This is a genomic window from Pseudomonas sp. Sample_23 (genome assembly GCF_004307595.1).
Taxonomy (GTDB): Bacteria; Pseudomonadota; Gammaproteobacteria; order Pseudomonadales; family Pseudomonadaceae; genus Aquipseudomonas; species Aquipseudomonas atacamensis.
In genome coordinates, this window is record NZ_RCNX01000036.1 from 57,389 (window position 1) to 114,750 (window position 57,362).

Annotated in this window: 48 protein-coding genes and 4 pseudogenes (2 of these 52 running past the window's edge); 24 read left to right on the plus strand and 28 right to left on the minus strand. The window is 56.2% G+C overall.

All coding sequences use genetic code 11. The annotated features are described in order from the left end of the window. Positions 1-380, minus strand: a pseudogene (locus tag D8U82_RS09135) (LysR family transcriptional regulator) (it extends 536 nt beyond the left edge of the window). Between the two features lie 159 nt (positions 381-539). Here D8U82_RS09135 and D8U82_RS09140 point away from each other — a divergent pair. The 4 genes from D8U82_RS09140 to D8U82_RS09155 all read left to right on the plus strand — a co-directional run bounded on the left by D8U82_RS09140 (position 540) and on the right by D8U82_RS09155 (position 4,262). Next, entirely contained in the window at positions 540-1,826 is a 1,287-nt protein-coding gene (locus D8U82_RS09140) for an MFS transporter (protein WP_071174695.1), read from the plus strand. Between the two features lie 62 nt (positions 1,827-1,888). Next, positions 1,889-2,641, plus strand: a complete 753-nt coding sequence (locus D8U82_RS09145) for a 5-oxoprolinase subunit PxpA (protein WP_130902069.1) — start codon at positions 1,889-1,891, stop codon at positions 2,639-2,641. Further along, positions 2,638-3,342, plus strand: coding sequence for a 5-oxoprolinase subunit PxpB (gene pxpB / locus D8U82_RS09150; protein ID WP_130902070.1), 705 nt, complete (start codon positions 2,638-2,640; stop codon positions 3,340-3,342). The genes D8U82_RS09145 and pxpB overlap by 4 nt, the downstream gene beginning before the upstream one ends. Further along, positions 3,339-4,262 carry a biotin-dependent carboxyltransferase family protein gene (locus tag D8U82_RS09155; RefSeq protein WP_130902071.1) on the plus strand — a complete coding sequence of 308 codons (924 nt, stop codon included), beginning with the start codon at positions 3,339-3,341 and terminating at the stop codon, positions 4,260-4,262. The genes pxpB and D8U82_RS09155 overlap by 4 nt, the downstream gene beginning before the upstream one ends. A gap of 143 nt (positions 4,263-4,405) precedes the next feature. Here D8U82_RS09155 and D8U82_RS09160 read toward each other — a convergent pair whose 3' ends face one another. From D8U82_RS09160 to D8U82_RS09170, 3 genes are all read right to left on the minus strand, one after another. Then, complete coding sequence (locus D8U82_RS09160) at positions 4,406-5,584, minus strand: VWA domain-containing protein (RefSeq protein ID WP_016771218.1); 1,179 nt, start codon at positions 5,582-5,584, stop codon at positions 4,406-4,408. 12 nt (positions 5,585-5,596) lie between these two features. Continuing rightward, positions 5,597-6,442 carry a MoxR family ATPase gene (locus D8U82_RS09165; RefSeq protein WP_007911294.1) on the minus strand — a complete coding sequence of 282 codons (846 nt, stop codon included), beginning with the start codon at positions 6,440-6,442 and terminating at the stop codon, positions 5,597-5,599. Between the two features lie 182 nt (positions 6,443-6,624). Beyond that, a complete protein-coding gene (locus D8U82_RS09170) occupies positions 6,625-7,701 on the minus strand; it encodes a DUF748 domain-containing protein (protein ID WP_122611698.1) in 1,077 nt (358 codons plus the stop codon). 141 nt (positions 7,702-7,842) lie between these two features. Here D8U82_RS09170 and cysK point away from each other — a divergent pair, with 141 nt between their 5' ends. Together cysK and D8U82_RS09180 are read left to right on the plus strand one after the other, a co-directional pair. Continuing rightward, positions 7,843-8,817 carry a cysteine synthase A gene (gene cysK, locus D8U82_RS09175; RefSeq protein WP_016771214.1) on the plus strand — a complete coding sequence of 325 codons (975 nt, stop codon included), beginning with the start codon at positions 7,843-7,845 and terminating at the stop codon, positions 8,815-8,817. Between the two features lie 184 nt (positions 8,818-9,001). Further along, positions 9,002-9,940 carry an aspartyl/asparaginyl beta-hydroxylase domain-containing protein gene (locus D8U82_RS09180; protein ID WP_041478836.1) on the plus strand — a complete coding sequence of 313 codons (939 nt, stop codon included), beginning with the start codon at positions 9,002-9,004 and terminating at the stop codon, positions 9,938-9,940. Positions 9,941-9,994: 54 nt separating this feature from the next. Here the strand turns inward: D8U82_RS09180 and D8U82_RS28085 are convergent, their stop codons facing one another. Both D8U82_RS28085 and D8U82_RS09185 read right to left on the minus strand, forming a co-directional pair. Beyond that, positions 9,995-10,156 (minus strand): hypothetical protein, encoded by a 162-nt coding sequence (locus D8U82_RS28085; protein ID WP_016771212.1) that lies wholly within the window; start codon positions 10,154-10,156, stop codon positions 9,995-9,997. Between the two features lie 35 nt (positions 10,157-10,191). Continuing rightward, on the minus strand, positions 10,192-10,614 hold the full coding sequence (locus D8U82_RS09185; protein WP_307845087.1) for a hypothetical protein: 423 nt from the start codon (positions 10,612-10,614) through the stop codon (positions 10,192-10,194). Positions 10,615-11,164: 550 nt separating this feature from the next. On the opposite strand from D8U82_RS09185, the gene D8U82_RS09190 reads away from it, so the two are divergent. Then, entirely contained in the window at positions 11,165-12,028 is an 864-nt protein-coding gene (locus tag D8U82_RS09190) for a DMT family transporter (RefSeq protein WP_130902072.1), read from the plus strand. Positions 12,029-12,141: 113 nt separating this feature from the next. Here D8U82_RS09190 and D8U82_RS09195 read toward each other — a convergent pair whose 3' ends face one another. Next, positions 12,142-13,050 carry a DMT family transporter gene (locus D8U82_RS09195; protein WP_122505875.1) on the minus strand — a complete coding sequence of 303 codons (909 nt, stop codon included), beginning with the start codon at positions 13,048-13,050 and terminating at the stop codon, positions 12,142-12,144. A gap of 214 nt (positions 13,051-13,264) precedes the next feature. Between D8U82_RS09195 and aceK the strand changes: the two genes are divergently transcribed. The 5 genes from aceK to D8U82_RS09220 all read left to right on the plus strand — a co-directional run bounded on the left by aceK (position 13,265) and on the right by D8U82_RS09220 (position 21,682). Continuing rightward, on the plus strand, positions 13,265-14,986 hold the full coding sequence (gene aceK / locus D8U82_RS09200) for a bifunctional isocitrate dehydrogenase kinase/phosphatase (RefSeq protein WP_130902073.1): 1,722 nt from the start codon (positions 13,265-13,267) through the stop codon (positions 14,984-14,986). 232 nt (positions 14,987-15,218) lie between these two features. Then, positions 15,219-19,130 carry an ATP-dependent RNA helicase HrpA gene (gene hrpA / locus D8U82_RS09205; RefSeq protein ID WP_130902074.1) on the plus strand — a complete coding sequence of 1,304 codons (3,912 nt, stop codon included), beginning with the start codon at positions 15,219-15,221 and terminating at the stop codon, positions 19,128-19,130. Positions 19,131-19,583: 453 nt separating this feature from the next. Beyond that, positions 19,584-20,705: a beta-ketoacyl-ACP synthase III gene (locus tag D8U82_RS09210; RefSeq protein ID WP_016771207.1), complete on the plus strand. Its 1,122-nt coding sequence runs from the start codon at positions 19,584-19,586 to the stop codon at positions 20,703-20,705. A gap of 135 nt (positions 20,706-20,840) precedes the next feature. Next, positions 20,841-21,452: a sigma-70 family RNA polymerase sigma factor gene (locus D8U82_RS09215; RefSeq protein ID WP_041478829.1), complete on the plus strand. Its 612-nt coding sequence runs from the start codon at positions 20,841-20,843 to the stop codon at positions 21,450-21,452. Beyond that, entirely contained in the window at positions 21,446-21,682 is a 237-nt protein-coding gene (locus tag D8U82_RS09220; protein ID WP_016771205.1) for a zf-HC2 domain-containing protein, read from the plus strand. Before D8U82_RS09215 ends, D8U82_RS09220 begins: the two co-directional genes overlap by 7 nt. Positions 21,683-21,825: 143 nt before the next feature. Here the strand turns inward: D8U82_RS09220 and D8U82_RS09225 are convergent, their stop codons facing one another. After that, positions 21,826-23,148: a putative porin gene (locus D8U82_RS09225; protein WP_130902075.1), complete on the minus strand. Its 1,323-nt coding sequence runs from the start codon at positions 23,146-23,148 to the stop codon at positions 21,826-21,828. 281 nt (positions 23,149-23,429) lie between these two features. On the opposite strand from D8U82_RS09225, the gene D8U82_RS09230 reads away from it, so the two are divergent. Further along, the gene (locus D8U82_RS09230) at positions 23,430-24,554 is read left to right on the plus strand and encodes a GNAT family N-acetyltransferase (protein WP_130902076.1); all 1,125 of its coding nucleotides are present in this window, start codon (positions 23,430-23,432) and stop codon (positions 24,552-24,554) included. Positions 24,555-24,600: 46 nt separating this feature from the next. Here the strand turns inward: D8U82_RS09230 and D8U82_RS09235 are convergent, their stop codons facing one another. The 4 genes from D8U82_RS09235 to D8U82_RS09250 all read right to left on the minus strand — a co-directional run bounded on the left by D8U82_RS09235 (position 24,601) and on the right by D8U82_RS09250 (position 28,830). Beyond that, positions 24,601-26,433: an ABC transporter ATP-binding protein gene (locus D8U82_RS09235; RefSeq protein ID WP_130902077.1), complete on the minus strand. Its 1,833-nt coding sequence runs from the start codon at positions 26,431-26,433 to the stop codon at positions 24,601-24,603. 88 nt (positions 26,434-26,521) lie between these two features. Beyond that, entirely contained in the window at positions 26,522-27,085 is a 564-nt protein-coding gene (locus D8U82_RS09240; RefSeq protein WP_016771201.1) for a peptidylprolyl isomerase, read from the minus strand. Between the two features lie 3 nt (positions 27,086-27,088). Further along, positions 27,089-27,892, minus strand: a complete 804-nt coding sequence (locus tag D8U82_RS09245) for an alpha/beta hydrolase (RefSeq protein ID WP_130902078.1) — start codon at positions 27,890-27,892, stop codon at positions 27,089-27,091. A gap of 14 nt (positions 27,893-27,906) precedes the next feature. After that, a complete protein-coding gene (locus D8U82_RS09250) occupies positions 27,907-28,830 on the minus strand; it encodes a LysR family transcriptional regulator (protein WP_016771199.1) in 924 nt (307 codons plus the stop codon). Positions 28,831-28,879: 49 nt separating this feature from the next. Between D8U82_RS09250 and D8U82_RS09255 the strand changes: the two genes are divergently transcribed. From D8U82_RS09255 to D8U82_RS09265, 3 genes are all read left to right on the plus strand, one after another. Further along, positions 28,880-29,194, plus strand: coding sequence for a hypothetical protein (locus tag D8U82_RS09255; protein ID WP_016771198.1), 315 nt, complete (start codon positions 28,880-28,882; stop codon positions 29,192-29,194). A gap of 251 nt (positions 29,195-29,445) precedes the next feature. After that, positions 29,446-30,045, plus strand: coding sequence for an FMN-dependent NADH-azoreductase (locus D8U82_RS09260; RefSeq protein WP_073472882.1), 600 nt, complete (start codon positions 29,446-29,448; stop codon positions 30,043-30,045). 346 nt (positions 30,046-30,391) lie between these two features. Continuing rightward, entirely contained in the window at positions 30,392-31,258 is an 867-nt protein-coding gene (locus D8U82_RS09265; protein ID WP_125925319.1) for a carboxylate/amino acid/amine transporter, read from the plus strand. A gap of 106 nt (positions 31,259-31,364) precedes the next feature. Here D8U82_RS09265 and D8U82_RS09270 read toward each other — a convergent pair. The 6 genes and pseudogenes from D8U82_RS09270 to D8U82_RS09300 form a co-directional block, all read right to left on the minus strand. Then, positions 31,365-31,970 (minus strand): annotated as a pseudogene (locus D8U82_RS09270) (mechanosensitive ion channel family protein); the annotation flags it as partial. 973 nt (positions 31,971-32,943) lie between these two features. Then, complete coding sequence (locus D8U82_RS09280; RefSeq protein ID WP_130902080.1) at positions 32,944-33,837, minus strand: hypothetical protein; 894 nt, start codon at positions 33,835-33,837, stop codon at positions 32,944-32,946. After that, positions 33,834-35,372: an AAA family ATPase gene (locus tag D8U82_RS09285; protein WP_130902081.1), complete on the minus strand. Its 1,539-nt coding sequence runs from the start codon at positions 35,370-35,372 to the stop codon at positions 33,834-33,836. Before D8U82_RS09285 ends, D8U82_RS09280 begins: the two co-directional genes overlap by 4 nt. 84 nt (positions 35,373-35,456) lie before the next feature. Further along, positions 35,457-35,786: a hypothetical protein gene (locus tag D8U82_RS09290; protein WP_130902082.1), complete on the minus strand. Its 330-nt coding sequence runs from the start codon at positions 35,784-35,786 to the stop codon at positions 35,457-35,459. Positions 35,787-35,888: 102 nt separating this feature from the next. Further along, the gene (locus D8U82_RS09295; RefSeq protein ID WP_130902083.1) at positions 35,889-38,030 is read right to left on the minus strand and encodes a DEAD/DEAH box helicase; all 2,142 of its coding nucleotides are present in this window, start codon (positions 38,028-38,030) and stop codon (positions 35,889-35,891) included. A 101-nt stretch (positions 38,031-38,131) separates the two neighbouring features. Further along, complete coding sequence (locus tag D8U82_RS09300; protein ID WP_130902084.1) at positions 38,132-39,760, minus strand: dsDNA nuclease domain-containing protein; 1,629 nt, start codon at positions 39,758-39,760, stop codon at positions 38,132-38,134. Between the two features lie 430 nt (positions 39,761-40,190). Between D8U82_RS09300 and D8U82_RS09305 the strand changes: the two genes are divergently transcribed. Together D8U82_RS09305 and D8U82_RS09310 are read left to right on the plus strand one after the other, a co-directional pair. After that, a complete protein-coding gene (locus D8U82_RS09305; protein WP_130902085.1) occupies positions 40,191-42,707 on the plus strand; it encodes a UvrD-helicase domain-containing protein in 2,517 nt (838 codons plus the stop codon). A gap of 318 nt (positions 42,708-43,025) precedes the next feature. Next, the gene (locus D8U82_RS09310) at positions 43,026-43,394 is read left to right on the plus strand and encodes a type II toxin-antitoxin system CcdA family antitoxin (RefSeq protein WP_130902086.1); all 369 of its coding nucleotides are present in this window, start codon (positions 43,026-43,028) and stop codon (positions 43,392-43,394) included. 463 nt (positions 43,395-43,857) lie between these two features. On the opposite strand, the pseudogene D8U82_RS09315 reads toward D8U82_RS09310, so the two are convergent. Together D8U82_RS09315 and D8U82_RS09320 are read right to left on the minus strand one after the other, a co-directional pair. Continuing rightward, positions 43,858-44,016, minus strand: a pseudogene (locus D8U82_RS09315) (transposase); the annotation flags it as partial. A 99-nt stretch (positions 44,017-44,115) separates the two neighbouring features. Then, on the minus strand, positions 44,116-44,598 hold the full coding sequence (locus tag D8U82_RS09320) for a helix-turn-helix transcriptional regulator (RefSeq protein WP_241668049.1): 483 nt from the start codon (positions 44,596-44,598) through the stop codon (positions 44,116-44,118). A gap of 355 nt (positions 44,599-44,953) precedes the next feature. Between D8U82_RS09320 and D8U82_RS09325 the strand changes: the two genes are divergently transcribed. The 3 genes from D8U82_RS09325 to D8U82_RS28090 all read left to right on the plus strand — a co-directional run bounded on the left by D8U82_RS09325 (position 44,954) and on the right by D8U82_RS28090 (position 46,479). After that, on the plus strand, positions 44,954-45,235 hold the full coding sequence (locus D8U82_RS09325) for a hypothetical protein (protein ID WP_130902087.1): 282 nt from the start codon (positions 44,954-44,956) through the stop codon (positions 45,233-45,235). Positions 45,236-45,391: 156 nt separating this feature from the next. Then, on the plus strand, positions 45,392-45,889 hold the full coding sequence (locus D8U82_RS09330) for a hypothetical protein (RefSeq protein WP_130902088.1): 498 nt from the start codon (positions 45,392-45,394) through the stop codon (positions 45,887-45,889). 203 nt (positions 45,890-46,092) lie between these two features. Further along, complete coding sequence (locus D8U82_RS28090; protein WP_177434125.1) at positions 46,093-46,479, plus strand: hypothetical protein; 387 nt, start codon at positions 46,093-46,095, stop codon at positions 46,477-46,479. Positions 46,480-47,640: 1,161 nt separating this feature from the next. Here D8U82_RS28090 and D8U82_RS09345 read toward each other — a convergent pair. From D8U82_RS09345 to umuD, 6 genes and pseudogenes are all read right to left on the minus strand, one after another. Continuing rightward, on the minus strand, positions 47,641-48,462 hold the full coding sequence (locus D8U82_RS09345) for a metal-binding protein (protein ID WP_130902089.1): 822 nt from the start codon (positions 48,460-48,462) through the stop codon (positions 47,641-47,643). 239 nt (positions 48,463-48,701) lie between these two features. Beyond that, a complete protein-coding gene (locus D8U82_RS09350; RefSeq protein ID WP_130902090.1) occupies positions 48,702-49,214 on the minus strand; it encodes a hypothetical protein in 513 nt (170 codons plus the stop codon). Between the two features lie 4 nt (positions 49,215-49,218). Beyond that, positions 49,219-50,307, minus strand: coding sequence for a hypothetical protein (locus D8U82_RS09355; RefSeq protein ID WP_130902091.1), 1,089 nt, complete (start codon positions 50,305-50,307; stop codon positions 49,219-49,221). A 328-nt stretch (positions 50,308-50,635) separates the two neighbouring features. Further along, complete coding sequence (locus tag D8U82_RS09360) at positions 50,636-50,971, minus strand: GrlR family regulatory protein (protein WP_130902092.1); 336 nt, start codon at positions 50,969-50,971, stop codon at positions 50,636-50,638. Between the two features lie 210 nt (positions 50,972-51,181). After that, positions 51,182-52,461, minus strand: a pseudogene (gene umuC / locus D8U82_RS09365) (translesion error-prone DNA polymerase V subunit UmuC). After that, positions 52,448-52,879: a translesion error-prone DNA polymerase V autoproteolytic subunit gene (umuD, locus tag D8U82_RS09370; protein WP_130902093.1), complete on the minus strand. Its 432-nt coding sequence runs from the start codon at positions 52,877-52,879 to the stop codon at positions 52,448-52,450. Before umuD ends, umuC begins: the two are co-directional and overlap by 14 nt. A gap of 97 nt (positions 52,880-52,976) precedes the next feature. On the opposite strand from umuD, the gene D8U82_RS09375 reads away from it, so the two are divergent. Further along, entirely contained in the window at positions 52,977-53,687 is a 711-nt protein-coding gene (locus D8U82_RS09375) for an SOS response-associated peptidase family protein (RefSeq protein WP_130902094.1), read from the plus strand. Between the two features lie 1,191 nt (positions 53,688-54,878). On the opposite strand, the gene D8U82_RS09385 is transcribed toward D8U82_RS09375, so the two are convergent. Together D8U82_RS09385 and D8U82_RS09390 are read right to left on the minus strand one after the other, a co-directional pair. Beyond that, a complete protein-coding gene (locus D8U82_RS09385; protein WP_130902096.1) occupies positions 54,879-55,205 on the minus strand; it encodes a hypothetical protein in 327 nt (108 codons plus the stop codon). Positions 55,206-55,854: 649 nt separating this feature from the next. After that, entirely contained in the window at positions 55,855-56,355 is a 501-nt protein-coding gene (locus D8U82_RS09390; RefSeq protein ID WP_039768421.1) for a ferritin-like domain-containing protein, read from the minus strand. A 230-nt stretch (positions 56,356-56,585) separates the two neighbouring features. Here D8U82_RS09390 and D8U82_RS09395 point away from each other — a divergent pair, with 230 nt between their 5' ends. Further along, the gene (locus tag D8U82_RS09395; RefSeq protein WP_125926585.1) at positions 56,586-56,975 is read left to right on the plus strand and encodes a low affinity iron permease family protein; all 390 of its coding nucleotides are present in this window, start codon (positions 56,586-56,588) and stop codon (positions 56,973-56,975) included. A gap of 68 nt (positions 56,976-57,043) precedes the next feature. After that, positions 57,044-57,362, plus strand: the 5' portion of a protein-coding gene (locus D8U82_RS09400) for a histone-like nucleoid-structuring protein, MvaT/MvaU family (RefSeq protein WP_080923198.1). The gene runs 47 nt beyond the window's last position; only the first 319 of its 366 coding nucleotides appear in the window; it begins with the start codon at positions 57,044-57,046; its stop codon lies off the right edge, out of view.

Here is a 57,362-nt window from a genome sequence, read left to right on the forward strand (position 1 = left end):
TATCTGCGACCAACTCGATCTCCACCCGTGGGTACAGATCGGTCATCTGCGCCACCAGTGGGCTCAGCCAGGTATGAATCACCGTGTCCATCACGCCGATACGCACCCGGCCGACCTTGCTCGAACGGGTTTCGATCGATTGTTTCAGCGCCGCCATGGTGTCGAGCATCTGTTCAGTCGTAATCGAGCACCTTCAAGCCTTCCGGGGTCAGGCTGACGCCGCGTGAATCGCGCAGAAACAGCTTCACGCCCAGTTCGCCTTCGAGCACCGCAATGCGGCTGGAAATCGACGCCTGGGTGGTGAACAGCTTGTCGGCGGTCAGGCGAAAACTCTTCAGGCGCGCGACCCAGACAAAGGTCTCGAGAAACTTCAGATTCATGGACAAGGCTCGGCTGACAAATTTTTCTTATGCCTAAGGCGGGTTTTTATTCGTTGGACGGCGCAGGGCAGGGCGACGAAAAATCGGCGCATCCGGTTCCCACGATAGGCGTCGTCGGAGCTTCGAACAAGACCAATAAAAGCCCTGCGGAGATTTGCCATGAGTGCTCCCGACACCCTCCCGTTATCCAAGCCAGTGACGCGCCCCGGGCCGTTCGACTGGTATCGCAACATCAACCAGCAGGAGCGCCGCACGTTCTGGAGCTGCAAGATCGGCTACGGTCTGGACGGCATGGACACGCAGATGCTCAGCTTTGTCGTGCCGACGCTGATCGCGATGTGGGGTATCACCACTGGCGAAGCGGGGCTGATTCACACCAGCACCCTGATCGCCTCGGCCATCGGCGGTTGGGTCGCCGGGATTCTCTCCGACCGCATCGGCCGCGTGCGCACCCTGCAACTGACGGTGCTGTGGTTCGCCTTCTTCACCTTCCTCTGCGGCTTCGCGCAAAACTACGAACAATTGCTGATCGCCCGCACCCTGATGGGCTTCGGATTCGGCGGTGAATGGACCGCCGGCGCGGTGTTGATCGGTGAAGTGATCCGCGCCAAGGATCGCGGCAAAGCGGTGGGCATGGTGCAATCCGGCTGGGCGCTGGGCTGGGGCCTGACGGCGATTCTGTACGCGCTGCTGTTTTCGGTGTTGCCAGCGGAAGATGCCTGGCGCGCGCTGTTCATCCTCGGCATCGTGCCGGCGATATTCGTGATTTTCGTCCGTCGCCTGGTGAAAGATCCGGAGATATATCGCGAAGCCAAAGCCGCGCAAACTCCGGAAAACCCGGCGAAGTTCTACGAGATCTTCGCACCGGGAATGCTCTTCACCACGTTTCGCGCTTCCTTGCTGACCACCGGTGCGTTGGGCGGCTACTACGCGATTACCTCCTGGCTGCCGACTTTCCTCAAGAACGAGCGCGGTTTGAGCGTGCTCGGCACCGGTGGTTATCTGGCGATGGTGATCGTCGGTTCCTACGTCGGCTATGTGATCAGCGCGTATCTGACCGACCTGCTCGGGCGGAAAAAGAATTTCATCTTGTTCGCGGTCGGCTCGTTCACCATCGTTCTGCTCTACACGCAGATGCCGGTCAGCAACGGCGTGATGCTGTGGCTGGGCTTTCCGCTGGGCTTCTTCGCCTCGGGGATTTTCAGCGGCATGGGCGCGTTTCTGACTGAATTGTTCCCCACGCGGATTCGCGGCTCGGGCCAGGGTTTCTGTTACAACATCGGCCGCGCACTGGCGGCGTTGTTCCCGCTGCTGATCGGCCTGCTCAGCCAGAAAGTGCCGCTGAGCATGGGCATCGGCGCCTTCGCGGCGGTGTCATATGGCGTGGTGATTCTGGCGGCGCTGAGCCTGCCGGAAACCCGTGGCAAGCAACTCGACGCGCAGTAACTGATACCCTGCGCAGAAGTCTCCTACAGATAAAAAGACCAGCAGCTACAGGAGTGTTCACCGTGAGCCGCCTGCTATTGAATTGCGACATTGGCGAGAGCTTCGGCAGCTGGACCATGGGTCTGGATGCCGAGGTCATGCCCTTCATCGATTGCGCCAATGTTGCCTGTGGTTTCCATGCCGGCGACCCGAGCATCATGCGCAAAACCGTGGCGCTGGCCCTCGAACACGGCGTGCAGATTGGCGCGCACCCGGCCTATCAGGATCTGGTCGGATTCGGCCGACGCTCCATGGCGTATTCCGCGCAAGAGCTGCAGGACATCCTGCATTACCAGATCGGCGCCCTCGACGGCATCTGCAAGGCGCAGGGCGGGCGTGTGAGTTACGTCAAACCCCACGGCGCGATGTACAACGACATGATGGCCAACCCGGCGCAGTTGCGCGCGGTGGTGCAGGCCGTGGCCGCGTATGACCGCAGCCTGCCGCTGATGTTGATGGCGACCCGAGACAACGCTGCGGCGCAGCAAATTGGCGATGAATACGGCGTAACGCTGTGGTTTGAAGCGTTCGCCGACCGTGCCTATGACAGTGGCGGCCGGCTGGTCTCCCGGCAATTGCCCGGTGCCGTGCATCACGATCCCGAAAAAATCATCGAGCAAGCGTTGACCATCGCCCGTGGCGGCGAACTCAGCGCCAGCGATGGCAGCGCCTTGATCCTGCGCGCCAATACCTTGTGCGTCCACGGCGACAACGCCAGTTCCGTGGCCGCCGTGCGGCGCATTCGCCAGGCCTTGCAGCAGTCGAGTGCGTCATGAATCCACGGGTTGAAGTGGTGGCGCTGGATTGCCTGATGCTGCGTCTGTTCGATGAAATCGCCGAAGCCAACATGCCGTGGATGCTCGCCGCCAGCGAGCGCTTGCGCACGGCGTTTGGTGCACAACTGATCGATCTGGTGCCGTCCTATACGACGTTGATGGTGCATTACGATCTGACGCTGTTGAGTCCGGCGCAGGCGCGCGAATTGATCGCCGAAGCGCTGGTCGATCTGACGCCGAATGCGCGAAGCGCTGGGCAGCGCCACGTCTTGCCGGTCTGGTACGACTTGAGTGTCGGCCCGGAACTGAGCCTGCTGGCTGAACGCAGCGGGCTGGCGGTGAAGGAGGTGATTCGTCGCCACAGCGCACGGGAATATCAGGTGTTCGCGTTGGGCTTTGCGCCGGGTTTTGCCTTCATGGGCCTGGTCGAAGAAATGCTCGCCGCGCCACGCTTGAGCACACCGCGCAAGAAAGTCGCCGCCGGCAGCGTCGGTATCGCTGAGCGGCAGACCGCTGCCTATCCGGTGGTCTCACCCGGTGGCTGGAACCTGATCGGGCGCACCCCGGCGAAACTCTTCGATCGCCATCGCGACGGCTACAGCCTGATGCAACCCGGCGACACGGTGCGCTTCGAAGTGGTCGACCACGCCGAATTCATTCGTCTGGGCGGCGATGACACCCCACTGGAGGCGCTGGCATGAGTCGATTGACGATCGAAGCCAGCACGCCGCTGTGCCTGTTGCAGGACGCCGGGCGGTTTGGCGTGCGACATCTGGGCGTGACCCAGGGCGGCGCGGCGGATTGGTGCTCCATGAGCTGGGCCAATTGGCTATTGGGCAATGAACTGGATGCAGCGGTAGTTGAAATCACCCTCGGCGGGTTTGCCGTGGTGGCTGAGGAGGATTGCCTGCTGGCGCTGGCGGGAGCGGATCTCGGCGCCCAGATCGACGGCCAACCGCTGGCGCCGTGGCGCAGTTTCCGGTTGGCGAAAGGGCAGACATTGCGCTTCACCCAGCCTTTGCTTGGCGCCCGGGTTTATCTGGCCGCACCCGTTGGTTTTACTGCGCCCAAGGTACTGGGCAGCAGTGCCACGGTACTGCGAGAAGAATTGGGCGGACTTGATGGCATGGGCCTTCCGCTCGCCAAAGGGGCGGCGCTCGGTTACAGCGGCGAAGCGTTGGCGACGCGGGAAATGCCTTCAGCGCTGCGGCCGGATTTCAAAATGCACGCGCCTTTGGACTTGGTGCTCGGCGCACAGATCGGCCAGTTCAGCGGGCAGAGCCTGTTCGATGTCTTCAACAGCGCCTGGACCATCGACAGTCGCGCCGACCGCATGGGCATCCGCCTGCTCGGCGCGGCGTTGCAATATCAAGGCGCGCCGATGATCTCCGAGGGGATTCCGTTGGGGGCAGTGCAGGTGCCGCCGGACGGGCAGCCGATTGTGTTGCTCAACGATCGCCAGACCATTGGCGGCTATCCGCGCCTGGGTGCGTTGACACCGCTGGCGTTGGCACGATTGGCGCAATGCCTGCCGGGAGCGAAGGTGAGATTGAGGCCGGTAGTGCAGGACGTCGCGCACCGCGAGCATGTCGAATATTTGCAGCGCTTCAAAGATCGCTAAAAGCTTCGCGAGCAGGCTCGCTCCCACAGATGTTGATCGTTCCCACGCTCCGTGTGGGAATGCCGCCCGGGACGCTCCGCGTCCCTGTGACGCAGAGCGTGACTTGATGCATTTTCACGCGGAGCATGGGAACGATCAGGTCGTCATTTGGAAAGAAACCGCATCCCTTCTTCAAGCCCGCGCAGCGTCAGCGGATACATCTGATCCTCGATCAGATCGCGGACGATGTTGGTCGACGAGGTATAGCCCCACGTGTCCTTCGGATACGGATTGATCCAGATGAGCTTCTTGTATTTCTCCATGAAGCGCTGCATCCACACGTAACCCGGCTCTTCGTTCCAGTGCTCGACGCTGCCACCGGCCTGGGTGATTTCGTACGGCGCCATGGCGGCGTCACCGATAAAGATCACTTTGTAGTCGGCGCCGTACTTGTGCAGCAGATCCTGGGTCGAAGTGCGCTCGGAAGTGCGGCGCATGTTGTTTTTCCACACCGATTCATAGATGAAGTTGTGGAAGTAGAAGTACTCGAGGTGCTTGAACTCGGTCTTGCAGGCCGAAAACAATTCCTCACAGATCTTCACGTGCGCGTCCATCGAGCCGCCGATGTCGAACAACAGCAGCAGCTTCACCGTGTTGCGCCGTTCCGGGCGCATCTGGATATTCAGCAGGCCGGCGTCCTTGGCGGTGTGGTCGATGGTGCCGTCGATGTCGAGTTCTTCCGCCGCACCCTGGCGAGCGAACTTGCGCAGACGACGCAAGGCGACCTTGATATTGCGTGTGCCCAGTTCCACCGAATCGTCGAGGTTCTTGTACTCGCGCTGATCCCAGACCTTAACCGCTTTGCCCTGACGCTTGCCGGCATCGCCAACGCGGATGCCTTCCGGGTTGAAACCGCCGGAGCCGAACGGGCTGGTGCCGCCGGTGCCAATCCATTTGTTGCCGCCGGCGTGGCGTTCCTTCTGTTCTTCCAGACGCTTCTTGAATTCCTCGATGAGCTTGTCCAGCCCGCCAAGGGACTGGATCTGCGCGCGCTCTTCGTCGCTCAGCGAACGCTCGAATTCCTTGCGCAGCCAGTCCTCGGGAATCAGCGCCTGCAAGTGGTCGTCGAGTTTCTCCAGGCCATTGAAGTAGGCACCGAACGCGCGGTCGAACTTGTCGAAATGGCGCTCGTCCTTCACCAGAATCGCCCGCGACAAGTAATAAAACTCGTCCATGTCGGCGAAGGTCACACGCTGTTTCAGCGCGTTGATCAGGTCGAGCAGCTCGCGCACCGATACCGGTACCTTGGCTGCACGCATTTCGTTGAACAGGTTGAGCAACATGGCAGCAGCCTCTTAGCGGGTGCCGCGCCGGCTCATGAACGCCAGGCGCTCAAGCAGTTGCACGTCCTGTTCGTTCTTCACCAGTGCCCCTGCCAGTGGCGGAATGGCTTTGGTCGGATCGCGCTCGCGCAGCACCGCTTCGCCGATGTTGTCGGCCATCAACAGCTTCAGCCAGTCGACCAGCTCGGATGTCGAAGGCTTTTTCTTCAGGCCCGGTACCTTGCGCACGTCGAAGAACACATCGAGCGCTTCGCTGACCAGGTCCTTTTTGATGTCCGGGTAGTGCACGTCGACGATTTTCTGCAGGGTAGTGCGGTCGGGGAAAGCGATGTAGTGGAAGAAGCAGCGGCGCAGAAAGGCGTCCGGCAATTCTTTTTCGTTGTTGGAAGTAATGATGATGATCGGGCGCTTTTTCGCCTTGATGGTCTCGTCGATTTCGTAAACGTAGAACTCCATCTTGTCGAGTTCTTGCAGCAGATCGTTGGGGAACTCGATGTCGGCCTTGTCGATTTCGTCGATCAGCAGAATCACCCGCTCCTCGGACTCGAACGCTTCCCAGAGCTTGCCTTTCTTCAGGTAGTTGCGCACGTCGTGGACTTTTTCGTTGCCCAGTTGCGAATCGCGCAAACGGCTGACGGCGTCGTACTCGTACAGGCCCTGGTGGGCCTTGGTGGTGGATTTGATGTGCCAGGTGATCAGCTTGGCACCGAACGACTCGGCCAGTTGCTCGGCGAGCATGGTCTTGCCGGTGCCCGGCTCACCCTTGACCAGCAGCGGTCGTTCCAGGGTGATGGCGGCGTTGACCGCCAGCTTCAGGTCATCGGTGGCGACGTAGGCCTGGGTGCCTTCGAACTTCATCTGCTAATCCTCGAACGGTAACGCTGACCTTACGGGCAGGGCGGGGCGAAATAATCGGATGCCCGACTATAACGCGCACGCCGGTCGACTGTGAACGCAGACGGCTTATTCAGTCTCTGAATGGAGCGTCACATGTTGACTCAGTCTCGGCGGGTGGCCGAATATTTTGTCAACGGCCAAACTTAACCCTCATCTGGCTTCGGCCGTTCGTACCGCGCATTGAATGCCTGGATGAAGCCATTGCGCAAAATCTGCAAAAACGCTTCAAAGGCGTTGACGTTCTGCTGGTGAACATTGCCGCTGAGTTCAACGCGGGTGGCGAACTGGTTTTTGTTCTGGTTTTTCAGCACGGTCTCGGTGCCGCCGACCAGCGCTTCCCAGATTGAGCGGAACAGGCCTTTGTTCTTGTTTTCGACGTCTTGCTGCCAGTTGAATACGTCGACGTCGCGCAGCAGGGGTTTGATGTAGCCGGTGAGTCGGGCTTTCTCTGCCTTCGCTTCGATAACCACATCGCCGTGGCCGGCGTTGAAATCGAATTTGCCGTAGGCGGCGGCGAAGTCGTTCATGCGTTTGAGCTCGATGTCACGGGCGCGCAGGCGGAATTCGAAGTCTTCGAAGTTGCTCAGTGGATCGAAGGTGGCGGTGGTTTCCAGCGGCGCGTGGCCCAGCAGCAACGCCTTGCCTTCAAAGCGCGCGTCGCGTTTGCCTTCCTTGTCGACCACATTGGTCAGGTTGTAGATGCTGGCGTTGACGTTGCTGGCGTTCATGTTCACCGGCGGCTTGGAATTGAAGTTGCGGAACGTGATACGGCCGTCGTTGATCTGCACTTCATCAAGGGTGATCGGCAGCAGCTTGCCCAACTGCTCACGCCAGTCGGTGCCCTGACCGGTCTGCGAGTTCTGTTTGTTGGGGCCGCCGTCGACAAAGTTGATTTCGGGGTTGAGGAATTGCACCTGCGCGACCACGGCATGGTCGTACCACAACGAATGCCAGCTCACCGACAGATCGATCAACGGCGCATCGACGAACGGCACCGGTACTTTGCCGTCGACCTTGACGATCTTCAGGCCGTTGATTTTGTATGCGCCGCGCCACAGCGCGAGGTCGACATCGGTGATCTGGCCACGGTAATCGCCCATGTCCGCGAGCTTGTCATTGAGGTAGTCGCGTACCAGATAGGGCAGGGCGAAATGCAGGGCGACCAGCAGCACCACGACACCCGTCAGGGTCCAGAGCGGCCAGCTGTAACGACGTTTCATGCCATTGTTCCTTCAAGAGTGTGGCTTGACGATTCAATGCGATTGACTCCGCGCGTTTGCAGACGTTCGACCCGACTGGACTGTGATCGGCAACGGGCTTACCTTGGAAGGCTGAATTCAACGCTGCATAAGGACCCAGCCATGAGCCGTATTTACGCTGACAACGCCCATTCCATCGGTAATACGCCGCTGGTCCAGATCAACCGCATCGCGCCGCGCGGGGTCACCATCCTGGCCAAGATCGAGGGGCGCAACCCCGGTTACTCGGTCAAATGCCGAATCGGCGCCAACATGATCTGGGACGCCGAAAGCAGCGGCAGACTCAAGCCGGGCATGACCATTGTCGAGCCGACTTCCGGTAACACCGGTATCGGTCTGGCCTTCGTTGCCGCTGCGCGTGGCTATAAATTGATGCTGACCATGCCGGCGTCGATGAGCATCGAGCGCCGCAAGGTTCTTAAAGCCTTGGGCGCGGAACTGGTGTTGACCGAGCCGGCCAAGGGCATGAAGGGCGCCATCGAGAAAGCTGCGGAAATCGTCGCCAGCGATGCCGACAAATACTTCATGCCGGCGCAGTTCGATAACCCGGCCAACCCGGCGATTCATGAGAAGACCACCGGCCCGGAAATCTGGAACGACACCGACGGCGCCGTGGATGTGCTGGTGGCTGGCGTAGGTACCGGTGGAACCATTACCGGTGTCTCGCGGTATATCAAGAACACCGCCGGGAAACCGATTCTGTCGGTGGCCGTCGAGCCGGCGTCTTCTCCGGTGATTACGCAGGCGTTGGCCGGTGCCGAAATCAAGCCGAGCCCGCACAAGATTCAGGGCATTGGCGCCGGTTTTGTGCCGAAGAATCTTGATCTGTCGATGGTCGATCGCGTCGAACAGGTGACCGATGAAGAATCCAAGGCCATGGCTTTGCGCCTGATGCAGGAAGAGGGGATTTTGTGCGGCATCTCCTGCGGTGCTGCCATGGCGGTGGCGGTGCGTCTGGCGGAGAAACCAGAGATGCAGGGTAAAACCATCGTCGTGGTGCTGCCGGATTCGGGCGAGCGTTATCTGTCGAGCATGCTGTTCAGTGACCTGTTTACCGAGCAGGAGAACCAGCAGTAAGCCTGTTGATTCAAGTCAGCCAGGGTTCAGGCGCTGCATGTTAATAAAGGCTTTGTTGCGTAATGCTTAACACTGAATCTTGTGTCAGGCGGGTTTTTCCCGGAGCCGGTAGTGTTTATCATGGCCGGCTGCCATGCCGGGAAAAGGGCATTGCGCAGCGTTGTCTTTATTCAAGGAGTCGTTGATGACCGTTTCGTTTGCCGCCAAGGCGTTTGTGCTGTTGCTGTTCCTGGGCAGCACGCTCTATGTGCATTTGCGCGGCAAGGCGCGTTTGCCGGTATTGCGCCAGTTCGTCAACCACTCCGCACTGTTTGCTCCGTACAACGCGTTGATGTACCTGTTTTCCGCAGTGCCATCCAGACCGTATCTGGATCGCAGCAAGTTTCCGGAGCTGGATGTACTGCGCGACAACTGGGAAACCATTCGCGACGAAGCCATGCACTTGTTCGACGAAGGCTACATTCGCGCCGCCGAGAAGAACAACGATGCGGGTTTCGGTTCGTTCTTCAAGAAGGGCTGGAAGCGTTTTTATCTGAAGTGGTACGACAAACCGCTGCCATCGGCCGAAGCTCTTTGCCCGAAAACCGTGGCGCTGGTCAGTGCCATACCCAACGTCAAGGGCGCGATGTTCGCGCTGCTGCCGGGCGGCAGTCACCTCAATCCGCACCGTGACCCGTTCGCCGGCTCCCTGCGTTATCACCTCGGCCTGTCGACACCCAACTCCGACGATTGCCGGATCTTCGTCGACGGTCAGGTCTATGCCTGGCGCGACGGCGATGACGTGATGTTCGACGAGACCTACGTGCACTGGGTCAAGAATGAAACCGCTCAGACTCGAGTGATTCTGTTCTGTGACATCGAACGCCCGCTGAGCAACCGCCTGATGACCCGCATCAATCGCTTCATCAGTGGCTGGCTCGGCCGCGCCACCGCGCCGCAGAATCTTGATGATGAACGCGTTGGCGGCATCAACCAGGCTTATGCCTGGAGCAAGAACTTCAGCGACCGTTTCAGCGGCGTGGTCAAGCAGTGGAAGCGCCGGCACCCCAAGGCCTACAGGGTAATGCGCCCGGTGCTGGCGGTGTTGGTGCTGACGTTGCTGGGGTATTGGTTGTTTGGTTGACGCTGGCTCAGAAATAAAAAACCGCTCCTCAGGAGCGGTTTTTTATTGATGGGTTCAAGGACGTCCGGCGAGCAGGTTGGGCTCGGTCACGTCGGTTCCGTTTTCAAGGACCTGCAGAAAACGGCGCTGATTCGCGGATAACTCCAGTCGATCAAGCTTTTCCACCGGCTCGCGCAATTCCTTCTTGCTTGGGGATTTTCTTACGACTTTGCGCATACTCCCTCCCTCGCTGGTCATTAAATGAACAGATGTCACGATACTTTACTCTCCACTGGTAGAACAAGGCGACCTTGAACATCAAATGTGAAGCCGAGTTGTTGATAAACCGGAATGGCTCCCGGCATAGGTTCCTGAACTTCGATGACTTGGCTGCCAATAATTCGGGCGAATTCGTCGATGGCGAGCAATGCCAAAGCGGCTATTTGGTTTTTCAGCGGGTGAGCCTTTCCGGGTTTGCCCTCCAGTCGCACGATGCGAATCCGCTGGCGGCTATTGTTGGGATTTGCGAAGCATAGCCCGCAGAGCTCTAGTTCAAACCAGATTGCGATATCCAGAGACAGAGGTTCTCGAGCTTTCCAGACGACGACGTCTTCCCACGAGAAAATGGGGTCGTCCCAAGACTGATAAACTGCGAGTGCTTCCGCATCAATAGGCTCAAAGCGGACTTCTGACATGTCGGCTCCCGAAATGCATCGCATCTGCGCAGTCGCAACACCCGCCCGCTTCCTCGCCTCCGACCGATAAACCTGATACCGCAAATACGTCCGTTCCCTTGGCATATGATCTCTTGCATTCCATGTCTCCTGACAATCCGTTGCCGCGCCAATAACCCTAACCACCCGGCGCCAGACTGTCGCTACCGGCCCTTCGCCCAAGTCATTGCAATCTATGTCCCGGGCTGGTTATAGTCAGCCCGCGAGCCGCCTGGCTCGCGCGTTCATTTCCTCACTAAAGATCAGCATTCATGCCTGCATCCCTCATCAACGCGGTAGTCGATTCAGCGGTCAACGCTGGCGTCGTGCCGTGCGGGAATCGGCAGCCTGTGCAGATCAGTCATTACCCTCCACCTGTCAGTAGCACGCCGGTGTGCGCAGTCGTTTCGCCGCCGGGCGTTGGTGTGCGGGGTTGATCGGCAGTTTCTGCTGACCCCTGCGCCCGCCAGAACAACCTACTGAATTTCAGCTTCGGCTGAGTTGGCTTCTTGCCTGACTACAGGTGGTATTCATGTTTGTCCTTTCGAAACAATCCGCGCTCGCGGCGACGTCCACGAGCCTGTTCGTTCTGCTGTGGAGCAGCGGGGCGATTTTCTCCAAATGGGGCCTCGTCCATGCTTCGCCCTTTGCCTTTCTGCTGATTCGCTTCGCCATCGCCCTGTGCGGGCTGGTGTTGCTGGCGCCGCTGCTGAGATTGAAGCTGCCCAAGGGTGGCAAGCCGATGCTGTTCGCGATCGCCACGGGACTGGTGTTGCTCGGGGCCTATCAGATCTTTTATCTGCTGGCGCTGGATTGCAAAGTCACGCCGGGGGTAATGGCGACGATCATGGGCGTTCAGCCGATCCTCACCGTGGTCTTGATGGAACGGCAGCGTTCGGCGAGCCGCCTGTTCGGCCTGGCGCTGGGTCTGGCCGGGCTGATCATGGTGGTTTATCAAGGGATCGGTCTGGCCGGAATGTCCTGGGCCGGCATGCTGTTCGGTTTGCTGGCGCTGGCGAGCATGACGCTCGGCTCGATCATGCAAAAGCGCATCACCGAAAATCCATTGGGTACGCTACCAGTGCAGTACCTGGCCGGGCTGTTGCTGTGCGGGGTGTTCGTACCGTTCCAGCCGTTTCACTTCGAGCACAGCGCAGGCTTCATTGTCCCGGTGTTATGGATGGGCCTGGTGGTTTCAGTGCTGGCGACGCTGTTGCTGTATCGACTGATCGCGCGGGGCAATCTGGTGAATGTCACCAGTCTGTTCTATCTGGTGCCGGCGGTGACGGCGGTGATGGATTACCTGATTTTCGGCAATCGGCTGGCGGCGTTGAGCGTGTTGGGAATGCTGCTGATTATTGTTGGATTGGTATTTGTGTTCCGTAAAACCGGATAGCCGATAGGCAGGTGGCGCTTGTTGCGCCGCCTTTCGCGAGCAGGCTCGCTCCCACATTGGAATGTATTTTTCTGTGGGAGAGAGCCTGCTCGCGAATATCTGCGGCAGAAAATCTAACGGACTGACGCGTTTGCAGGCTTCACCACCGCCGGCTTCAACACCAGCCACAACGCCGCCGCAATCAGCACCCCGCCATAAATGTGCGCCATCGACAACGGCTCATCCAGCAACAACGCCCCCCACAACACGCCGAACGGCGGGATCATGAAGGTCACGGTCATCGATTTTACCGGGCCGATCGAGCTGAGCAGGCGGAAATAGATGATGTAGGCAAACGCCGTGCAACCCAGGCCCAGGCCGAGCAGCGACAGCCAGACCTGCCAGCCGCCCCAGCTGACCGGCGGCGCGGTAATGGTGCTGTAGGCGAACAGCGGCAGCAAAAACAACGTCGCCCCGAGCATGCTGCCCAGTGCCGACAAACGGCTGTCCAGCCCACCGGCCTGATCCAGCCAGCGCCGTGCGAGGAATCCGGCAAAGCCGTAGCAAGTGGTCGCCAGCAGGCAGGCGACCGCGCCCATCAGCAGTTGCAGATCGAAGGCTACAGGACCGGCACGCGTCAGCACACCGACGCCGAACAGACCGAGGAACACGCCGCTGAGCTTGGCCGCCGTGAGCTTTTCGCTGAAGAACAAACCGCCAATCAACACGCCCATCAGCGGCGTCGTGGCGTTGAAGATCGCCGAATAGCCGGCCGGCAATACTTGCGCCGCCACCGAATACAGCGTCGCCGGAATCCCCGAGTTGATCACGCCCAGCAGCATCACGGTTTTCAGCTTGCCCTTGAAGTCCCAGCTGATGCGCATCAGCCCGAGTATCACCAGCAGCCCGGCCGCCGCGATCGACACCCGAAAGAAACCGGTCGGGATCGTGCCGATCACCGGGGCAATGATGCGCATGAACAGAAAACTCGCGCCCCAGATAGCGGCCAGCGACAACATACGGAAAATATCGACAGGGCTCACGGCGGGCTCCTTCCTTGATCGGGACGAGAGTGTTGCCGAGCGTCCGGATCATGGCAACCGCTATTCGGGCTTTTAATTCTGCTTGCCGATGCATCGGCACGAGAAACCCCGTCAACGGTCAACCCCGTATCGATTTTGGCAGAAATTGCGCTTTTCCTGCGGACGGTTCCGTGACTAAGCTCAAACGAATCGATTTCCCGCCGAGGTTTCATTTATGTCGCAGCAATGGCCAGCCACCGAGATCGCCCGGATGATCCTCGCCGGCTTCGACGATTACCGCGAGCATTTCCGCCGCATCACCGACGGCGCGCGGGAGCGTTTCGAACAGGCGCGCTGGCAAGAAGCCCAGGCCGCCTCGGCGGCGCGGATCAGTCTGTACGAAGAAAAGGTTGGCGAAACCGTCGCTCGCCTGCGCGAGTATTTCGACGAAGAGACCCTGATGGACGTCAGCTGCTGGCCGCTGGTGAAAAGCGCCTATATCAGTGTGATCGACCTGCGCTTCGACGATGAGCTGTCCGAAACCTGGTACAACTCGATTTTCTGCGGGCTGTTCAGCCACGACCTGATCAGCGACGGCTGCATGTTCATCCACACCACGCGCCCGAGCCTGCGCCGAGCCCGCGCCGCGCAAACCCGCACATACAAGCCGCAGGGCCAGTTGTCCGGGATGCTCGCGAGTATTTTTTCCGATTACCGCTTCAGCGAGGATTACGCTGATCTGCCCGGCGACTTGCTGCGGCTCGAAGCGCAATTGCGCGAGAACCTGCCGGACTGGGTGTGCAAGGACCCGGAGCTGGGCGTCGAGCTATTTTCCTCGGTGCTCTACCGCAATAAAGGCGCGTATCTGGTCGGACGCATCTATACCCGCGACGAGCAGTGGCCGCTGGTGATTCCGTTGTTGCACCGCGAAGGTCGAGGCATTCAGATCGATGCGTTGATCACCGACGAAGCCGATGTGTCGATCATCTTCTCTTTCACCCGTTCGTATTTCATGGTCGATGTACCGGTGCCGGCGGAGTTCATCGGTTTTCTGCGACGCATTCTGCCGGGCAAGCACATCGCCGAGTTGTACACCTCGATTGGCTTCTACAAGCACGGCAAGTCGGAGTTTTACCGCGCGCTGATCAATCACCTGGCCAACACTGACGATCAGTTCATCATGGCCCCGGGCGTGCGTGGCATGGTCATGAGCGTGTTCACCCTGCCGGGTTTCAACACCGTATTCAAAATCATCAAGGACCGTTTCTCTCCGTCGAAAAACGTCGACCGCGCCACGGTGATCGAAAAGTATCGTCTGGTGAAAAGCGTCGATCGGGTCGGGCGTATGGCCGATACCCAGGAATTTGCCGACTTTCGTTTTCCGCTGAGCAAGTTCGATCCGGCGTGTCTGGAGGAACTGCTAGAGGTCGCGCCGTCGACGGTTTCGGTCGAAGGCGAAACCGTGCTGATCCGCCACTGCTGGACCGAGCGGCGGATGACCCCACTCAACCTTTATCTGGAAAATGCCAACGACGCGCAAGTGCGCGAAGCGCTGGAAGATTACGGTCTGGCGATCAAGCAATTGGCGGCGGCGAATATTTTTCCCGGCGACATGCTGCTGAAAAACTTCGGCGTCACCCGTCACGGGCGCGTGGTGTTTTACGACTACGACGAAATCTGCTTCCTGACCGAAGCCAACTTCCGCCACATCCCGCAACCGCGCACGCCGGAGGACGAAATGGCCTCCGAGCCGTGGTACTCGATCGGCCCGCTTGACGTGTTTCCCGAAGAGTTTCCGCCGTTCCTGTTTGCCGATTCGGGCCAGCGGAAATTGTTCGATCAATTGCATGGCGAGTTGTACAACGCCGATTACTGGAAGGGCTTGCAGGAGGCGATTCGGGCGGGGAAGGTCATCGACGTCTTCCCCTACCGGCGCAAGGGCCGCAATAACGAATAAATCCCCCTGAATACATTGTGGCGAGGGGATTTATCCCCGATGGGGTGCGAAGCACCCCCAAAACCATTCAACTCAGACGCTTCAGATCGACGTTGATATCCAGTCGGCGACTGCTGCGCAGCCGATCGGGGATAAATCCCCTCGCCACAAGAGCACCTCACAGTCGTGTTCGGTGCCGCAAATCTGCGACAATCCGCCCCCTGCATAAATAGACGACCGAATTGCCTACCCGATGACCGACGAATCGCCCTCCATCGACAAACTGCTGAAAAACCTCGATCACGCCATGCTCGCCGACCGTCACCGGCTGCGGCGGCAGTTGCTTGAGCTGCGCAAGAAACCCGACGAGGCCAAACTGGCCCAGTGGGTGGCGCGGATGCAGGCGTCCTGTGATCAGGTACTGGCGCGTCGCGCGAGCCTGCCGGTGATTCGTTACGACGACAGTTTGCCGATCGCGGCCAAGCGCGACGAGATCAAGAAGGCCCTGGAGCAACATCAGGTACTGATCATCGCCGGCGAAACCGGTTCGGGCAAAACCACCCAGTTGCCGAAGATCTGCCTGGAAATCGGTCGCGGCCAGCACGGTCTGATCGGCCATACCCAGCCGCGTCGGATCGCCGCGCGCAGTGTCGCCAGCCGTGTCGCCGAAGAACTCGGCACGCCGCTTGGAGCGCTGGTCGGCTATCAGGTGCGGTTTGAAGATCAAAGCGATTCCAACACCCTGATCAAACTGATGACCGACGGCATTCTGCTGGCGGAAACCCAGAACGATCGTTATCTGGAACGCTATGACACGATCATCGTCGACGAAGCCCACGAACGCAGCCTCAACATCGATTTCCTCCTCGGCTACCTGAAAACCCTGCTGCCACGCCGTCCCGACCTCAAGGTCATCATTACTTCGGCGACCATCGATCTGGAGCGCTTCTCCAAGCACTTCGATGACGCGCCGATCGTCGAAGTGTCGGGCCGTACTTTTCCTGTGGAAACCTGGTACCGGCCGCTGACCCTGGAGCAGGACGAAGAGGGCAACCGGGTCGAGGACGACCTGACCGTCGATCAGGCGATTCTCGCCACTCTCGACGAAATCGCCGCCTACGAGCGCAGCGAACGACGCAGCCCCGGCGATGTGCTGGTGTTCCTGCCCGGCGAGCGCGAGATTCGCGACGCCGCCGACATGTTGCGCAAGGCCCAGCTCAAACACACCGAAATCCTGCCGCTGTACGCGCGCCTGTCGCCGGCTGAACAGCAGCGGATTTTCCAGTCGCATCCGGGCCGCCGCGTGGTGCTGGCGACCAACGTCGCCGAGACCTCGCTGACCGTGCCGGGCATTCGCTATGTGATTGACAGCGGCACCGCGCGCATCAGTCGTTACAGCTACCGCGCCAAGGTGCAGCGCTTGCCGATCGAGGCGATTTCCCAGGCCAGCGCCAATCAGCGTAAAGGTCGTTGCGGCCGGGTCGAGCCGGGTATCTGCGTGCGTTTGTACAGCGAAGAGGACTTCCTTGGGCGCCCGGAATTTACCGATCCGGAAATTCTGCGCACCAACCTCGCCGCCGTTATTTTGCAGATGCTCCATCTGCGCCTCGGTGAAATCACCGCGTTCCCGTTTATCGAGCCGCCGGACGGCAAGGCGATCAGCGACGGTTTCAACCTGCTGCAAGAGCTATCGGCGGTGGATCGCAACAGTCAGCTGACACCACTCGGTCGCCAGTTGGCGCGTTTGCCGGTCGACCCACGCATGGGCCGCATGCTGCTGGAAGCGGCCAAGCTCGGCAGTCTGCAGGAAGTGCTGATCGTCGCCAGTGCGATGTCGATTCAGGACCCGCGCGAGCGTCCACCGGAGCGTCAGCAAGCGGCGGATCAGGCCCATGCGCAATGGAAGGATCCGGATTCCGACTTCGCCGGGCTGGTCAATCTGTGGCGTGGTTTTGAAGAACAGCGCCAGGCGCTGACCGCCAATCCGCTGCGCAATTGGTGCCGGAAGAATTTCCTCAATTACCTGCGCTTGCGCGAGTGGCGTGATTCTCATCGTCAGTTGAGCCTGATCTGCCGCGACATGCAGTTGATCCTGAACAAGGAGCCGGCGGATTATCCGAAGCTGCACAAAGCGGTGCTGGTCGGCTTGCTCAGCCAGATCGGCCAGAAAACCGAAGACGGCGATTACCTCGGCGCGCGGCAGCGGCGCTTCTGGATTCACCCGTCGTCGGGCATCGGCAAGAAGCGCCCGCAGTGGCTGATGACCGCCGAACTGGTGGAAACCACCAAACTCTACGCGCGCATGGTCGCCAAGATCGATGCCGACTGGATCGAGCCGCTGGCCGGACACCTGATCAAGAAAAACCACTTCGAGCCGCATTGGGAGAAGAAGCGCGGCCAGGTCGTCGCCTACGAGCAGATCACCCTGTTCGGCCTGATCGTCGTCGGTCGCCGCCCGGTGCATTACGGCCCGGTCGATCCGGTGGTTTCCCGTGAGCTGTTTATCCGCGAAGGTCTGGTGCGCGGCGAGATTCAGTCGCGGGCCAAATGCCTGAGTGCCAATCAGAAACTGCTCGAGCAGCTCGACGAACTCGAGGCCAAGGCGCGCCGTCGCGACATTCTCGCCGACGAAGAAACCCTCTACGCCTTCTACGATGCGCGTCTGCCGGCGGAGATCCACCAGACCGCGACCTTCGACAGTTGGTACAAAGTCAACAGCCAGAAAGATCCGCAGCTGTTGATCATGCGCGAAGAAGACGTGTTGGCCCGCGAGGCCAGCGAAGTCACCGCCCGTGATTACCCGGACACGCTGCACATCGGCGATCTGGAACTGGCGCTGACGTATCACTTCGAGCCCAATCACCCGCGCGACGGCGTGACCTTGCGCGTGCCGGCTCCGCTGCTGCCGATGCTGCCGCCGGAGCGTCTGGAATGGCTGGTGCCGGGGCTGATCGAGGCCAAGTGCATTGCTCTGGTGCGCAACCTGCCGAAAGCCCTGCGCAAGAACTTCGTGCCAGTGCCGGACTTCATCAAGGCCGCGTTGCAGCGCATGACTTTCGCCGAAGGTTCGCTGCCGCAAGCGCTCGGTCGCGAGCTGCTGCGCATGACCGGCGCGCGGGTCAGCGATGAAGCGTGGGCGGAAGCGGCGCAGCAGGTTGAGAGCCATCTGCGCATGAACCTGGAAATCGTCGATGGCGAGGGCAAGTTCCTTGGCGAAGGCCGCGATCTGGCTGAGCTGACCGCACGCTTCGCCGAAGCCAGCCAGGCCGCGCTGGCGGTGCCGCAGAGTGCGCAAAGTCAGCAACCGGTGGAGGCAAAAGTCTTCGCGCCAGTGGCGGAAAAGACCCAGCAAAAGATCGCCGGGTTGTCGATGACGGTGTACCCGGCGCTGGTGGAAGAGGGCGGCACGGTCAAGGAAGGGCGTTTCTCCACCCCCGCCGAAGCCGAGTTCCAGCATCGTCGCGCCTTGCAGCGCTTGCTCATGCAGCAACTGGCCGAGCCGGCGAAATTCCTCCGGGGCAAGTTGCCCGGGCAGACTGAACTGGGCTTGCTGTATCGCGAACTGGGCCGGGTCGATGCGCTGGTCGAAGACATTCTGCTGGCCAGCCTCGACAGCTGCATTCTCGAAGGTGAAGACCCGTTGCCCCGCGATGGCGCCGGATTGGCGGCATTGGCCGAACGCAAACGCGGCAACTGGACCGAGCACGCCGAGCGGGTTGCGCGGCTGACGCTGGAAATCCTCAAGATCTGGCACCGTCTGCAAAAACGCTTCAAGGGCAAGATCGATCTGGCGCAAGCGGTGGCACTCAACGACATCAAGCAACAGATCGGCAATCTGGTCTATCCGGGTTTCGTCCGCGAAACGCCGATGCAGTGGCTCAAGGAGTTGCCGCGTTATCTGAAAGCGGTCGAGCAACGTTTCGAGAAACTCGGCGCACAGGTGCAGAAGGATCGGGTCTGGAGTGGCGAACTCGCTGGCCTGTGGGCGCAATACCAGACCCGCGCGGCCAAGCATGCGCAGGAAGGCAAGCGTGATCCGCAGCTGGAGTTGTACCGCTGGTGGCTGGAGGAATACCGCGTGTCGCTGTTCGCTCAACAGTTGGGGACGAAAGTGCCGATCTCCGACAAGCGCCTGAGCAAACAGTGGAGCCAGGTCGAGCCCTGACCTGCAGCCATACACAATCCCCCTGAGGAAGCGGTCTTTGTGGCGAGGGGATTTATCCCCGTTGGGTGGCGAAGCCGCCCCAAAACCTGCGAGCTCGGTTCATCGATCGTTCCCACGCTCTGCGTGGGAATGCCTCTGGGGACGCTCCGCGTCCAGTGACGCGGAGCGTCACGGGCTGCATTCCCACGCGGAGCGTGGGAACGATCATCAAAAGATCGCAGCCTTCGGCAGCTCCTGCAGGGATCGAGTTGAGCAGGAGAAAGGCGCCAAAATCTCGGGTTTATGGCAAACTTCGCCACCATAACCCGCCGTTTCGCGACCCAGAGCCTTCGGCCGTGTCGCGCTGCGGAATAAAACGATGCCAGGTTTGCGTCCCCCGGATGGGAATAGACCCTTTGCGTGTTGGTACGACGGTTCCAGCACTTTCTGCCTGAACAGATTAGAGAAACGACCATGCATAACGTCGTCATCAGCGGCACCGGCCTGTACACACCGGCCAACAGCATCTCCAACGAAGAGCTGGTGCAGTCTTTCAATACCTACGTCGCCCAGTTCAACGCCGATAACGCCGAGGCGATTGCCAGCGGTGAAGTCCAGGCCCTGACCGAATCCAGCGCCGCGTTCATCGAAAAGGCCTCGGGCATCAAGAGCCGCTTTGTCATGGACAAGGACGGCATCCTCGATCCGCAACGCATGGCCCCGCGCCTGCCCGAGCGTTCCAACGATGAATGGTCGGTGCTCTGCCAGATGGCCGTCGGCGCGGCTGAACAAGCCCTGCAACGAGCCGGCAAAACCGCCGCCGACATCGACGGCGTGATCGTCGCCTGCTCCAACCTGCAACGCGCCTACCCGGCCATCGCTATCGAAGTCCAGGAAGCGCTGGGCATTGAAGGTTTCGGTTTCGACATGAACGTGGCGTGTTCTTCGGCCACCTTCGGCATCCAGGCCGCCGCCAACAGCGTGCAACTGGGCCAGGCGCGGGCGATCCTGATGGTCAACCCGGAGGTCTGCACCGGGCACCTGAACTTCCGTGATCGCGACAGCCACTTCATCTTCGGCGATGCCGCGACTGCGGTGATCATCGAGCGCGCGGATCTGGCGACCTCCCCGTACCAGTTCGACGTGGTCAGCACCAAACTGCTGACCAAGTTCTCCAACAACATCCGCAACAACTTCGGCTTCCTCAACCGAGCGGCGGAAGAGGGCATCGGTGCCCGCGACAAGCTGTTCGTGCAGGAAGGCCGCAAGGTGTTCAAGGATGTCTGCCCGATGGTCGCCGAGCTGATTGGCGAGCACCTGGAAGAGAACCAGCTCAACGTCGGCGACGTGAAGCGTTTCTGGCTGCACCAGGCCAACCTGAGCATGAACCACCTGATCGTGCGCAAGCTGCTCGGCCGCGAAGCTACCGAAGAAGAAGCCCCGGTGATTCTCGACAGCTACGCCAACACCAGCTCGGCCGGTTCGGTCATTGCTTTCCACAAATATCAGGATGATCTGGCCTCGGGTTCGCTGGCGGTGCTCAGTTCGTTTGGTGCCGGTTATTCGATCGGTAGCGTGTTGCTGCGCAAGCGCTGATATAGGTTAATTTCCCCTTAATCGCGTCGATCTTTCCTACATTCGAAGCGGCTGAAACGCTGTAATTTTTCGGACGTCGCGGCAGGTGCACACCTGCCGCGTTCATTTTCGAAGTCCGGACAAGGGGATTGATGGATGGCGGCTGACGACACCCAACTGCTCACGCGCTTGCTGGCGGGGGAGCAAAAGGCTTTCAAGGAACTGGTCACCACCTATCAGAGCGCCATGCGCGCGGTGGCTTACGCGATTGTCGGCCAGCGTCATGTCGAGGAAGTGGTGCAGGATGCCTGGCTGTCGGTGGTGCGCCATCTGGCCAGTTTCGAAGGCCGGTCCAGCCTCAAAACCTGGTTGCTGACCATTACCGCCAATTCGGCCAAGAGTCGCTACAAGCTCAATCGCCGGGAAGTCCTGCTCGACGACCTGCCATCACCTCACGGCACCATCGGTGACGATCGATTTTCCTCGAGCGACGGTCATTGGCTGGTCGCGCCATTTGCCTGGCATCAGGACACCCCAGAGGCGCTGCTCACCGAAAACGAACTGCGTGAATGCCTCGAACACACGTTGCTGAGTTTGTCCGAGCTGCAGAGCAGTGTCCTGCTGTTGCGCGAACGCCAGGGCCTGGAGCTGGAAGAGATCTGTAATCTTCTGGAGATCTCGCTCTCCAATGTCCGCGTGCTGCTGCATCGGGCACGCTTGAAGGTCTTTGCGACCGTGGAACATTTTGAGGAGACAGGAGAATGTTGACCTGCAAGGAGCAAGTGGCACGATCCAGCGATTATCTCGATGGCCAACTGAGCTTTCGCGAGACGCTGATGGTGCGTCATCACCTGTTGTTCTGCCCCAACTGCCGGCGCTTCATGCGGCAGATGCGCGTGATGCAGGCAACCCTGAAGGCGCTGCCGGAACAACCGGAAGAGGGAGTGGATGCTTTGGCTGAGCGTCTGGCGACGCAGAGGCGCGACGACAGTCCTTGAAAGAGTCAGCCCGGGGCAGCGTCAGCGAACGGATGATGGGGATCGCTGGCATTGCACCGGGCTGCAGGACATCAGCTTCGAACGACAAGTCGCAAGGGGAGCGGTGACTTGCAGCTTGTCGCTCGAAGCTTGTAGCTGTTTTCTTAGAACTTCGCTTCAGCATCCAACTGCAGGGTGTTGGCATCTGCATCGCGCTGGCTGCGGCTGGCGAAGTCGGCCTTGGTCAGGAAGTATGTGGCGCCGACGGCGAAGTTCTTGTCGATGTCGTAACCGACCTTGAACTTGTGCCCGCGCGAACCGGTGGTGCCGTTGGCGAAGTCGGAGTCGGTGAAGGCGCCGACCACGGCGTTGCGCTGCACGTCGCGATAGTTGTAGTCGAGGTTGAAGCCGAAGACTTTCGACTTGGCGCCGAGCAACCATGCGGTGTCTTGATCGGTTACGGCATCGTTGTTCTTCACGTACTGGCCGTAGAACGACAGCGGCATTGGCAGGCCGCCGATGTCGATCTGGCTGAACCCTTCATACAGACGGAATTCGTTGTCGGCCGAGTTGCCGTTGACTGCCAGGGCGCACGGCGTCGAGGTGCCGGTGCAGCGGCTGTCATCGTCATTCTGGTAAGCGTAAACGCTGCCGCCGACGGTCATCTTCAGGTTGTCAGTGATGTTGAAACGGCTGCCCAACTGGCCAGCGGTCAGGCGCAGGTCGTGGCGGAATTGCACGCCGTCGCCGTCAACGTTGTCCTTGAGGTTGTAGTTACCCAGGCTGCCGAACAGTTCGGCGCTGCCGCCCAGTGGGTATTTGTAGGTAACGGCCAGACCTTCCGGGTTGATGTCGCTGTCCCAGATCACGTCGCCCATGCTTACCCATGGTTGCAGCATCTTGCCGCCGATCACGTGCAGGTTCTTGATCTGATCCGGGTGATAGTCGATGTAGCCGAGGTCGAGCCAGATCTGCTTCTTGTCGAAGTAGTTGTCCTGATCCTGGTTGGTCGAGCGCGCGTCGTCACCGCCGCCGGTGGCGATACGGATACCGGTGTCGACTTGCGGGTTGATCTCGGTATAGGCACCCAGACGCGCACGGATGCGCTGGCGGTCCTTGTCGCGGCCGCCGTTGTTCGGCTCGCCGTCGATCTTGATGGTTTCCTGACGGATACGTAGGTCGCCCTTGAACTGGGTCTTGGCCGCCCAGGCCAGTTTCTGATCGAACAGGCTCTGTTCGTTGGTCTTCTTCGCGACCGCCGCCACTTGTTCGTTGGTTTCCTGCTGCGCCTGTTGGGCGATTTGCTGAGCCTTCTGATCCTTGGCCAGTTCTGTTTGCAGCTCGATGTACTGCGCCTGGGAAATCGACCCGTTGGCCTTGAGCATGTCGAGCAGTTTGGCGTCGACTGCAGCACTGGCCGGAACGCTCATGGCCAGCAACAAGCCGCCGCACAGGGCCGCTGCAGTTTTCGTGGAAGCAAGACGCATAGCAATCTCCGAAGATGAAGGGGATGGCTGAACCATCCTGGGCACAACCGGCCTGAAGGCCGGAAAACTGTGTCCGGGTTAGAACCCGGCGCTCTAAAAACAGGCGCCAGTATCGCGATGGTTTATGACAGAGCGGTGGCACAGTGATGGCAGGTTGATGACGATGCGGATCAGGCGTGAACTATCGAGTTAGAGCGCTGTCGGCCGATTGAGCGTGTGCAACGGGGTCGCGATCAGCGATACTCGCCGGGCTTTGTCGCCAAGCTGTGGAGTGCCAGTGAATGCCGTTGCAACGCCTGCAAGACCTGTCAGAAATCGCCCCGGCAAGCTGGGATGCGCTGGTGCCGGACAACCAGCCGTTCCTGCGTCACGCCTTCCTCAGCGCGCTGGAAGACAGCGGCAGTGTCGGCCCGCACTCAGGCTGGCAGCCCGAACATTTACTGCACATCGAAGATGATCGACTGATCGCCGCACTGCCCAGTTATCGCAAGTGGCATTCCTACGGCGAGTACGTCTTCGATCACGGCTGGGCCGATGCCTGCGCCCGCGCCGGCATTGATTACTACCCCAAACTCCTGACTGCCGTGCCCTTCAGCCCGGTCAGCGGCCCGCGCTTGCTGGCGGCAACAGTGGAGGACGGTTTCGAACTGCTGAAAAGTCTGCCCGGCTATTTGCAGATCGAAGAGCTCTCCAGCGCGCACATCAATTTCACTGATCCGTTTACCGATGCGGCGATGGCCGGGCAGCCGGGCTGGCTGCAGCGTATTGGCTGTCAATATCACTGGCAGAACCGTGAGTACCGCGACTTTCAGGACTTCCTCGACGCCCTCAGCTCACGCAAGCGCAAGCAGATGCGCAAGGAGCGCGAGCAGGTGGCGGGGCAGGGCTTTGAGTTCGAGTGGTTGGAGGGGCGTGAGCTGGGCGAGGCGCAGTGGGATTTTGTTTACGCCTGTTATGCCAACACCTACGCGGTGCGGCGTCAGGCGCCGTACCTGACGCGGGAGTTCTTCAGCCTGCTGGCCGAACGTATGCCCGAGGCGATTCGCGTGGTCCTGGCCAAGCAGGGCTCACGGCCGGTGGCGATGGCGTTCAGCCTGGTCGGTGGCGACAGTTTCTACGGGCGGTATTGGGGTTGCCTGGCCGAGTTTGATCGGCTGCATTTCGAGACGTGTTTTTATCAGGGCATGGATTACGCGATTGCCCAAGGCATCCAGCGTTTCGATGCCGGGGCGCAGGGCGAGCACAAGTTGATTCGCGGCTTCGAACCGGTGATCACCCATTCCTGGCATTACCTGCGCCATCCGGGGCTGAAAGCGGCGGTGAAGGATTTCCTCAAGCAGGAGCGCGCCGGGGTTCTGGCCTATGCCGAAGAGGCCCGCACCGCGTTGCCCTATCGCCAAACCTGACCATGATCGTTCCCACGCGGAGCGTGGGAACGATCATATCGCGCGATCAATCGATACCGACAAACCCTCCGGTCTGGTGCGCCCACAACCGCGCATACAGGCCGCGATGGGCGAGCAGTTCGGCGTGGGTGCCGCTCTCGGCGATCTTGCCGTTTTCCAGCACCACCAGACGGTCCATGCGCGCGATAGTCGAGAGACGGTGGGCGATGGCGATCACGGTTTTGCCCTGCATCAAGGTCTCGAGGCTTTCCTGAATCGCCGCTTCGACTTCCGAATCCAGCGCCGAAGTGGCTTCGTCCATGATCAGGATCGGCGCGTCCTTGAGCAGCACCCGCGCAATCGCGATGCGCTGGCGCTGACCGCCCGAGAGTTTCACCCCGCGCTCGCCGACATGCGCGTCGAAACCGCTGCGGCCTTCAGCGTCGGATAGCAGTGGAATGAACTCATCGGCGCGAGCCTTGTGCACCGCCTCCCACAGTTCGGCGTCGGTGGCGTCGGGTTTGCCGTAAAGCAAGTTGTCACGGATCGAGCGGTGCAACAGCGAGGTGTCCTGAGTGATCATGCCGATCCGCGCACGCAGGCTTTCCTGGCCGACTTCGGCAATGTTCTGCCCATCGATCAGGATGCGCCCGCCCTCGACGTCGTACAGGCGCAGCAAGAGGTTGACCAGGGTTGATTTGCCAGCGCCGGACGGGCCGATCAAACCGATTTTTTCCCCCGGTTTGATGTTCAGGTTGAGGTCGCCGATGATCCCGCGCTTCTTGCCGTAGTGAAAATCCACGTGCTCGAAACGCACTTCGCCCGAGGCCACGGCCAGCGGTTTGGCCTCGTCGCGGTCGGTGACGCTGACCGGTTGTGAGATGGTGCGCAGACCGTCCTGAACCATGCCGATGTTTTCGAAAATGCCGGTGACCACCCACATGATCCAGCCGGACATGTTGACGATGCGAATCACCAGGCCGGTGGCCAGGGCAATCGCGCCGACGGTGATCAGCGACTGCGTCCACAGCCACAACGCCAGCGCCGTGGTGCCGACGATCAGCAGGCCGTTCATGGTAGTGATCGCCACGTCCATGCTGGTCACCACGCGACCGGCCATTTGCGCTTTGACGGTCTGTTCTTCGATGGCTTCCTTGGCGTAGTGCTGTTCGAAGTTGGTGTGGGCGAACAGTTTCAGCGTGGCGATGTTGGTGTAGCCGTCGACGATGCGCCCCATCAATTTCGAGCGCGCGTCAGAGGCTTCCACCGAGCGCTCCTTCACCCGCGGCACGAAGTAATACAGCGCGCCGATGTAAGCGACGATCCAGGTCAGCAACGGGATCATCAGGCGCCAGTCGGCCTCGGCGAACAGCACCAGCGAACTGATCGCATAGATCACCACGTGCCACAGCGCGTCGACCGCTTGCACGGCAGAATCGCGCAGCGAGTTGCCGGTCTGCATGATGCGCTGGGCGATGCGCCCGGCGAAGTCGTTCTGGAAGAAATTCAGGCTCTGCTTGAGTACGTAACTGTGGTTCTGCCAGCGGATCATGCTGGTCATGCCGGGGCTCAGGGTCTGATGCACCAGCAGGTCGTGCAGGGCAAAGAAGATCGGTCGCAGCACCAGAGCGACCACCAGCATCCAGGTCAATTCGAGGGCGTGGTCGCTGAAGAAATTCGGGTTGGGCGTGCCTTGCGCCAGATCGATGATGCGGCTCAGGTAGCTGAACAGCGCTACTTCGATCAATGAGGCAAACAGGCCGATGACGAGCAGGGCAGCAAAACTTGGCCAGACCTGCTTCAGGTAATAGACGTAGAAGGGCCAGACGCGGTCCGGCGGGGACGCCGTCGGGGCGTCGCGGAAGATATCGATCAGTTGTTCGAAACGGCGATAGAGCATCAGATAACCGCCCGGAATCCGGGCTCTCCTTTTATCAGTGCGAGCGGCGCAGGCTCAGCCCCACGCCGTTCGATATGCCCGGCGAAACTCAGTCGATGCGCTTGGCCGACTTGATGATCACAGGGTCGACAGGCACGTTCTGCATGCCTTGTTTGGTGGTGGTCTGCGAGTTGACGATGATGTCCACGACGTCCATGCCCTTGACCACTTTGGCGAACACCGCGTAACCGGCGTCGCGACCCGGGTCGAGGAACGCGTTGTCGGCGACGTTGATGAAGAACTGGCTGGTCGCCGAATCAGGGTTGGAAGTACGCGCCATCGACAGGGTGCCGCGAACGTTGTGCAGGCCATTGCTGGCCTCGTTCTTGATCGGCGCCTTGGTTTCTTTCTGTTGCATCTGCTGGGTGAAGCCGCCGCCCTGAGCCATGAAGCCCGGGATCACGCGGTGGAAAATGGTGTTGTTGTAGAAACCGCTGTCGACGTATTCAAGGAAGTTCTTCGTGCTGATCGGTGCCTTGACCGGGTCCAGTTCGATTTCGATCTGGCCGTTGGTGGTGTCCAGCAGCACGTGAGGCGCCTTGGCCGGGGTAGCAGCCATCAGGTTGGCGGCAAACAGTACGGAGCCGGCGGCGAGGGCGAGTTTTTTCAGCATGGGTCAGTGATCCTGAGAGTGAAGGTCGGCTGTGGCGAGAAAATCCAGCAGCGTGTGATTGAAGCGTTCGGGTTGATCGAGCGGGGTGGCATGGCGCGAGTCGTCAATGACCACCAGCCGCGCATCCGGCAGCAGTTTTACATAGGTTTCCTTTAACGCCACCGGTGTGTAGTCACGGTCGGCGCTGATGACGAGCGTTGGACAGGACACCCGGGAAAGTCGTTCCTGAACGCCCCAGCCCACGATCGCATCGAAGCTGGCGAGATAAGCACGTTTGTCGTTTTTTGCCCAGCGTTCGGCCATTTTCCGTCGCAGATCGGCCTGTTCCGGCTTGGGGAAAAGTTTGCTGCCGAGGGCTTTGCCGATGGTTTCCAGGCTGAGCAGGCGCATCAGGCTCCAGCGTTTGAACCACTGCCAATAATCATCGCGGCTGCGCAATTTGACCTGTGGCGCGCTGTTGACGATGGTCAGGCTCTTGAGCGCTTGCGGCTGATCGACAGCCAGCTGAAAACCGATCATCCCGCCCATCGACAGCCCGACGTAGTGCACCGGGCCGAGGCGCAGGTGCTCGATCAGGGCGAGCAGGTCGGCGCTGAACCCGGCAATGCTGTAGCGTTCGCGGGGTTTGTCCGAGCGCCCGTGGCCGCGTATGTCCGGGACGACCACCCGGTAGTGCGCGGCCAGCGCGGGGATCTGCATTTCCCAGTCCAGGGTGCTCGAGCCGAGCCCGTGAACCAGCAGCAACGGCGCACCGTGGCCATATTCCTCGTAGTGCAGGTTGCAACCTTCGTGCTCGAAATACGCCATCGGTGAACTCCGTGTCAGGCTTGTTCGGGGGCGGCAAACGGTGCGTCCAGCGGCAAGGTGTCGAAGGTGCGCAGCAGTTCGATAAGGATTTGCGTGGCCGGGCCCAGGGGTTTGTCCTTGTTTGAATACAGATAGAAACTCGAATTGCGGCTGCCGCCTCGGTCCAACGGTAGCAGCTTGAGCGAACCATCCTTCAATTCCCGGTCGATCATGTGCCGCGGTAGCCAGGCAAAGCCCAGGCCGCTGCTGACAAAGGTCGCGGCGGTGGCGAGGCTGCCGACGGTCCAGCGCTGTTCGGCGCCGAGCCAGCCGACATCGCGCGGCTGCTGGCGGCCGGAGTCGCGGATCACCACTTGCATCTGGGTTTCCAGATCCTGAAAGCTCAGCTCGCGGTTGAGCCGATGCAGCGGGTGATCAGGGTGGGCAACGGCGACGAACTCGACATCGCTCAATTCCGCACCCAGGTAGCCCGGAATGCTCAGGCCGGTGATGGCCAGATCCGCCACGCCTTCGAGCAGCACTTCCTCGACGCCCGACAACACTTCCTCGCGCAGACGCACGCGGCAGCCGCGACTCTGCGGCATGAACGCGGTCAGGGCACGGACGATCCGCGCGCTCGGGTAGGCCGCATCGACCACCAGCCGCACTTCAGCTTCCCAGCCTTGCTCCATGTGATGGGCGAGGTCTTCCAATTGGCTGGCCTGTTTGACCAATTGCCGCGAACGGCGCAGCAATACGCCGCCGGCTTCGGTGAGCACAGCTTTGCGCCCGTCGATGCGCAGCAACGGCACACCGAGCTGATCCTGCATGCGGGCGACGGTGTAGCTCACCGACGATTGCGAACGGTGCAGGGCCTCGGCGGCCTGGGCGAATCCGCCGTGGTCGACCACGGCCTGCAACGTTCGCCATTGATCAAGGGTCACGCGGGGCGCTTTCATCAATAGCTCCTCTTGTCCTAAGCTGGCCGTCCCTCATGGAGACTGCCGAATGAAAAAATTCTGTTGTGTGGTGCTGGCGCTGCTGCCGTTGACCGCGTTTGCCTATCCGATCGATGTGCAAAAGGATCTCAACGGCATGAAGATCGACTACGAGACTTACGACACGGACAACGACATCGGCTCGATCCGCGTGGCCAACTACGGTGATGTCGACGCGACCTGCCGTGCGGTGTTCAGCAACGGCCCGGAAGCACCACGCACGCGCAGCATCGATGTGCCGGCGGGCAAGCATAAAAACGCCACGGCCAAGTTCACCCGAGAGATCATCAAGCTGCGCATCAAACTGACCTGCACCCCGAAATAAGCTCGGTACTCTGAACACCTTGGGTTCCATTGTGGGAGCGAGCCTGCTCGCGAAGACGGAGTGTCATCCAGAGATGATGTGACTGACATTCCGCTTTCGAGAGCAGACTCGCTCCCACAGGGGATATGGGTTTAGCTTATAAACGAATTTATCGATGGATTACAGCGGATATTTGCGCTTTTTCATCGATTAGACTCTGTTTAACCTTCACTCCATCGACTTACAACATTCTCGGATGGAGGCTACACACCATGTCCCGCGTTCTGATCATCGAAAGCAGTGCCCGCCAGCAAGACTCGGTTTCCCGTCAACTGACCCAGACCTTCATCGCTCAGTGGAAAGCCGCGCACCCTGCCGATCAGATCACCGTGCGTGACCTCGCCGCGAACCCGGTGCCGCATCTGGACGCCAACTTGCTGGGCGGCTGGATGAAGCCCGCCGAACAGCGCAACGACAGCGAACAGGCGTCGCTGGACCGCTCCAACCAATTGACTGATGAGCTGCTTGCCGCCGACGTGCTGGTGATGGCCGCACCGATGTACAACTTTGCGATCCCGAGCACGCTCAAGGCCTGGCTCGATCATGTGCTGCGCGCCGGGGTGACCTTCAAGTACACCGAAACCGGTCCGCAAGGTCTGCTCAACGGCAAGCGCGCCTTTGTCCTGACTGCTCGCGGTGGTGTGTATGCCGGTGGTCCTGCGGATCATCAGGAACCGTACCTGCGCCAGGTGATGGGTTTCATCGGCATCAACGACGTGACCTTTATCCATGCCGAGGGCATGAACCTGGGCGGTGACTTCCAGGAGAAGGGCCTGAATCAGGCCAACGCCAAACTGTCTCAGGTCGCTTGATCGGTTAATCGCCAGATAATCGCTGGATGGTCTAGTGACCTGGCGCAACCCCTTCAAGGTTCCACGCGCATCGAACCTCCCTTTGCACTTTTGCTCCTGAGTGCTGTAGCCCGATTGAACGCTTTAGCGAGATCGGGCTTTTTTTTGTCTGCGATTTAACGAAAAACACATAGCTCGTTGTGGGAGCGAGCCTGCTCGCGAAAGCGGTGTCTCAGAAAAGTATCTGCCGTCTGACTCGCTGCCTTCGCGAGGAGCCTCGCTCCTACCGGTTATTTTTGTGTTTCCGGCTATTCGCAGTGAGCGGCAAAAACCGCTATCGTCGCCGCCATTCGATTTCGAGGCGAACATGGGCTATCTACTTTTCGTGACGCTGATCCAGGCGTTTTCCTTCAGTCTGATCGGCGAATACCTGGCCGGGCATGTCGACAGTTACTTCGCGGTGCTGGTGCGTGTGGTGCTGGCGGGGCTGGTGTTCATTCCGCTGACCCGCTGGCGTTCGGTGGAGCCGGCGTTCATGCGTGGCATGTTGCTGATCGGCGCGTTGCAGTTCGGTGTGACTTACGTCTGCCTTTACCTGAGCTTCCGTGTGCTGACGGTGCCGGAGGTGTTGCTGTTCACCATTCTCACGCCGCTGCACGTGACGTTGATCGAAGACGCGCTGAACCGCCGCTTTAATCCGTGGGCATTGGTTGCTGCGCTAGTGGCAGTCGGCGGTGCGGCGGTGATTCGCTTCGACAGCATCAGTCCCGACTTCTTCATGGGCTTCCTGCTGCTGCAACTGGCCAACTTCACTTATGCCGCCGGGCAGGTCCTGTACAAGCATCTGGTGGCGAAGCATCCGAGTGATCTGCCGCATTACCGCCGCTTCGGTTATTTCTACCTCGGTGCATTGGTGGTTGTGCTGCCAGCGTTCCTGTTGTTCGGCAAGTCGAACTTCCTGCCGGAAGCGCCGCTGCAATGGGCGGTGTTGCTGGTTCTCGGACTGGTGTCGACGGCGCTGGGTCTGTACTGGTGGAACAAAGGTGCATGCATGGTCAACGGCGGCACACTGGCGGTGATGAACAACCTGCATGTGCCGGTGGGATTGTTGTTGAATCTGCTGATCTGGAATCAGCATGAGGAACTGGGGAGATTGTTCCTTGGCGGGGGTGTGATTCTGGCGGCTGTGTGGATCAGTCGGTTGGGCATCCGTAAATCTCCGGCCGCCGCATAACCCCTGTGGGAGCGAGCCTGCTCGCGAAGGCGTTGGGTCAGATAAGTATGGGTCGACTGACACATTGCATTCGCGAGCAGGCTCGCTCCCACATTGGATCTTTGGGTTACATCAGGTGTTTTTCCGGCTCCGGAATACTCGCCGAGCCCAGTACCGCCGGCAACAACCCCGCACGCAAATCCCCGCCACTCGGCTGTTGATACAGACTCAAGCCAAACTCCGGCAACACCGCCAGCAGGTAATCGAAAATATCCCCCTGAATCCGCTCGTAATCGGCCCACACCGTGGTGCGGGTGAAGCAGTAGATTTCCAGCGGAATGCCCTGCGCGGTGGTCTGCATCTGCCGGACCATGCAGGTCATGTTCGGCTGAATCTCCGGGTGGCTCTTCAGATACGCCAGCGCATAGGCGCGGAAAGTGCCGATGTTGGTCATGCGGCGGCGGTTGGCTGACATGGCCGCGACATTGCCCTGCGCTTCGTTCCAGGCCTTGAGCTCGGCTTTCTTGCGGCCCATATAGTCGGTCAGCAGGTGCACCTGGGAGAGCTTTTCTTCCTCGTCGTCGCGGATGAAGCGCACGCCGCTGGCATCGATGAACAGGCTGCGCTTGATCCGCCGACCGCCGGACTGCTGCATGCCGCGCCAGTTCTTGAACGACTCGGACATCAGCCGCCAGGTCGGGATCGAGACGATGGTTTTGTCGAAGTTCTGTACGTGTGAACTTAGGTTCTGAATGGACATGCAAAACCTATACAAATCAGCTGTTTGAGATTTTTTGTCCATTGTCCATTTTTCCTCAAGACGATGGACAGCCTGCCATCCCACAACCCACGCAGTCCCATAATCCTCGATCCCACCAGCCCCTCCCGACCCTTGCAGGTAGACCCAGAGCTGCTGCTCCATCAAAGATTCTCAAGTGATTATATTTGAGAACAAGGTGCCTGATAAGGCACTCATCCCTCATATGAATTATCAGCATTTCACGAAAAGCAAAAAGATTGGGAGATATGGTTTCTTCCCACCAAGAGGCTGATTTGATCGTGTGAATTGTCGGTCACCCGCCCATGGCGTGGTGATCGGCGTTTTCACCGTTTGGCCTGCTGCAGCTTAGTCTCTGGCCGGTTCGAACGGTATCGGCTGATGCCTATGTGCGCTAGTTCGCACGGCATGGCTTTACGTCATTCATAACGGTCAATCAGGACGCCCATCGGGCCCAGTAAGATCAAGCTGTAAACTCAAAAAATGCACTGTAAACCTCCATGCTTTACAGGTCATTTTTTTGGTTTACCCCCCTCCCATGATGACCTGTGCCTGTGCCTGTGCCTGGCTAGCAGTCCAGACAAGCGTCTGATCGCGCCCGCGCTAGTGCGGGGAAAGCCCTGAGTCATGGCGCCGTGCAACGAGTACCGCTCAAACAGCGAGCGATAGAACCCAATCAGCACCTCTTCGGCATTGGGCTCCAGAAGCTCGGAAGCACCGAAGCGGTAAATCTCATACCCCACCAGCCTCAGAGCCCTGTCCACGCCTACCGCTGCAGTAGGTGGTGACGGGGCGAGTTATGGCAGCTGGTTGCATTCCCGAGCGACCTTCGTTCTGCTGCTCTCGGTGATCGAACGCCGAGCTCCGGCTTGACGATATCGGGGATGTCGTAAAGCTTGAACTTTAAAAATATCAAAGCATTATAGATTCAGAATGAATCATAGATATCAGCAAACATTTTTCCGAGTAGATATTTGTTGTAGTTGGTGCGATCAAATCTCAATAGTTCGGACTCATTAAACGAAAGGCCCAGTTGCGTGTTTATCTTGGCTTCTTCAAGATTTCTTTTCGCGATGAAGAAGTCAATGGCTTCCATCAACAGTATGTCATACCGTTCATTCACTATGAACGTCTTGAGAGAATTCTGAGATTTTTCACACTCGTCCGGGGCGCATGCAATGATTTTTACTTTATCGCTGTCGCCAGTGATAGCATCAGAAAGACCAGCAGGGTTTCCTGAGTTGGAGAGTTGGAATTTAATTTGTTCGTCATCAAATAGCGGGTTCAGGTGCGGGCTTTTGAAAAAGTCTTTCTTTCCTTTTAGGCTGGAGTTGCAACTTGAGCAGCTTGGAACGAGATTGTATAGGGTTAACGCAAGGTGCGGATATTGATCCTTATAAAAGAAGTGATCCAGCGTAGGTCGGAATGAGCCTCCCTTAGTTTTTATGGTGAACGCATAGGCATGGTTGCAATATGGACAGATTCTTGTCTTGGATTTTTTGCATAATGCATAAGCATTCCATTGCCCATATTTGCTGATAAATTTGTCGTAATTAAATATTTGCGCAAGCTCTTCTATGAAGAGAGTTTTACGGTCACCTAATTCTTTAGAGTAGCATTCTAGAATTGCAATGCTTTTCAGCAAGTCTGAAAGCTTGGAGGAAACTATGAGCTCTCTTGTGCTGTATACAAAATAAAATGCCGGTTTTTTAGGCCCGCACTCATTGAATTGAGAATCAATAAAGTCCTGAATGATCTTGTTGTGATATTTGGCGTGGTCATCTTCTGCTGCTTTCCAGTTATCACGTATAGCAGCTATCAATTTCCACCTCCATGACGATTTGTTATATTGAGCACCTCGGCCTTAATGATGGGGTTGTCGATGCTTTCAATCACGAATCTATCAATTTCACTTACATGCCCTGATTTTATGGATTCGACTGCGGACTTTATCTTTGCAGATGCGAATTCTCCAATGGTCTTGGCGCCGAAGGAATGAGTAAGCAACGTGTGTAAAGGAGCCGCAAATGCGCTGGGTGCATCACTCTCACCAAGACATTCCATTCGGCAAACGAAATGCTTAGGAATATCAGTTGCAAGCAAGGGTGAGTGTGTGGCAATGATCAACTGAAGAGACACAATTCCTTCTCTTTTTTTTAAGCTTGATAACATTCGATTTAGTTGCTCTATGTACTTGCGCTGCCATTCTAGATGCAAGAACGCATCCCCTTCGTCAATCAAGAGTAGAATTTTCTTCAGTCCTTTTTTTGAATATGATGCTACTGTCTCAGAAATGAGTGCAAGTTGCGCAATAACAGCAAATTGTCCTGAGCTCATATTTTGGAAGCCAACATCGAAAAAACGATCAAGATTTGATGGTTTTAAAATGGATGAGTCTTCAAATGGCTCTAGGGCGATTTCCGAATACGCTAAACTGCCAAGTTTGATTTCTGCAGAGCGTTGTTTCATGAAGAATTCAAGGGATTCTATGTCGCCTAGACACTCTGCTGTCCTTGGGGGCTGATCACCCAAGAACCACCGGTCACGTAATCCCATGGCATCAAAAATTATGAAGCGTATGACTTTTTCATTTTTTTGGATGTTTTTAATAAGATGGTTGATTACAGCAAGTAGGGCAAATAGTTTATGTTCGGTTGTGGCTTGGGAAGCAAGTCGGCGATAAAGCTTGCCTGCGGAATCGTCAATAATCTTTTTTTTAGATCTTTCTTGTTCTAATTGGTGTTGCTCCTGGGCTTCCATTGACTCAATTGAGGTGATGGATTCTAATGTCATGAGCGATTTGATTGGACGACCCTCGTCTAGAAGGTTAAATAGCTCGGGAAATATATCCATAAACGAAGTGGGAATGTCCTCTTTATTCGGGTAAGGTCGTACCAGCAGAATGTCCACAAGGGATTTGCATACTTCCCTTACATTTATTCTGCTTACAGCATATATCTTAGGGGAAATATTGAATTCTGCGAGAATGTCTGCGTGAGGGCGTAAATCAAATGCTGAAAGTGATTCGCCCCATTTTGGCGATATATCCACGAAGTTTCTAGTTGCATGAGGGCGGCGACCTGATTGTATTGGTGCGTAATAAATTACTCCCCACTTGCTGCGCATTTCTGCGAACGACAAGCTTTTTCCGTTATCTAGATAGATGTCGCAGCAATAAGGGTCTCTTCTGGATGAGGGAAGAAATTTTCTAATTATTTTTCTGAATATGGATGTTTTGCCAGAACCGTTATTTCCGATAATTAGCGATATTGAATCGACGTCAAAGATATTTGGTGTGCCTTCAGGTGCAAGGTTTAGGCTAATTACTCTTTCATCTACTTCGATCTTGCTTATCATGTCCACGAGCTCATATTTTATAGGAGACTGTTGAGGAGCGGCGCTCGTAATTTATACTTTTCAATTTCGGATCGTTAATAGTAATTACGTTGCCACAGCCCTAACGGCCTTCTTTATGGAAAACTCCTGCTCGCTACCATCATTGAACTTCACGACAAAGCCTTGCGTAGTGCCACCGTGGGGGCCAACCCCACGCGCTATAGTGCGCGCGTAAAAGGCAATAGGATGTCCTGGTGTTAGCCAGTTGGTCGCTTGGCAATATCGGACGTACAGGTCTTCGAGCAGATCGAATTCAATGGAACCTTGAATATCTCCACCGCTAACGAGATTTTTGTCACGCATTGCATAAAAAAAGCGCTCCGCCTCCGTCTGGGATGAAAAACGTTGACCTTTGATTACCACTTGGTTTGGCATTGTCGTTCCGCTTCTAGGGTTATTCGGTAAACTCGTCAAACGCTGGAAGACCAAACTCTCCGCGAGCATTACTACACCGCGCACGTCCATTGACTTCCATCATTACATTTCAGCGACCGCCCATTGCATCAGGCCTTTCTCAAAGCTGGTGAGCTGGAGGCGCTCCATCCGTGGGGCAAGCAACCGCAGTTTTGCCAGCAAATCGTTCAGGTGCTCCGATGGCAAGATCAGGTGCTTGATCTTGGTCGAGATCTGGGTAGGAATTCCGTATTCGTCCAGTGCGGTGAGCAGCGGATCAAGGAACATGTTTTCCAGCTGCTCAGCGAAGAAGCTGAAGTCTCCAGGTTCGTACCCTTCTCGCTCCAGCACGTCGACCTGGATTTTGTGAATGGCCATGATGTCCCGAGGCAACCTGAAGCACACCATGTTCCTGATGAATTTCAGGCGCAGGTTAATTGCTTCGCTCGCTGAGACATTCTCCCACCGATTTTCTATTGCTTCGCTCAGGTAGGCCGGCAGGTTTTTCTGATTTCGGAGCTCGTTGATGTGCCAGGCCAACTGAGAGCTGGACGAGATCAGATAGTCCATCAGGTTCTTACCTTCCAAGCTGTAGACCAGCTCACATAGGTAGTTCAGTTGGTTCGGCTCAGGAATGCCTTTCCAGCCTAACAATTCCTGGCTGCCTGGAAGGTCAGTGATGATCGTTTTCGCGACCTCGACCTGACGCTCGATAGGGATGTGGCGGTTTTCGATCAAGGTGGCCGGTGACAGCACCTGGTTGGCATACGCTTCTTGGAGACGGCCTCTCGACATGTCCGTGAGATATTCGTTTTCCAGTTGCATTAACAGGCCGATAGGTGAGGTTTCATCCTGGTGGCCGATGGGGTACTCGACCGTCAGTCCCTGCTCAATGGGCGGGGCTTCGAGCATAAACACCTTGCCGATGAAGTATTTGTTCATGCGGCCAGCGCGCCCGGAAATGTTCTTGTAGGTAAAGTAGTCGAACGTCGACGTTTTAAGGCGGCGGTCGTAAATGATGACGTTCTCAGCCGAGGTGTTGACGCCCTCGATCATCGTCGATGTGCAGATGATTCGCTTGATGACACCTTCGTTGAACAGCTTGACGATGTATTGCTGCAGCGCGCGAGGCACCCCGCCATGGTGTATTCCGATACCTAGGGCGATCGCCTTGGCAACGTTCCATTCTGGGTGGTAATGCTTGGAGATCCATGCAGCAATTTCCTGCGTCTCTGGCACCGGGGCCAACCCGGCATCCTGGATAAGATACTCTGCAACCCTGTTTGCGCTTGCCGGCGCCTGACAGTAGATCAGGGTAGGGGACTCCAGCGTCCTGACCAATTCCAGGAGTTTCTGTGTCCGCTCCTCTGAGCGCATGCCCAGATTGAAATTCTGGATATCGACCGCGACGGTGCTGTAGTCGGACGGGATGAAATGGTACTCGTAACCGTCCAACCCAGAGATCTTCTGAATGTGCGGCCCGAGCATGTAGAACTGCGCTCCGGTCTTTGCGAGCTTATGGAATGCCAAGCTCAGATCGACGGCGCGTGTGTTCTTATCCTTATCGCCCCCCAAATCGATTTTGTAAAATTCGTCCAGCACGAAGAACTCCACATCATCCAGATCAGGACGCTGAATAACGCGCTCCTGCGTCAGGAGATAGACGTTGGTGACGTCGGGCACGGCTTCCTGGCTGGGGTGTGTGATCAGGTTGAAGTCTCTGAAGCGCTTGACCAAGCGGCGCCGGGTTTCGTCAATCAGCGCGATGGTAGGAACGATCACCACTACCTTCTTGAACCGGCGCTGGGCAAGTACCGCGTCGATGACCAAGCTTTTACCGACGCTGGTGGAGGCGCTCAAGACGACGTTTCGGCCCTGCATGATCAAGCTGAAAACGTGGGCCTGAAGGTGATGAAACACCATGCCTGGTTCCACGCCCTCAACCCTGTGAGCCTCGTAAGCCAAGCGGTCAGACAGGGCCATGTTGCTTAGATGTGGCGTGATGTAAGGAAAGAGCCCAACGGCTCGCACCATGTTGAGCAAGAGCGATTGTTCGACTACGTCAAAAAGCGCGAACTTGTCGAGCGCGCGGATCACCAGGTCGCGTCCTTCCCACTCAGCGTTGCTTCTGTTGACGATGGCGTTGATGGCAAGCAGCACATCGACTGTTGAAGCGCCTTCATCACTGAGGTTCGCCAGGCTGTTCTTGATCGTTTCGTAGTTCATTACCGCATCGTTCCTTGAGTTCACAGAAGCCGGCTCAACCAGCTCGGCATGCCTTCACCCTGTAGTGTTTTCAGCCGTGCAGATCGAACACAGGCCTCAGCTTATGCCTGCAGCTCTCCAAGTGTTTTGCACCGGGTATTGAATTCATTGATCAGCTTCTCGATGCTTTCCATCGGCACGAGGAAGACCATGACCTTCACTTGCGTGATGTTCTGTGGCAGCTGTTTGGTGAAGGTGCTGAAGTGGGCCTCGATCTCCTTTCTAAGATGGTTCACATAATCAGCGAGCCAACCTGACGAGAGTGCGTGACTGTCGTAGGTCAACAGGATGGGAAAGCAGAGGACGTTCATCATGTCATCGACTGGCGAGTTTTTGTGCAGTGCCTGATTGAAGGCGTCCGCTTTCGGTTGATGGTGAAGGGGCTCGCGCAGGTTGATAATGATTTCGCGTTCCGACGACAACACCGTCTCCGATATGGTGGCGTTTAGGACGCCGCAGATCTGTGCCAGGGTCGCGTCCATGGCACCTGCCTGGATCAGGCGCGCGAGCCCGAGCCATAACTGATCGTCCTGGCCAGGTATCTGCACGATGTGAGCGTTGCCAAACTCGGAAAGCTTGCCTGAGGATTTGTAAAAGACCTTGCACGCGACAGGCTCGCTGTTTTGGCGGCTACGCAGGATGGCGTGGAGGATCAGTTCGGCGATCAGCCTGTCGCGAGGCAGTTCGCTGTCGGTGAACGCATTGATGGATCGTGCCAAGATGGCTTCGGCATTGTGCGCGAGGATGTTCACGATCTCGCTCGCCTTGAGGGAAAATTCCGGGAGCCATTCGACGAGATGTTTAGCAAAACTATCATGCCGCCACGCCTTCAGCGCATAGCGTACGTCAAAGCCGGAAAATGAGTGCAGCAGGCCTTCTTCGGTGCTTGCATGAAACTCGACAAGGAAGGGATCTGGTCGCTTTTTATAGGGTTTGGCTGTAGCCGTTGATTTGTCATCAGCCGACTCTAATAGCTGCTTCAGGTGGGCCAGGGCCGGTTCCCGCAGAATGATCTTCGTCGATGCTGCAGTTTTCACGTTGGCCGTGGCAGCCTTGTCAGCCATCTCCAAGAAATCATCGTAAATTGCCTGCATCTGGGTATTGTTGGGACGGTTCCCGAAATCCTCAGCAAGCTTGGAAAGGGCCTTGATGTTGACCGCTTCCAGTGCTTCCACATCACCGTAGACCTGCCAGACGGAGTTCTCTGCCCAGTAGGCGAAATTCCGATTTTGTGGGGAGATGAATGTCTTGAATTTCCGCAGCAGAACTTTGCCTCGGGCTGTGGTGGTGTCAGGCAGAACCCTCTTGTCCAGCTCCGTTTTGAAACCGTCGAGAATCTTCGCGACGTCGCGCTTGGTCACGATTCGGAAGCGAGCAAGGCCTGGGCGCACATCGCACTTCAGCGATTTGTGGAGCAGGGACGAGTTTGCTTTGGTGCCATCCAGCTCGGTCACCTCGTCCATATTCCATTTGTGGTCACCCTCAGTCGTCTTGACCTGAATGTACTCGTTGACGAGCTGACCCCCGCACTGGAATACGACCACGATATCGTCGGCGGTTTCGCACTCTACTTGGATATAGTTGCTATCACGCAGCATCTTGAAAATGAAGCTGACGGCCACGTGGTCTTGATACTTGAAGCCCTGCCTTGCCGCAGGCCCACCTTTGTTGGATGGGCTATTTATACGCATCATGACGTCCCTGTATCGCTTGACATGCTGATAACCGAAGCAAGCACACCAACTTAGGCAGGTTGTGCCATGGACAGCAAGCTCGTGAATCCCGTTACGCTACCAATAATAGCCACTGGCTGCTATCCGCAATATGAACATAAATCGATGATCGAAATTCGTGTTGGCGGAAAAATAGGCTCGCCATGGATGCTTCGAACGACGTTTTGATTGGTTTTTTCGTTTGCGTGGGCTACCGACACCGCCAGTTTGCTGTGGTCGAATGACAAGTCAAAACGACAACCCCGATCTTGGCCGGGAGAGGCGAGGGTCATCAGCTTCTGCGTTTGGTTGTAGGAATTTTCCACCTCGGTGGTAGGCTCTCTTGTTTCGGATCCTCCAGCAGCCCTGCAATTGGGGCCTGGCTTGATGAGCAGGAGCTTTTTTCGCAGTGAAATCAAACAGCAAATCCATACCCGCGCCCACCTTTGCGCCGGATGATGCGGATCCGCATGTATCCAAGGGCTTGATACTCAAAATCGTCGACTGGCTCTTAGACAAGGTGGGTGTTGAACAAGCCTCGTCCTGGCGTGCTGGACGCTCCCAGGGTCGAAAGGAAGGCTTTAAAAAAGGGTACGCTGACGGGCATGAACAAGGGCTTGAGGACGGCAAGCTGATCGTTGAGCTGCGTCCTGGGCCAAGCCAGGAACCGGGTGGGCCGAAGACGCATCCGCCGACGCTTTTCAAGAACTGGTCATTTGAAATTACCGACGAACTTGAACAAGAAATCAGGAATGACTTTGCCCAGCTGTTAGAACATCAGCCGTCAAAAGATCAGTGGAAAATGATCCTCTCCAAGACACCGACGACTTCAGTTGTCGCGGGGGCGGGGAGTGGGAAATCAACCACCATGGTGCTGAGGCTCTTGGTGCTTCATCACTATCTCGGGATACGCTTCGAGAGTCTTACGGTGATCACTTTCACCCGAGAATCGAAACTGGACTTCGCGCACAAGGTGCGCGAAGTCTTCAAGCTTTGGCAATATGACATTACCAAAGAAGAGTCGCTGGATATCGTCAGGACGTTTCACTCGCGCATCCTGTCCTTTACTCGAAGCCTTCCTGGCCTCGAAAGGGCACAGGCTTTTGAGTTTCTAGATCTCAAGAGCGAGGATGATGAGAAGGCCGGCTCCATGTTTCAGGTCAAGCTCAAGCCCGAGCAATTGACGCTCATGAACAAATGCTACCAGTCGTTGTATGAAGGTGATCCGGTTTTCAAGGACTTAATCGCTAAGCTTGCGCGGCGCGCCATCATGCTGGAGTCCATGGAAGCAGACAGCCCTGATGCCAAAGCTCGCAAAGACAAGGTCACAGAGATGGAGGGCATCGATGACGCCCTTTGCGGAAAACTCGAAGAGCTTTGGCGTGCCGCAGGCAAGTGGCCTATTCCAGGCGTGCAGCCGAGTCGAATGCCCGTTACGTTGCTCGGAAAGACCTTCCACTTTAATGGCTTCATTCCTCAAATTGGCGCCTACGTGATTCTCGGTGTGGATGGGGACGAACCGAAGAGCCTGAAGTTAGATCCTGATCGATGGCCATATCTCACCTTGGACGTGGCTGACAAGCGCATTCTGTTCCAGGCGTTCTGCTCGAAACCCGTCATCTTTTTGAACACCTATACCGACGCTGGTGCATCGGTTGACGCCATGATCAACCTTGCCAATTCCTGCCCAAAGTTCCGGTACAAAGTCACTGGGGAGATCTCTGCGCGATACATCTTGGAGGCATTTTATTCTGCTGCGTCTTTCATCGAAAACCTTGGCCTCGATGTAATCCACGCTATCAAGCAGATGGATTTACCGGACGACGATCCTGACGTCGATTTCTTTAAAGCGTTGGCAATCTTTTGGAGTGCTTTAGACACGCAATTGGAGTCGATGAATCCGCCTGTAATGACCTTCAACAAGATGTTCGCAATGTTTGGCGAGCGTGGAGCTGCCAACTTGAGGGCGATACCCAGCGGCGTATTACAAGCCATGACGACCCTACTGATTGACGAATTTCAAGACGTCGGGGCAAACACTATTTCCTGGGTAAGAGCTACTTTCGCTGAAATAGAGCGCAGAAACCTACCCGTGCTTACCGATGGGCCCGGCTCCTACGCGTCTCTGATGGCTGTCGGGGACGACTGGCAAAGCATATATGGGTGGCGCGGCAGCTCTCCGCAGTTCTTTGTGGAATTCAACAAGTACTTCCCTGCACCGGCTACAACTCGCGTATTCATGCAAGAAAACCACCGCTCCCATCAGTGGGTGATTGATGCAGCGGAAGCCATCGTCAAGCGTACTGGGGGCTTTGATAACAAAAATGGTAAAGCGGCAAACCCTCGGGTGACAGGCAACAGGGTGCCAGTGCAGATGCGTGATCTGGATTTCACGCATTTGCGGGAGAAAGCCACGTTCCATTATGAATCTGGCCAGAAGATTTTGGTGCTGTACCGAATCGGTCGAACCAAAGCTGCAGTGGAGAAATACCTGAGTGGGCTGATCCGCCAAGCGGAGGAAGAAGGGCGCGAAGCGGATTTGAAGCTGTTGACTTACCATGCCTCCAAAGGTCTGCAAGCGGACGCAGTGTTTCTGCTGGGAGATTGCGAGATGACCACCACCTCACCTTCCAAGAACGACGTCTTCCGTCAAGCTCAGATGGGGGGTAGTGATCCGTGCGGGTACGATACGTCGCAACGTCAGGAGGCTCTTCGCACGGCCTACGTCGCCATCACTCGCGCCGTCACCTATTGCTATTGGTATGTTGATCGTAAGGAAGGCAAAACCCGAGCATTTGAGAAGGCGAGTCGGCACGTTGATCCGCTGTTGGACTGCTGGGAAGTAGTGCCCTCTGCCGCTGCCCAGCATAGGGCACCTTGGAAGGCGAAAGCTGGTCGTCGCACGGGCTCCCGACGCTTCGTGTAGCGGCGTCGAGCTGACGTATATAAGCGTCAGCCCGCTTGAGCTTGTAGGGCGGTTTGATCAGCGACCTGAGTTTGATTTTCCTGGTCAGGATCGTAGGTCGGACTGCGACTCGTGTGATTGACTGTGTCGACAAGCTGTTGCTGCAACGCGACTTCGCAACTGAGAGGGTCGCTCGTGCACGATGAAGCGCGAGAGCTGGTCGCAGCAGGGCTCTGAGCGCTAAGGGAGCACCGCCTCCCTGGCCAAATGCTAACGATGGCTGAGACCGTTTTGAAGACTGATGTATAGTCTTAGATCAAGGTGATTCAGGAGGTAAGCATGCCCGCAGTTTACGACCCTAGAGCCACCAAGAAGTCTGTCAGCCTAAGCATCAATGCTGATCTGCTCGCCAGGGCGGCGGAGTTGGATGTGAATCTCAGCGATACCTTGGAGCAAGCACCGCTGGAAGCTATCGCTCAGAGCGAGCACCTGTGTGCACAAAATCGACAGACCGAACCAACTGGATCAGTGGAAGGCATTGATGCCGTGCTGTTGGCTGCTGCAGTTGGTTTATTTGGCAACGAGACGCAGGCGGTAAAGTGGCTGAACACACCTGCTCGCGCCCTTGGTCACAAATGTCCAGTTGATGCTGACACCCAAGAAGCATTGGAAGTGATCGAGCGCCTTGCGCACGGCTTTTGCGCCTAGCTGCCATTCCCTTGCCTCGGCAGTACGCGGCGGAGCGCCTCAAAGCTCCTCCCCCTCGACATTCCTGCGAGAGCAATTCGGTGCTAAAAGCGGCGACTGGAAGGACGTGGTGATGGTCGATTATGGTACGTCTGAATCTGGATGTGCGTTAGACCATCATTAAAAAGGTAGTAAGCGATGAATGGGCTTGCCGCTATGCAATGCACATTCAGTAATGGAAAGTCACACATGCCTTCCAACCGAGAGCAACGTCCGACACAGTGATCTGCGGCAACAATCAGTGTGCGTGAACGCTGAGTTTCTCCGGCTACCGGTACGGGTATGTCGGCGACGAGGTCGAACGAGAACGCGTCCATTAGCGGGCATACCCGTTGCTCGATGGCGACTCAGTGTCATGTCCATGCGGGCAATTCACTGCTTACTACAACCCGGCGACGCGAACCCTACCCGCTAATTGAGGGGGCGCATACGGATCATGCTTGTTCATGCGCGCTGACAGGATGAAGGTCATAATCGCCGTCGCCCGATTGCCACTGCGCAGCGACCCGGCAAATAACCAGGTTGAACGCCCAAGTGCCCAAGGTCGGATTCGGTTCCCCACCTGGTTGTTGTCGATGGGCATAAGGGTCTACCCGCCGAGCTGGAATACCTACATTGCTTTGAACATCGCAATTCTATGCTGGGGCTTGGTATGGCCTAGCATGCTGCAAGCTTTTCTGACTTAGCCTTCCACTGGCACCGACCGCTCCCAAAGAAACCCCACGGTTGATCGACTCATCCCGAGCCGCCTGGCGGTCTCTGCTTTGCTCAAGCCAATTTCTTTGCACTCCAGCACTTTTTGGAGCTTGATCAGATTCACTGGTCGAGCGGCAGGCCGCTTCACTAGGTCAACTCCAACGAGATGCGCGGCGATGTCAGCGTCGCTGACGCGTTCTCGGAGGGCCTCCAATTCCTCGGCGGCCTTTGCGAGCAAAGTAGAGGAGGGCGTCTTGTTATGAGTCGAGAGAATGAGTGCCATGAAAGCCAAAGGGCTCATGCCGAGAGCCTCCGCGAGTTCCACAAACTTATCGATAGTTGGACTGCTTTCGGCGTTCTCGATTTTGCTCAGGTATGTGCGCGATGCTGCGTGGGCAAGGTTTTCCTGAGTGAAGCCTAGATTCCCTCGAACCGCTCGAACGACCGCTGCCAGTGCTGGCTTCAACAAGATGATGTCCTCAAAAGAGAGGATGTAGCCATGTTGTCATGTACAGTTACACGTCATATGATGTATAAAACTGTACGTCCTGCTGTCGGTGATCTTGCTTGCACTGGCCGGGGCACTAATCAGCGGCGTGGCAGGACGCGGCGGGCTCAGCATCCACAGCCCTGGGTACAGTTTGCGTACGCAGCGTGACTGCGGTTGGAGGCTCACTCAATTCCTCCAATTATTAACTAAATCGCACTGGGTACTGGGGGCCTACTGGAAGGCAGGTCGGAGTAATCGCTCGTCGTTCGTATAGTTTCATCAATTGTCGAGAATCAAGCAGATGTTCAATTGTGATTGTGCGCGAGACCGCCGGATGGCCGAGGAACACCAGAGCGCCTTACAAGGCTTGCCTCCAGAAGTCGTCCGGGCTCAGCACGTCGACTGGTCGGTCGGTGTCGACGCATTCCTATTCGGCGCCGCGAGAGTGGGGGAGCGCTTTGTCGCGCTTGTCTACAGCGACCAATCGGGAGTGTCGAAAAACGGTATGACAATCGCGACACCTCCCGTGCGGTGTATCGCCGAGAAGGACGGCTTCAAGCTGGTTCGCAGTGTCGGAGGAGATCATTACGTGATCACAAGCGAGCACGATTGTTGAAGGCCCCGACTGTCTCAGCCCGACCGGAGACGAAAAGGACAATAACCCCAACTTCGTTTTCCAAACATGTACCGCTTGAACGACGTCATCACGAAGCGTTTGATGGGTATTCAGATAGCCGCGCCTGCCGAAAATCGATGCGCTTAAGGATGAAAAATGGCTGACCTCGAAAAAATAACCGTGACTATCAAGAATTATGACGTCCAGGCGCAAGGCGATCTTGATGCTCTTTACAGTCGAGTGAGACTTGAGGATGTCAATGGAGAAACATTCTACTTCAAACAGGTGGTCGTTCCGAAGTACCTGAAAGTTCACGGTGCGATGGCGACCGAGACTCCACGAACCTGGTTTTTCAAGAGAATCTCCAAAAAGACCATTGTGGTGCTGGCTTTTGAAAACAAAGCCGGAAAAGTTGAATACGATCTGGATGACATCCGATTGATCGCTAGATCGACAATATTGAAAGGTGTTGTGTTCTCGCTCGGCTCAATTCCTGCGGCCATTATTGCTGCTACGGCCACATTTGGGCTTGGGTTAGTGATCATTCCTATGGGGCTTTGGTACGGATACAGGAACATCTTCAAGCTACCTGCAATGCTAAGCCGCAAGACACTTCTTAACGATTTCGCGCAGCACGGAATCATAGTTCGTTAATTTCCGCGAATGTCGATTGGACATGCGTTTCGGTTGCGGTATTCGAGAGGCCGCTAACTTATGAAGCTGATCTCCTTGTCTCCCGTCCGACCTTCGCTTGTGTGGCGTAGCCTGGGCTTGCAATCCATGTATAAGGCTAACAGACAACTGCGCAGCACCCATTCAACTAACCAAGAGTACTTACGTGCTCCCAAGGCGTCGTGATGAGTGATATCTGGCTACGAGAACGAGAACGAAGGAAGGCGCTATGGCAGCTCGCTGAACTGGTACCAGGCGATAAAAGCGCACGAGCGATCCTGGAACGATTGGATGAGCTTGAACAACTTGATCATGAAGTTCCATTGAGCGGCTGCCATCTTGACCACGCTGAACTGGTTCGGCTGCCTAGGGAGGTTCATCCCGTAGGGTGCTGGATTATCCGGGAAGCAGATATCCCAGAACCTTGGAGATCCCGCTTCGCGGTGGCTCTGGGGCCAGCAGGTCGCGTGGAGGCAGGATTCTATTGGCATGATTGGACTGATTTTCTAGAGGCTTGGGAGCGCGACCACGCGCACGTGGAACAACATCGATTGGCATTCAATGACGAATAACAGCAATTTCCCGAATGCCCACGATGCTATTCCAGTGGGTCAGAGTGGTCTCTTGCGCGTTGAAACCAGGGAATTAGTCAGCGGGAGAGGAATGAGGGGGCAGCACGTAAGAACGCTGGGCCGTGACAACATATCAGAACTCGAATCTGTTGAACGACTAGTGAAGTCAATTGGCGCAGAAGCATTTGAGGCGGACGTCCGACGTCTGTCGCATCTGCACAAGGTCGATACCGAGTCAGCTGTCCAATCGATCAGCCGCCTCACCCATCCCTCCCTAATAGGGATGAGCGAGACACCCTTCCAAATTTTCCAACGGCTGTGTGACGACCTAGTGTTACGAGCGCCGTCGTTGCTTCAGCGCCCAAGTTATCGATGCAGAAATGGTGATAACACAGCAGTCCCTTTTGAACTCTGGTTGAGCATCGTTCGGCATGCCCGAGAGTTTTTTGACCCAGCAGGGTTGGATGCGGATTTTTTGGTCACGAGTATGCGCGAGGGACATACGAGCAGGGAGGCCTTCGATGCCTTGATTGCTTCGAAGCGCCTCAAGTGATGGCAGGCATCGACACCAGGCAATGAGCACACGATGCTCGTCCGCCGTGAATCCATCACTATGGCTCTGAGGTTGATCAGAAAAGATTACCTCCCGCGTTGCAATGGCGTCATGACGATGCTCCACAGTGCTTCCGCAGCACCTTCTTGAGATAGCTTTTGATCATGCCCAGCGTAGTGGGACATGCCCAACGTTTTCAAATACAGGGCTTGATCATCAGCGTTTACCGACAGCGACTCGTTGTAGCTGTTACCCGCGAATGTATCGCCTTGGCTGTAATAAATCCCGGCACCCAGCTGACCTCCCTTAAACACCGTCCCCCTACCCCGGCGCCGTCGTCAGTCTTATTCAAGGGGTTGCTTAAGTTGAATGCAGCGTCTGGTACAAGTCGAAAAAACGCTGCTCGGGGATGACCGCTTCTGGCCGAACGCAGCCGCTCATGAGAGACCGCTTTCGGCCAAAAGCGGACGTTGGGAGGCGACCGCTACCGGCCAAAAAATTGCCTTCCAACGTCCACGAATTTCGCTCACTTCAAAAAGAATTTTGAGCAGCTTCCATTCGTTTAGGTGAGTGAAAAGACTATCTCAGAGATGCAGAAGCATAGGCATTCAGATGGGGTAGCTCACAATCGACCGACTACCATCTAACAGAAGCATCTGATCACCCTCCAGACCAGCATTGGGAAAGGCAGCGTAAGGCAAATGTCCGGAATCGAGTTTCACGTAAAGTGTTTTGTCAGTGGGCTTCACAGGCACTGCACCAGAGGGATAGATTCCCTGCCCTTTTTCTGTGATCAAAAATGCCAGTGGGAAAAATGACAAGAGGCTGAGGGTCGCAATGTGTCCGTGGTTTTTGCAAGTAAACATTTTTATGCTCATATGCCTACGATGCGGATAGAACCAGACATAAAAATCATGAGTGTCATCGGTGGCAGTATCGTCCCCCATGACAAACTTTTGTAACGGGGCATAGTAGGGAACAGGCACAGGCTCTTGCAGGCAATCCTTTACAGTGGTTGCTGAGAGTACGTGCCCAACCATTGCACGGCAAAATCTCATCCCATCAAACGGCATATGCACATGATTGACTGGGCTGTCTGCTCTCAAAAAATAGTGTTTGATCTTCTCTGATATGCCTTTGTAGACCCTCGCAACCTCTTGGTCATTAGTACCGAGATGTGAGCTATTGCAATGCTTGCAGATGGTTCTGAACTTACTACCGTTAGAAGACTTCACACCAATGACAGGCTCAGAATTGATTCCCATAACCTCAGTCAGGTGAGCCTGCTCAACTTTGGTGATCGTGATACTGCCCTGGGGCGGAACATGATCCCAACTGAGAGGGCCGAAGGTTCCGCAGATCAGGCAGTAGCCCTCCCTGAGCTGAGTGTGATGACGGCGCTCGGTGAGTCCTTTAGTGTAGTTTCCCATCACTACATCCTTTGCTCGAGGTAGACGCATCGATCTTAGCAGGCTGGCCCTGAACCGCCCTTGATTAAGTAGACGCATTGAGCGCCTGCTCTTGGCCGGTTCTGCCTGACATGACCGGCGCAAACCGACCAATAATAGCATGTCGGAATGGACTACAAATCGGGGGCAATACCATCAATCAAACGGAAGTAGATCCATTTCAGCAACAAACCTAATCCCTGCGTATATCCGATTATTGTCTAAAAATCATTGTCACCTTCTCGTGTTTCTCGCCTTACATGAAGATCCTCAATAAATAAATAGTTTGAATAAATAACATAAAATACAGCTACAGATTGAACCGCCGTTAAGAAAGCGATCACCCCAATGCCAAGCGCTTTAATTGCAGCCATATACGCTATGACGATAACCGTCTTGGAAAGGAGCAGCTTGCAAAAGTAAACGGCTGTTATAGCGCATGCAACAAATGCAGATGCCATGATCGACCCTACAATAGCTTCAAGCCTACGGGTGTCCTGAAGCGTGCGAGAGAAATCTGCAGTTTTTATTTTGTCCGGATCTTGAAGTCTAAGAATCGCATTGGGATAAATAAACGCGATCCAGATCCCCATGATCGTAAATACCATGCCTGACACAGCAAGAAGAGTATTTCCGTAATCTTTGAAATCTGAATAGCTGAATTCAAGCTTGAAGGCATATGTGGCCCAGCCAGCTATCCCTCCAAAAACCATCAGTGCTATAAGTTTTATCATGGGTTTATTTTGTGCCGGTCTTTTCTATCAGATTGTCTTTGATAATAGGAGCGATATACCTATCTCGATTCTCAAAAATCTTTCGATATAGGTCTTGCGCTTCGAGTATAGCATCACCATTATCGTCGATAGAAATATTTTCCGTCATTCGAAATGTCCCCGCCCAAACAACTTGCCCAGATTTATCTGTAACAAAACCTGTATCTTCCCAGCCCTTACCATCATGATCTTGGGAGTGCTGATCAATAATCGCCTTAATCTCCTCTAAAGTTGGTCGGGCTTCAACGCGCAGCTCTACTCTGCGCTTGGTTTGGTCGTCAGCAGAAACGTAAGGAACGTCAAACCTTTTAAACAACCTATGCCAGCCTTGTCGGCGGTCAGTGTTAGTTATAGACACCGTTTCTCGACGAATAATATGGGTTACTTTTTTTGAAAGTTCTGCAAGTCGAGCGGAACCAGTCGAAATATTCCGCAGGCCCATTTCAAAACTATAAATATGCTTAGGCGAATATTCTGGTTCTTCAGTAGTTTCAGATGTCGCTTCAACAGGAAGCTCTATGCGGACGAGCCCAGTTTCCGTTTCAACTCTTTTGTACTTGGGCAGCGGTACTTTGTAAGTGATGCAACCACTCACCCAGTCCTGAAACATTCGAGCGTCGCAACGCGAGTTATCGAATTTTATAGATGCCACAGTGTTTATTTCCGGGATCACCCAATAATAGCAAGGCCTGCCCCATATTGTAGGCTTCTTATTATTAACTTGAGTTTGCTTAATGGCTTTATCTACGGACCCGTCAGGATTGATCGAGATGCCATAGAGTGGACCTTGCTTGTCGCTCTCGCCTTTCCAGAGTATTAGCAAATAATCGCCATTAGTCGGATGCGCGTAGATTTTGTGAGCATAGCAAGCAGTTTTGTTTCGGTGCGTTTTCGGATCCCACGGGTTAGTAACGTCGAAGCTTCTTCCATCCACCCACTTTTTTAGTTCGGCAAATGTTTCCGCCATATCTAATCCTTGGGGATTATTTTTTGTTATTCTATAAAGCCCGCAACGACTTACGTCAAAGAAATTAATGTAACCACTATGGAGCATTTATATAGTCCTTTTCCATACGCGTAATTCCTTTGGCACCGAACAACATATTTTTTTGCCAAGGTGTGGATCCAAAAGCTACCAAATGTGGTAGCCCTTTGCTAGCGCAGCGATACTGATTCCTCAACACGGTATGTTCTGTACGTGCTAAAAAGGCGATCCGGCCGTGTCTTGGCCGGAGTTCGGGGCGTGAGCGGTCTAGCTTGATTGACGTATTGGCGTCAAAAAAACGTAACGATTCCCGATGTGAGCAACGCTTGCGAACGAGTAGGAAATCTCAAAACTGCCGCCGGTTTGAGCGGCAGTTCCGAATCGTTCAACAACTTAACTACACTGCATCCTGAATTTTTTTACCCTTCAGCTGGATTTTTAAGTTTGGAGCGCCTACCACCGCCCCCTCCAGTTCCAGGATCCCGGCCTCATAATCGATACGCCCCTTGGCAGCTAAGGTGTAGTTGTCGATACCCACCACATTAGTGTTCCCATCACGCCATTTTCCTACTGCGAATTGGGATTCAAACGGTCCTGATACAGTTGGCACGCGCCCCTGATATAGATAATGAGCGTCACCGCCGTTCACTGCTCCGTCTTTTACGACCACTAGCCCGTCGCCGTAGTCACCTGTGCTTGCACGAAAATCAACGTGAAAAATTCCATTAGTCATAACGAAACCTCATCAGAAGGAACTCACAGCGTAGTCGCTGAAAGCATCCAGGCTGTGCAAATTGTAAGTATTCGAACCGTTTCATTTAGCCTGCCAGTTTGAGCGTCTGCCTTTGGCCGGTAGCGGTCGCGTGCGAACGTCCGCTATTGGCCGTAAGCAGCCGTTCAAGGCTGCTCGTTTCTACGGCGGTAGATGCCCATCTCGTGGTTGCTACTTTGCTCTCACCGTCCACAGCTGATCCAGCTTCGTCATATAACTCTGGCTCATAAGCTCCCTACGCATCGCCCATTCAGGTGCTGTAGGCACGCTGGCTAAACGCAGCATTCCCTTTCCCCAGCGGCCATTTATCTCATCCAGAACGCTCATCACCTTGTCCGCCATCACGGGTTGCGAATGCGCGAACAGGTCATCAGTGAATTCGCCTGGCTGTCGCAGATCCATCAGTAGAACTTCCGCCTTGCTGTACTTGAAGCCCGGTCGGAAGAGGCGATTGACCGCTTCGGTCGCAGCCTTCGTCATGAGGCGTACGTCGTTGGTCGGGTACGGCAATTCCACCAAGGCGCCATTCGCATATTTCGCTTCCTCGGGATTGAACATGCCGGTGCGAATGCTGACGCGGATTTTCTTGCAGAGCGAATTTTGCGCTCGGAGTTTTTCCGCTGCGCGCTGGGTGTAGGTAGCGACGGATTCTTTGATCGGCTCGATCTGTGTGAGTCGCGTGCCAAACATTCGGCTGCAGCAAATTTCCTGCTTCGGTGGGTCAGCTTCTCCCAGTTCCAAACATGGGGTACCGGCTAGCTCACGAGCAGTCTTCTCGATCACCACGCTGAATTTCTGGCGAAGCATCCATGGATCGGCTTTCGCTAAGTCCATGGCGGTCTTGATGCCCATCGTTTCCAGATGAGCCTTCATGCGCTTGCCAATGCCCCAGACTTCGCCGACATCGGTGTTGCGCAATGTCCAGTCCCGTTTGAACGAATCGCACAGATCCACCACACCTCCCGTGATGTCCAGCAGCCCTTTGGCTGTGTGGTTGGCAAACTTGGCCAGTGTCTTCGTGCGCGCGATCCCACCCCGACTGGAATGCCTGTGTGCTTGAGAAGAGTGGAGCGCATGTGCCTGCCTAACGCGGACAGATCTGCCGGCATGCCAGTCAAATCAGCAAATGCTTCATCAATGCTGTAGATCTCAAGCGCTGGCACCATCGATTCTATGATAGTCATGACGCGTTCGCTCATGTCTCCGTACAGAGCATAGTTACTTCTGAAGGCCACGATCCCATGCCAGCGTAGATGATCTTTGATCTGGAAGTACGGCTGACCCATTTTTACGAAAGGCTTGGCGTCGTAGCTACGCGCGATCACACAGCCGTCGTTGTTCGACAGCACCACGATGGGTGTCTTGGCGAGGTCGGGTCTAAAGACGCGCTCGCAGCTCGCGTAAAACGAGTTGCAGTCGATCAGCGCGAAGACAGGCTCACGTATTGTCATGATCGCGGACGCTGTATTTCACGACTCCCCAGATCACCAGCTCGTCACCTTCCATGACATGTCTCGCCGGATATTTCGGGTTTTCCGATAGGAGAATCGCGGCGTTCTCGCGCAGAAGCAGACGCTTGCAGAAGGGCTCCGAATTTAGCGCGGCGATAACGATATCGCCACTGACCGCTTCGATGCTCCGATCGACTATCACCATATCCCCGGAGTAAATACCCGCGCCTTGCATGCTGTCCCCGTCAATCCGCACCAGGTACACGTGCGGCGCCCGGATATCGAACAGTTCATGCAGGGAAATGTGCTTCTCGATATGGTCAGCTGCGGGGGAGGGGAAGCCCGCCGGTACCTTTGATGAATAAAGTGGCAGCTTCTTGCCGCCAGTAGCGAGTGGGCCGAGGAGTGTGATGCTCATGATGCAAGCCTTGGAGGTTAACTGTACATGCATACAGTTAACGATATGGTTCGCTTGCGGTCAGTCTCATAGGCACCACAATTCGACGGGTGACAGCATGTGCGGACGCTACTCGATTTACGAATCGATGGATCACTACCTCAAGGAGCTTGCGCCAAGGCAGTTGGTGATCAATGGCTATGACCCCTGGCCCGTTGAGCGATACAACGTCGCACCGTCGACGCGGGTGGAAATCATCCGGCCGGTTCGGGAGGGCTTGAGCATTGACAAGGTCAAATGGGGATGGGTGCCTTTCTGGGCGAAGGGAAAGCGTCCTGACCCGATCAACGCAAGAGTCGAGACCGTCATCACCGGCAGGGTTTTCAATCAGCTCTGGCCAGACGGACGCGTACTCGCGCCGGCGAACGGCTGGTTCGAGTGGGTCAAGGACGAAGAAGATCCGAAGAAAAAGCAGCCGTACTTCATCACCCTGAAAGAGCAGATTCCGATATTCTTCGCAGGGTTGGCCGAGGTGCACGAAGCCCTGGAACCGGACGAACGGGACGGCTTCGTCACCATCACCGCCGCGAGTGATGAAGGCATGGTCGATATCCACGACCGCAAGCCCTTGGTCTTGGCGCCTGAGCATGCGCTTGAATGGATCGACCCCGACACTTCACCTGAACGCGCTCGCGAACTAGCGATGGAGCATTGCAGGCCTGCTACGGATTTTCATTGGTACAAGGTCGGCAAAGAAGTGGGCATTGTACGTAATCAGGGCCCTCATCTAATTGAGCCCACTACTCTCGCATCAGACGTCGATGACTGATCCATGACGATGCAAGCAACTTGGCTCCGGGAGGTCAGGGCGCTGGCGACATGAGCGTTTGGCTAGTCCACATGGGATAATTTGCCCCGATGATGGCTGTAAGTCGATTGGCAAGTGTCCCCTAAAGCGGACGTTCTCAGATAGCTCACTAGCTGGTTCTCTCTGTCTCCGCAGTTCGACGCTCCATCGCAACAGGTCGATTTCAACAGCCTCATCTGAATGCCAAGCGCTCTAGATACCGGTCGTCTACGCATCCGAACCAACAATAGCTGACAGTGTCATAATGATGTCATGTGGGGAGCGCCGATGCTCTTACCACTTAATTACAATATGCGTGCCATCATGCCTTTATCCGACGATTTCCGATTCAACGCCCATCACCTCCTGGTTGATCTGGATGCGGCCACAAATAATCTAATGATGCTTGTCGTCTCGCACGAAGTGACAGGGAGCCGCTGGGATGAAGCTGTGTCTCGTCACAAGCAAGCGTACGCAGCTTGGGCCTCCATCTTGACGGGAATTCAAACCGATCCGCTGCCTGTCCTTGATGGTCGGCCGGTAGAAGGGAACAGCTCTACCGCTAAGTAGCATCCAACGCTCGAAGATCTTCAGAAGTCTCCATCTGTGCCTCGATGCCGAGGCGAAACGGCTTTTGTTGGCAAGAATCGTCATGAGCCCTCCGTGACAGGTGGAGAGTGACCAGCGTTCGGCTACAGTTCAACGACTGCAGGGAGTGACGTATGAGCTGTTCAATTTGTGGGGCGTCGGCTCGGGTGCTGGAAACCAACTTCCATGGTGTGATAGTTGATTGCGTTTAGTGCGGTAGCTACGTTGTAAGCGCCGACGTTCTCAAAAAGAAGGAGTTCTGGGGAAAGATAGTGGCCGTCCAGGCGACAAGGCTGTGGCTCGTTAGTCAGAGGCTGGGGCACCACCATAGGCCGGTGATTACTGCCGATACCGTACGCTGGGAAAATAACTCAATCGACAGTTGCGGGAAGTCCTCAAAACTTTACCGTGCGCGAGACCATCCTATGACTACCTGCAGATAGGACATCAGCGGGTTTGTTCGCGGCGACAGCAATCGAGCCAATGCGCTCGTTGGAGCTAATTCGAAACGCGGAGCTGCTTATCGGAGTAAGCGTTACCCGAATCGCTGGCGGCAGGTCGATGCAGTCAATGCATCATTCATGCTTATTCCCATGTCCAGCCGTTGAGGTTGGCCGGTGGCTCAAGCGGCAGTTCGTACTGCTCAACATCGATTAGCAACCATCCGCCGGCCGGCTCGTTGCTGCCGTCGACAATCGGCCCTTGCAGCACCAGACCGCTGGGCAAGATCACCTGAATGGCATTGGCTTGCATGGGGCCTTGCAAGTAGCGGTCAAATTCAAGGCGAAAACGCTGCGGGCCGACGTTGAGAACGCGCACGTTTAATTCGTAGGTGGTCAGCTTGTTTGGAGACTGATCCAGGTATAGGGCTAACACGCCAACGGTTGCCAAGCCTTCATAGGCGCAAGACATAAGTCTGTTCCTGATCACGTTAGAACGGCTTGGCCGGATGCCAAAGCGTTATGGGATGGTAGACACAGTCCCCGTGTACGTGGTTTCCAACGTCGCAAAAAAAAGCCCCCGCTCTGGCTGAAAACTTGGGGCCGATTGGATTCACTGGTGGCTAAAAGCCGTAACAGCTCATGATCGGTCATCCGTACATTCTCCCGCTTGAAACCGACCGATGGTTATTCCAGTGACGGCACTGAATTGAACCAGCCTTTTTCTGGAGCAATCCATTGGTCACGGAGGGCGATTTATGAAAATGTATGTGCTGGATTTGTTGGGAAGATGCAAAGCTTCAATACGAAGTAGGGGAGTGGCAGGTCATCGATTGCTCCGCTTGCGGGCGCTATTTCATTAGCAGGCAATTCATGCAAGAGAATGTGGGGAAGACGCTAGACGTAGAGGCTACCCGACAGCTCATAGTTGACGCGATACGCGCTGGCGTAATTCCAGCCGTCAGCGAAGGAACGGCTCGTTTCACCGTGGCACGCAAGCACCCCAAATGAGTCTAGGAGAATACGCTCCTGAACTGAAGCGGCGCTAAATCCTGAATTCGAAACGGATCGTAAGAAGGGCGACGTCGTCCGATCAACGTCGCCCAGTCGTAGCTTAGACCTTACTTAGACTCCATCGTGGCCGCTTGATTGCCGCCTTGCTCGGCAATCTTCGACAATTTGTCGTCCGTAGCCTTCTCCTCCGCAAGCGTTGCGCTGAGGAGCTTGGCAGCATCCGTCAGATTCAAATGTTTGGCCATGGCGATCAGGGTGCCATAACTGGCAATCTCGTAGTGCTCCACCTTTTGCGCGGCGCCGATAAGTCCCGCATCCAGAACGGCACCTTTCTCGATTTCCTCCAAAAGCTCTTTCGATTCTTCGACCAGTCCTTCCATCGCTACGCACTTCATGCGCTTGAGTTTCAAGCCAGTCAATTCGACGAGCTGATCAATCCGTTCAATTTGTCCTTGAGTTTCCTCCAGGTGCGCATTAAAGGCTTCAGCCAAGAGAGGATTGGTCGCCGCACGTGCCATGCGGGGGAGGGCGCGAGTGATCTGTTTCTCAGCGCTGTAAATATCGGAAAGTTCGTGAATAAACAGGTCTTCAACAGTTTTTCTAGCCATTTGATTTCTCCTCTCCACTCTATAAGTCTCGGTGTCGAGACGTCTCATTTGCATGTCCACGCGTATGGGCTGCATGAAGAAATGACCAGTCCTTGGAGCCAGGCGTTCAAATTTTGTGAGTGCTGAAGGAAGACCGCCGGGCAACTCGAACCCGACAGACGGTTAAAATGTAATAAAGTATTTCTGGCTTCTATGCGGTCAACAGACTGTGTTCATTCAGAGTGTGTGTTATGAGATTTTCCCTATTCTGCCAAGCGCTATCCAATTGGGCTGGCAGCCCGAAGACATTTTTGAGCGCAATTCTGTTGATCATCGCTTGGGCTGCGACCGGCCCATACTTCCACTACAACGATACATGGCAGCTCATCATCAATACGTCGACCACGATCATTACCTTCCTGATGGTGTTTCTGATTCAAAACACCCAGAACCGTGACAACGACATCCTGCATCTGAAGCTCGATGAGCTTATACGAGCTACTCACGATGCGCAGAATGCCACGCTGGGTTTGGAGCAAATGGGGTCGAGTGAACTCAGAAAACTTCGTGAGCAATACCGCACGTTAGGTGAATCGGGTCAGATTAAGGTTGATTCTGCACGCAGTGATGATGATCGCTAGATTATCCATCTGTAAATCTGAGATATTATTTCATACAGACCTTCACCAACCGTCCAAAGAGAATGTCCATGTCCAAGCTCGCAGAATACCGCCAATTAGAAAGACATCTCGCAGAACAACTCAAGGCGCTGGAAGCGCTTAAAGGCGACGCTGATCTTAAAAAAGAAATTGAGTTTGAGACTAAGCTGCGTGATCTCCTTGCGAAATACGGTTACAGCCTGAAAGACGTAATCAACGTGCTTGACCCACGAGCTGGTCGCCGCGAACCCGCTGTCCAATCGAATCTTGGACGCCGTAAGGCACGGCAAGTCAAGACCTATAAAAATCCGCACACTGGTGAAGTGATCGAAACCAAGGGCGGCAACCATCGCGGACTTAAAGACTGGA

What these genes read in the sequence shown, in the direction of transcription:
- D8U82_RS09140 (WP_071174695.1), top strand. Translation starts at nt 540, where the DNA reads ATGAGTGCTCCCGACACCCTCCCGTTATCCAAGCCAGTGACGCGCCCC.
- pxpB (WP_130902070.1), top strand. Translation starts at nt 2,638, where the DNA reads ATGAATCCACGGGTTGAAGTGGTGGCGCTGGATTGCCTGATGCTGCGT.
- D8U82_RS09155 (WP_130902071.1), top strand. Translation starts at nt 3,339, where the DNA reads ATGAGTCGATTGACGATCGAAGCCAGCACGCCGCTGTGCCTGTTGCAG.
- D8U82_RS09160 (WP_016771218.1), bottom strand. Translation starts at nt 5,584, where the DNA reads ATGTTGCTCAACCTGTTCAACGAAATGCGTGCAGCCAAGGTACCGGTA.
- D8U82_RS09165 (WP_007911294.1), bottom strand. Translation starts at nt 6,442, where the DNA reads ATGAAGTTCGAAGGCACCCAGGCCTACGTCGCCACCGATGACCTGAAG.
- D8U82_RS09170 (WP_122611698.1), bottom strand. Translation starts at nt 7,701, where the DNA reads ATGAAACGTCGTTACAGCTGGCCGCTCTGGACCCTGACGGGTGTCGTG.
- cysK (WP_016771214.1), top strand. Translation starts at nt 7,843, where the DNA reads ATGAGCCGTATTTACGCTGACAACGCCCATTCCATCGGTAATACGCCG.
- D8U82_RS09180 (WP_041478836.1), top strand. Translation starts at nt 9,002, where the DNA reads ATGACCGTTTCGTTTGCCGCCAAGGCGTTTGTGCTGTTGCTGTTCCTG.
- D8U82_RS28085 (WP_016771212.1), bottom strand. Translation starts at nt 10,156, where the DNA reads ATGCGCAAAGTCGTAAGAAAATCCCCAAGCAAGAAGGAATTGCGCGAG.
- D8U82_RS09185 (WP_307845087.1), bottom strand. Translation starts at nt 10,614, where the DNA reads ATGTCAGAAGTCCGCTTTGAGCCTATTGATGCGGAAGCACTCGCAGTT.
- D8U82_RS09190 (WP_130902072.1), top strand. Translation starts at nt 11,165, where the DNA reads ATGTTTGTCCTTTCGAAACAATCCGCGCTCGCGGCGACGTCCACGAGC.
- aceK (WP_130902073.1), top strand. Translation starts at nt 13,265, where the DNA reads ATGTCGCAGCAATGGCCAGCCACCGAGATCGCCCGGATGATCCTCGCC.
- hrpA (WP_130902074.1), top strand. Translation starts at nt 15,219, where the DNA reads ATGACCGACGAATCGCCCTCCATCGACAAACTGCTGAAAAACCTCGAT.
- D8U82_RS09210 (WP_016771207.1), top strand. Translation starts at nt 19,584, where the DNA reads ATGCATAACGTCGTCATCAGCGGCACCGGCCTGTACACACCGGCCAAC.
- D8U82_RS09215 (WP_041478829.1), top strand. Translation starts at nt 20,841, where the DNA reads ATGGCGGCTGACGACACCCAACTGCTCACGCGCTTGCTGGCGGGGGAG.
- D8U82_RS09220 (WP_016771205.1), top strand. Translation starts at nt 21,446, where the DNA reads ATGTTGACCTGCAAGGAGCAAGTGGCACGATCCAGCGATTATCTCGAT.
- D8U82_RS09225 (WP_130902075.1), bottom strand. Translation starts at nt 23,148, where the DNA reads ATGCGTCTTGCTTCCACGAAAACTGCAGCGGCCCTGTGCGGCGGCTTG.
- D8U82_RS09230 (WP_130902076.1), top strand. Translation starts at nt 23,430, where the DNA reads ATGCCGTTGCAACGCCTGCAAGACCTGTCAGAAATCGCCCCGGCAAGC.
- D8U82_RS09235 (WP_130902077.1), bottom strand. Translation starts at nt 26,433, where the DNA reads ATGCTCTATCGCCGTTTCGAACAACTGATCGATATCTTCCGCGACGCC.
- D8U82_RS09240 (WP_016771201.1), bottom strand. Translation starts at nt 27,085, where the DNA reads ATGCTGAAAAAACTCGCCCTCGCCGCCGGCTCCGTACTGTTTGCCGCC.
- D8U82_RS09245 (WP_130902078.1), bottom strand. Translation starts at nt 27,892, where the DNA reads ATGGCGTATTTCGAGCACGAAGGTTGCAACCTGCACTACGAGGAATAT.
- D8U82_RS09250 (WP_016771199.1), bottom strand. Translation starts at nt 28,830, where the DNA reads ATGAAAGCGCCCCGCGTGACCCTTGATCAATGGCGAACGTTGCAGGCC.
- D8U82_RS09255 (WP_016771198.1), top strand. Translation starts at nt 28,880, where the DNA reads ATGAAAAAATTCTGTTGTGTGGTGCTGGCGCTGCTGCCGTTGACCGCG.
- D8U82_RS09260 (WP_073472882.1), top strand. Translation starts at nt 29,446, where the DNA reads ATGTCCCGCGTTCTGATCATCGAAAGCAGTGCCCGCCAGCAAGACTCG.
- D8U82_RS09265 (WP_125925319.1), top strand. Translation starts at nt 30,392, where the DNA reads ATGGGCTATCTACTTTTCGTGACGCTGATCCAGGCGTTTTCCTTCAGT.
- D8U82_RS09285 (WP_130902081.1), bottom strand. Translation starts at nt 35,372, where the DNA reads ATGATAAGCAAGATCGAAGTAGATGAAAGAGTAATTAGCCTAAACCTT.
- D8U82_RS09290 (WP_130902082.1), bottom strand. Translation starts at nt 35,786, where the DNA reads ATGCCAAACCAAGTGGTAATCAAAGGTCAACGTTTTTCATCCCAGACG.
- D8U82_RS09295 (WP_130902083.1), bottom strand. Translation starts at nt 38,030, where the DNA reads ATGAACTACGAAACGATCAAGAACAGCCTGGCGAACCTCAGTGATGAA.
- D8U82_RS09300 (WP_130902084.1), bottom strand. Translation starts at nt 39,760, where the DNA reads ATGCGTATAAATAGCCCATCCAACAAAGGTGGGCCTGCGGCAAGGCAG.
- D8U82_RS09310 (WP_130902086.1), top strand. Translation starts at nt 43,026, where the DNA reads ATGCCCGCAGTTTACGACCCTAGAGCCACCAAGAAGTCTGTCAGCCTA.
- D8U82_RS09325 (WP_130902087.1), top strand. Translation starts at nt 44,954, where the DNA reads ATGGCCGAGGAACACCAGAGCGCCTTACAAGGCTTGCCTCCAGAAGTC.
- D8U82_RS09330 (WP_130902088.1), top strand. Translation starts at nt 45,392, where the DNA reads ATGGCTGACCTCGAAAAAATAACCGTGACTATCAAGAATTATGACGTC.
- D8U82_RS28090 (WP_177434125.1), top strand. Translation starts at nt 46,093, where the DNA reads ATGAGTGATATCTGGCTACGAGAACGAGAACGAAGGAAGGCGCTATGG.
- D8U82_RS09345 (WP_130902089.1), bottom strand. Translation starts at nt 48,462, where the DNA reads ATGGGAAACTACACTAAAGGACTCACCGAGCGCCGTCATCACACTCAG.
- D8U82_RS09350 (WP_130902090.1), bottom strand. Translation starts at nt 49,214, where the DNA reads ATGATAAAACTTATAGCACTGATGGTTTTTGGAGGGATAGCTGGCTGG.
- D8U82_RS09355 (WP_130902091.1), bottom strand. Translation starts at nt 50,307, where the DNA reads ATGCTCCATAGTGGTTACATTAATTTCTTTGACGTAAGTCGTTGCGGG.
- D8U82_RS09360 (WP_130902092.1), bottom strand. Translation starts at nt 50,971, where the DNA reads ATGACTAATGGAATTTTTCACGTTGATTTTCGTGCAAGCACAGGTGAC.
- umuD (WP_130902093.1), bottom strand. Translation starts at nt 52,879, where the DNA reads ATGAGCATCACACTCCTCGGCCCACTCGCTACTGGCGGCAAGAAGCTG.
- D8U82_RS09375 (WP_130902094.1), top strand. Translation starts at nt 52,977, where the DNA reads ATGTGCGGACGCTACTCGATTTACGAATCGATGGATCACTACCTCAAG.
- D8U82_RS09385 (WP_130902096.1), bottom strand. Translation starts at nt 55,205, where the DNA reads ATGTCTTGCGCCTATGAAGGCTTGGCAACCGTTGGCGTGTTAGCCCTA.
- D8U82_RS09390 (WP_039768421.1), bottom strand. Translation starts at nt 56,355, where the DNA reads ATGGCTAGAAAAACTGTTGAAGACCTGTTTATTCACGAACTTTCCGAT.
- D8U82_RS09395 (WP_125926585.1), top strand. Translation starts at nt 56,586, where the DNA reads ATGAGATTTTCCCTATTCTGCCAAGCGCTATCCAATTGGGCTGGCAGC.